General features: G+C 69.6%; 55 protein-coding genes and 2 riboswitches (1 of these 57 only partly in view). Of the genes, 29 read left to right on the top strand and 26 right to left on the bottom strand.

The features are described from left to right. On the top strand, positions 1-2,670 hold the 3' portion of the coding sequence (locus ABZV40_RS00275) for an SNF2-related protein (RefSeq protein ID WP_355433623.1). 552 nt of this gene lie to the left of the window's left edge; only the last 2,670 of its 3,222 coding nucleotides appear in the window; its start codon lies beyond the left edge, outside the window; the stop codon is at positions 2,668-2,670. A gap of 9 nt (positions 2,671-2,679) precedes the next feature. On the opposite strand, the gene ABZV40_RS00270 is transcribed toward ABZV40_RS00275, so the two are convergent. From ABZV40_RS00270 to ABZV40_RS00260, 3 genes are read right to left on the bottom strand one after another with little or no spacing between them, the layout of a single operon-like run. Continuing rightward, complete coding sequence (locus ABZV40_RS00270) at positions 2,680-4,029, bottom strand: class I adenylate-forming enzyme family protein (protein WP_355433621.1); 1,350 nt, start codon at positions 4,027-4,029, stop codon at positions 2,680-2,682. Continuing rightward, a complete protein-coding gene (locus tag ABZV40_RS00265; protein WP_355433619.1) occupies positions 4,026-5,093 on the bottom strand; it encodes a 3-dehydroquinate synthase II in 1,068 nt (355 codons plus the stop codon). Before ABZV40_RS00265 ends, ABZV40_RS00270 begins: the two co-directional genes overlap by 4 nt. Beyond that, positions 5,090-5,884: a 2-amino-3,7-dideoxy-D-threo-hept-6-ulosonate synthase gene (locus ABZV40_RS00260; protein ID WP_355433617.1), complete on the bottom strand. Its 795-nt coding sequence runs from the start codon at positions 5,882-5,884 to the stop codon at positions 5,090-5,092. The genes ABZV40_RS00265 and ABZV40_RS00260 overlap by 4 nt, the downstream gene beginning before the upstream one ends. Before the next feature lie 205 nt (positions 5,885-6,089). Between ABZV40_RS00260 and ABZV40_RS00255 the strand changes: the two genes are divergently transcribed. Beyond that, positions 6,090-6,998, top strand: a complete 909-nt coding sequence (locus tag ABZV40_RS00255; RefSeq protein ID WP_355434088.1) for a LysR family transcriptional regulator — start codon at positions 6,090-6,092, stop codon at positions 6,996-6,998. On the opposite strand, the gene ABZV40_RS00250 is transcribed toward ABZV40_RS00255, so the two are convergent. Together ABZV40_RS00250 and ABZV40_RS00245 are read right to left on the bottom strand one after the other, a co-directional pair. Further along, positions 6,993-7,916 carry a BadF/BadG/BcrA/BcrD ATPase family protein gene (locus ABZV40_RS00250; RefSeq protein WP_355433615.1) on the bottom strand — a complete coding sequence of 308 codons (924 nt, stop codon included), beginning with the start codon at positions 7,914-7,916 and terminating at the stop codon, positions 6,993-6,995. The genes ABZV40_RS00255 and ABZV40_RS00250 overlap by 6 nt on opposite strands. Before the next feature lie 51 nt (positions 7,917-7,967). Beyond that, the gene (locus ABZV40_RS00245; RefSeq protein WP_355433614.1) at positions 7,968-10,775 is read right to left on the bottom strand and encodes a S8 family serine peptidase; all 2,808 of its coding nucleotides are present in this window, start codon (positions 10,773-10,775) and stop codon (positions 7,968-7,970) included. A gap of 122 nt (positions 10,776-10,897) precedes the next feature. Here ABZV40_RS00245 and ABZV40_RS00240 point away from each other — a divergent pair, with 122 nt between their 5' ends. From ABZV40_RS00240 to ABZV40_RS00205, 8 genes are read left to right on the top strand one after another with little or no spacing between them, the layout of a single operon-like run. After that, positions 10,898-11,752 (top strand): fumarylacetoacetate hydrolase family protein, encoded by an 855-nt coding sequence (locus ABZV40_RS00240; protein ID WP_355433612.1) that lies wholly within the window; start codon positions 10,898-10,900, stop codon positions 11,750-11,752. Then, on the top strand, positions 11,752-13,059 hold the full coding sequence (locus ABZV40_RS00235; protein ID WP_355433610.1) for an enolase C-terminal domain-like protein: 1,308 nt from the start codon (positions 11,752-11,754) through the stop codon (positions 13,057-13,059). Before ABZV40_RS00240 ends, ABZV40_RS00235 begins: the two co-directional genes overlap by 1 nt. After that, a complete protein-coding gene (locus ABZV40_RS00230) occupies positions 13,056-13,805 on the top strand; it encodes an SDR family oxidoreductase (protein WP_355433608.1) in 750 nt (249 codons plus the stop codon). Before ABZV40_RS00235 ends, ABZV40_RS00230 begins: the two co-directional genes overlap by 4 nt. An 18-nt stretch (positions 13,806-13,823) precedes the next feature. Continuing rightward, positions 13,824-14,864, top strand: coding sequence for a sugar ABC transporter substrate-binding protein (locus tag ABZV40_RS00225; protein ID WP_355433606.1), 1,041 nt, complete (start codon positions 13,824-13,826; stop codon positions 14,862-14,864). After that, positions 14,861-16,363: a sugar ABC transporter ATP-binding protein gene (locus ABZV40_RS00220; RefSeq protein WP_355433604.1), complete on the top strand. Its 1,503-nt coding sequence runs from the start codon at positions 14,861-14,863 to the stop codon at positions 16,361-16,363. The genes ABZV40_RS00225 and ABZV40_RS00220 overlap by 4 nt, the downstream gene beginning before the upstream one ends. Next, complete coding sequence (locus tag ABZV40_RS00215; RefSeq protein ID WP_355433602.1) at positions 16,360-17,382, top strand: ABC transporter permease; 1,023 nt, start codon at positions 16,360-16,362, stop codon at positions 17,380-17,382. The genes ABZV40_RS00220 and ABZV40_RS00215 overlap by 4 nt, the downstream gene beginning before the upstream one ends. A 60-nt stretch (positions 17,383-17,442) precedes the next feature. Further along, the gene (locus ABZV40_RS00210; protein ID WP_355433601.1) at positions 17,443-18,399 is read left to right on the top strand and encodes an aldo/keto reductase; all 957 of its coding nucleotides are present in this window, start codon (positions 17,443-17,445) and stop codon (positions 18,397-18,399) included. Further along, positions 18,396-19,280 carry an amidohydrolase family protein gene (locus ABZV40_RS00205; protein WP_355433599.1) on the top strand — a complete coding sequence of 295 codons (885 nt, stop codon included), beginning with the start codon at positions 18,396-18,398 and terminating at the stop codon, positions 19,278-19,280. The genes ABZV40_RS00210 and ABZV40_RS00205 overlap by 4 nt, the downstream gene beginning before the upstream one ends. Positions 19,281-19,341: 61 nt before the next feature. On the opposite strand, the gene dapA is transcribed toward ABZV40_RS00205, so the two are convergent. Next, on the bottom strand, positions 19,342-20,202 hold the full coding sequence (dapA, locus tag ABZV40_RS00200) for a 4-hydroxy-tetrahydrodipicolinate synthase (protein WP_355433597.1): 861 nt from the start codon (positions 20,200-20,202) through the stop codon (positions 19,342-19,344). Between the two features lie 71 nt (positions 20,203-20,273). Between dapA and ABZV40_RS00195 the strand changes: the two genes are divergently transcribed. The 3 genes from ABZV40_RS00195 to ABZV40_RS00185 are packed head-to-tail and all read left to right on the top strand — an operon-like array spanning position 20,274 to position 22,208. After that, positions 20,274-21,152: a LysR family transcriptional regulator gene (locus tag ABZV40_RS00195; RefSeq protein ID WP_355433595.1), complete on the top strand. Its 879-nt coding sequence runs from the start codon at positions 20,274-20,276 to the stop codon at positions 21,150-21,152. 48 nt (positions 21,153-21,200) lie between these two features. Then, entirely contained in the window at positions 21,201-22,013 is an 813-nt protein-coding gene (locus ABZV40_RS00190; protein ID WP_355433593.1) for a helix-turn-helix transcriptional regulator, read from the top strand. A 9-nt stretch (positions 22,014-22,022) separates the two neighbouring features. Continuing rightward, on the top strand, positions 22,023-22,208 hold the full coding sequence (locus ABZV40_RS00185) for a DUF397 domain-containing protein (protein WP_355433591.1): 186 nt from the start codon (positions 22,023-22,025) through the stop codon (positions 22,206-22,208). Here ABZV40_RS00185 and ABZV40_RS00180 read toward each other — a convergent pair. After that, the gene (locus ABZV40_RS00180) at positions 22,194-22,868 is read right to left on the bottom strand and encodes a FadR/GntR family transcriptional regulator (RefSeq protein ID WP_355433589.1); all 675 of its coding nucleotides are present in this window, start codon (positions 22,866-22,868) and stop codon (positions 22,194-22,196) included. The two genes, ABZV40_RS00185 and ABZV40_RS00180, sit on opposite strands and share 15 nt — an antisense overlap. A 189-nt stretch (positions 22,869-23,057) precedes the next feature. Here ABZV40_RS00180 and nagA point away from each other — a divergent pair, with 189 nt between their 5' ends. Further along, positions 23,058-24,257 carry an N-acetylglucosamine-6-phosphate deacetylase gene (gene nagA, locus ABZV40_RS00175; RefSeq protein WP_355433587.1) on the top strand — a complete coding sequence of 400 codons (1,200 nt, stop codon included), beginning with the start codon at positions 23,058-23,060 and terminating at the stop codon, positions 24,255-24,257. Positions 24,258-24,317: 60 nt separating this feature from the next. Here nagA and ABZV40_RS00170 read toward each other — a convergent pair whose 3' ends face one another. Genes ABZV40_RS00170 through ABZV40_RS00150 form a run of 5 tightly spaced genes read right to left on the bottom strand, consistent with a single transcriptional unit; the run spans position 24,318 to position 29,884 of the window. Continuing rightward, entirely contained in the window at positions 24,318-25,361 is a 1,044-nt protein-coding gene (locus ABZV40_RS00170) for an SIS domain-containing protein (protein WP_355433585.1), read from the bottom strand. Beyond that, positions 25,358-26,776, bottom strand: coding sequence for a glycoside hydrolase family 3 N-terminal domain-containing protein (locus tag ABZV40_RS00165; RefSeq protein WP_355433583.1), 1,419 nt, complete (start codon positions 26,774-26,776; stop codon positions 25,358-25,360). The genes ABZV40_RS00170 and ABZV40_RS00165 overlap by 4 nt, the downstream gene beginning before the upstream one ends. 3 nt (positions 26,777-26,779) lie before the next feature. Beyond that, the gene (locus tag ABZV40_RS00160; RefSeq protein ID WP_355433581.1) at positions 26,780-27,598 is read right to left on the bottom strand and encodes a carbohydrate ABC transporter permease; all 819 of its coding nucleotides are present in this window, start codon (positions 27,596-27,598) and stop codon (positions 26,780-26,782) included. Further along, a complete protein-coding gene (locus ABZV40_RS00155; RefSeq protein WP_355433579.1) occupies positions 27,598-28,599 on the bottom strand; it encodes a sugar ABC transporter permease in 1,002 nt (333 codons plus the stop codon). The genes ABZV40_RS00160 and ABZV40_RS00155 overlap by 1 nt, the downstream gene beginning before the upstream one ends. Positions 28,600-28,609: 10 nt before the next feature. After that, entirely contained in the window at positions 28,610-29,884 is a 1,275-nt protein-coding gene (locus ABZV40_RS00150) for a sugar ABC transporter substrate-binding protein (RefSeq protein WP_355433577.1), read from the bottom strand. Between the two features lie 223 nt (positions 29,885-30,107). Here ABZV40_RS00150 and ABZV40_RS00145 point away from each other — a divergent pair, with 223 nt between their 5' ends. From ABZV40_RS00145 to ABZV40_RS00135, 3 genes are read left to right on the top strand one after another with little or no spacing between them, the layout of a single operon-like run. Continuing rightward, positions 30,108-30,863: a GntR family transcriptional regulator gene (locus ABZV40_RS00145; RefSeq protein WP_030470948.1), complete on the top strand. Its 756-nt coding sequence runs from the start codon at positions 30,108-30,110 to the stop codon at positions 30,861-30,863. Further along, a complete protein-coding gene (locus ABZV40_RS00140) occupies positions 30,860-32,317 on the top strand; it encodes an MFS transporter (protein ID WP_355433575.1) in 1,458 nt (485 codons plus the stop codon). Before ABZV40_RS00145 ends, ABZV40_RS00140 begins: the two co-directional genes overlap by 4 nt. Beyond that, a complete protein-coding gene (locus ABZV40_RS00135) occupies positions 32,314-33,084 on the top strand; it encodes a methyltransferase domain-containing protein (RefSeq protein ID WP_355433573.1) in 771 nt (256 codons plus the stop codon). Before ABZV40_RS00140 ends, ABZV40_RS00135 begins: the two co-directional genes overlap by 4 nt. Here ABZV40_RS00135 and ABZV40_RS00130 read toward each other — a convergent pair. Continuing rightward, entirely contained in the window at positions 33,068-33,982 is a 915-nt protein-coding gene (locus tag ABZV40_RS00130) for a threonine/serine dehydratase (protein ID WP_355433571.1), read from the bottom strand. The genes ABZV40_RS00135 and ABZV40_RS00130 overlap by 17 nt on opposite strands. Continuing rightward, positions 33,979-34,911, bottom strand: a complete 933-nt coding sequence (locus ABZV40_RS00125; RefSeq protein ID WP_355433569.1) for a threonine/serine dehydratase — start codon at positions 34,909-34,911, stop codon at positions 33,979-33,981. The genes ABZV40_RS00130 and ABZV40_RS00125 overlap by 4 nt, the downstream gene beginning before the upstream one ends. A gap of 64 nt (positions 34,912-34,975) precedes the next feature. Here ABZV40_RS00125 and ABZV40_RS00120 point away from each other — a divergent pair, with 64 nt between their 5' ends. Continuing rightward, on the top strand, positions 34,976-35,482 hold the full coding sequence (locus tag ABZV40_RS00120) for a hypothetical protein (RefSeq protein WP_355433568.1): 507 nt from the start codon (positions 34,976-34,978) through the stop codon (positions 35,480-35,482). A gap of 561 nt (positions 35,483-36,043) precedes the next feature. After that, positions 36,044-36,994 carry a S1 family peptidase gene (locus ABZV40_RS00115; RefSeq protein WP_355433566.1) on the top strand — a complete coding sequence of 317 codons (951 nt, stop codon included), beginning with the start codon at positions 36,044-36,046 and terminating at the stop codon, positions 36,992-36,994. A 1-nt stretch (position 36,995) separates the two neighbouring features. Here the strand turns inward: ABZV40_RS00115 and ABZV40_RS00110 are convergent, their stop codons facing one another. Both ABZV40_RS00110 and thiE read right to left on the bottom strand, forming a co-directional pair. Then, positions 36,996-37,757 carry a class III extradiol ring-cleavage dioxygenase gene (locus ABZV40_RS00110; protein ID WP_355433565.1) on the bottom strand — a complete coding sequence of 254 codons (762 nt, stop codon included), beginning with the start codon at positions 37,755-37,757 and terminating at the stop codon, positions 36,996-36,998. Positions 37,758-37,788: 31 nt separating this feature from the next. Continuing rightward, positions 37,789-38,430, bottom strand: a complete 642-nt coding sequence (thiE, locus tag ABZV40_RS00105; RefSeq protein ID WP_355433563.1) for a thiamine phosphate synthase — start codon at positions 38,428-38,430, stop codon at positions 37,789-37,791. A 26-nt stretch (positions 38,431-38,456) separates the two neighbouring features. Next, positions 38,457-38,568, top strand: a riboswitch (TPP riboswitch). A 3-nt stretch (positions 38,569-38,571) separates the two neighbouring features. Between thiE and ABZV40_RS00100 the strand changes: the two genes are divergently transcribed. The 4 genes from ABZV40_RS00100 to ABZV40_RS00085 all read left to right on the top strand — a co-directional run bounded on the left by ABZV40_RS00100 (position 38,572) and on the right by ABZV40_RS00085 (position 40,992). Beyond that, a complete protein-coding gene (locus tag ABZV40_RS00100; RefSeq protein ID WP_355434085.1) occupies positions 38,572-39,519 on the top strand; it encodes an FAD-dependent oxidoreductase in 948 nt (315 codons plus the stop codon). Continuing rightward, positions 39,516-39,716, top strand: a complete 201-nt coding sequence (gene thiS, locus ABZV40_RS00095) for a sulfur carrier protein ThiS (protein ID WP_355433562.1) — start codon at positions 39,516-39,518, stop codon at positions 39,714-39,716. The genes ABZV40_RS00100 and thiS overlap by 4 nt, the downstream gene beginning before the upstream one ends. A 1-nt stretch (position 39,717) precedes the next feature. Then, positions 39,718-40,473, top strand: coding sequence for a thiazole synthase (locus ABZV40_RS00090; RefSeq protein ID WP_355433560.1), 756 nt, complete (start codon positions 39,718-39,720; stop codon positions 40,471-40,473). A 75-nt stretch (positions 40,474-40,548) separates the two neighbouring features. Continuing rightward, positions 40,549-40,992 (top strand): MarR family transcriptional regulator, encoded by a 444-nt coding sequence (locus ABZV40_RS00085; protein WP_355433558.1) that lies wholly within the window; start codon positions 40,549-40,551, stop codon positions 40,990-40,992. A 22-nt stretch (positions 40,993-41,014) separates the two neighbouring features. On the opposite strand, the gene thiD is transcribed toward ABZV40_RS00085, so the two are convergent. From thiD to ABZV40_RS00065, 4 genes are all read right to left on the bottom strand, one after another. Continuing rightward, positions 41,015-41,833: a bifunctional hydroxymethylpyrimidine kinase/phosphomethylpyrimidine kinase gene (gene thiD / locus ABZV40_RS00080; protein WP_355433556.1), complete on the bottom strand. Its 819-nt coding sequence runs from the start codon at positions 41,831-41,833 to the stop codon at positions 41,015-41,017. Next, positions 41,830-43,497, bottom strand: coding sequence for a phosphomethylpyrimidine synthase ThiC (gene thiC, locus ABZV40_RS00075; RefSeq protein WP_355433555.1), 1,668 nt, complete (start codon positions 43,495-43,497; stop codon positions 41,830-41,832). The genes thiD and thiC overlap by 4 nt, the downstream gene beginning before the upstream one ends. Continuing rightward, a riboswitch (TPP riboswitch) is annotated at positions 43,487-43,611 on the bottom strand. Its footprint overlaps the gene before it by 11 nt. A 171-nt stretch (positions 43,612-43,782) precedes the next feature. Continuing rightward, positions 43,783-44,175, bottom strand: coding sequence for a hypothetical protein (locus ABZV40_RS00070; RefSeq protein WP_355433553.1), 393 nt, complete (start codon positions 44,173-44,175; stop codon positions 43,783-43,785). A gap of 145 nt (positions 44,176-44,320) precedes the next feature. Further along, on the bottom strand, positions 44,321-44,923 hold the full coding sequence (locus ABZV40_RS00065) for a LysE family translocator (protein WP_355433551.1): 603 nt from the start codon (positions 44,921-44,923) through the stop codon (positions 44,321-44,323). An 88-nt stretch (positions 44,924-45,011) separates the two neighbouring features. On the opposite strand from ABZV40_RS00065, the gene ABZV40_RS00060 reads away from it, so the two are divergent. Next, entirely contained in the window at positions 45,012-45,947 is a 936-nt protein-coding gene (locus ABZV40_RS00060) for an aldo/keto reductase (RefSeq protein WP_355433549.1), read from the top strand. Positions 45,948-46,021: 74 nt separating this feature from the next. Here ABZV40_RS00060 and ABZV40_RS00055 read toward each other — a convergent pair whose 3' ends face one another. After that, positions 46,022-46,597, bottom strand: a complete 576-nt coding sequence (locus ABZV40_RS00055; RefSeq protein ID WP_355433547.1) for a peptide deformylase — start codon at positions 46,595-46,597, stop codon at positions 46,022-46,024. 108 nt (positions 46,598-46,705) lie between these two features. Between ABZV40_RS00055 and ABZV40_RS00050 the strand changes: the two genes are divergently transcribed. After that, entirely contained in the window at positions 46,706-46,984 is a 279-nt protein-coding gene (locus ABZV40_RS00050) for a DUF3263 domain-containing protein (protein ID WP_355433545.1), read from the top strand. Between the two features lie 305 nt (positions 46,985-47,289). Next, complete coding sequence (locus tag ABZV40_RS00045) at positions 47,290-47,583, top strand: LytR C-terminal domain-containing protein (RefSeq protein ID WP_355433544.1); 294 nt, start codon at positions 47,290-47,292, stop codon at positions 47,581-47,583. 2 nt (positions 47,584-47,585) lie between these two features. Here the strand turns inward: ABZV40_RS00045 and ABZV40_RS00040 are convergent, their stop codons facing one another. From ABZV40_RS00040 to glp, 5 genes are all read right to left on the bottom strand, one after another. Beyond that, positions 47,586-49,742: an AAA family ATPase gene (locus ABZV40_RS00040; protein ID WP_355433542.1), complete on the bottom strand. Its 2,157-nt coding sequence runs from the start codon at positions 49,740-49,742 to the stop codon at positions 47,586-47,588. Positions 49,743-49,858: 116 nt separating this feature from the next. Further along, on the bottom strand, positions 49,859-50,824 hold the full coding sequence (gene pssA / locus ABZV40_RS00035; RefSeq protein WP_355433540.1) for a CDP-diacylglycerol--serine O-phosphatidyltransferase: 966 nt from the start codon (positions 50,822-50,824) through the stop codon (positions 49,859-49,861). Next, positions 50,824-51,519, bottom strand: a complete 696-nt coding sequence (locus tag ABZV40_RS00030; RefSeq protein WP_355433539.1) for a phosphatidylserine decarboxylase — start codon at positions 51,517-51,519, stop codon at positions 50,824-50,826. Before ABZV40_RS00030 ends, pssA begins: the two co-directional genes overlap by 1 nt. A 204-nt stretch (positions 51,520-51,723) precedes the next feature. After that, on the bottom strand, positions 51,724-53,133 hold the full coding sequence (locus ABZV40_RS00025; protein WP_355433537.1) for a M48 family metallopeptidase: 1,410 nt from the start codon (positions 53,131-53,133) through the stop codon (positions 51,724-51,726). Positions 53,134-53,149: 16 nt separating this feature from the next. Beyond that, the gene (gene glp / locus ABZV40_RS00020) at positions 53,150-54,343 is read right to left on the bottom strand and encodes a gephyrin-like molybdotransferase Glp (RefSeq protein WP_355433535.1); all 1,194 of its coding nucleotides are present in this window, start codon (positions 54,341-54,343) and stop codon (positions 53,150-53,152) included. An 82-nt stretch (positions 54,344-54,425) separates the two neighbouring features. Between glp and ABZV40_RS00015 the strand changes: the two genes are divergently transcribed. From ABZV40_RS00015 to ABZV40_RS00005, 3 genes are all read left to right on the top strand, one after another. Further along, positions 54,426-55,067 carry an AIM24 family protein gene (locus ABZV40_RS00015; RefSeq protein ID WP_355433533.1) on the top strand — a complete coding sequence of 214 codons (642 nt, stop codon included), beginning with the start codon at positions 54,426-54,428 and terminating at the stop codon, positions 55,065-55,067. A gap of 76 nt (positions 55,068-55,143) precedes the next feature. Continuing rightward, positions 55,144-55,347, top strand: coding sequence for a cold-shock protein (locus ABZV40_RS00010; RefSeq protein ID WP_065915056.1), 204 nt, complete (start codon positions 55,144-55,146; stop codon positions 55,345-55,347). Between the two features lie 57 nt (positions 55,348-55,404). Then, positions 55,405-56,628, top strand: coding sequence for a protein kinase (locus ABZV40_RS00005; RefSeq protein WP_355433531.1), 1,224 nt, complete (start codon positions 55,405-55,407; stop codon positions 56,626-56,628). Positions 56,629-56,979: the final 351 nt, after the last annotated feature.

Below are 56,979 nucleotides of genomic sequence, written 5' to 3'. Positions count from 1 at the left end.
CTGAGGTTGCTTCGCGAGTTGTACGCGCTGTACCAGGCGAGCAGCACGGGCTACGGCTACTACGCCGAGAAGACGATCAACCTGCAATCGTTCGAGTCGGAGAAGCTGTGGCCGTTGCTCGACGAGGCACGGGAGATCGGCATCGGCCTGGTACACGCCCGCAAGGGGCTGGGTGACGTGGCACGGCCAGGTGTCGCACGGGTTTCTCTCGACATCACCGGCGCCGGAACGAAGCAGCTCGTCGACCCGGTGGTCACCGTGGACGGTGTCGAGGAGGAGATCGAGCCGCTCTGTTTCGTCGGCTCTCAAGGGCACGGGCTGGCCTACGTCGATCGGGCTCAGGTGCAGGCGGACGCCGACTGCCGCCTCTGGCAGTTCCGCCTCGCGAGGTTCACCAAGCCGGTGCCGTCCCAGCTGCAACGCCTGGTGCTGGAGAAGAAGCGGCTAGAGATTCCCAAAGCCGGGCGGTCCAGGTTCCGGGACGAGTTCTATCCGCGGCTGCGCCACCTCGCGCCGGTGACCTCGTCTGACGGCACCTTCACGCCGCCGGAGATCTCGGGTCCCACGCTGGTGCTGCGTACGACGCAGGGCGCCGGGCACACCCTGGACGTCGACTGGGAATGGATCTACCAGGTCGGGGGCTCGCCGTTGCGCGTGCCGCTGGAGGCATCCGGCGAGCACGACGGTTATCGCGACCCCGAGGCCGAACGCGCCGTGCTGGCGTCGATCGAGCAGTACGTGCCGCAACCTCGGCACACCCGGCTCGCGGGTACCGGCACGATGCGGTTCGTCACCGAGGTGCTGCCGTTGCTGGCGGATCTTCCGCACGTGGAGGTCGAGAACAGCGGCGAGCAGGTCGACTACCGCGAGGTGAGCGACACCCTGTCCATCGGGGTGTCCACCGGCGAGGTGCCGGGGCAGACCGACTGGTTCGATCTCGGCATCACCATCGGCGTGGACGGCAGAACCGTTCCGTTCCTCGACGTCTTCCTCGCGCTGAGCCGGGGCGAGGAGCACATGCTGCTCGCCGACGGCGCGTACTTCTCCCTGGAGAAGCCGGAACTGCGATCACTGGCCGCGCTCATCGAGGAAGCACGGGCGCTGCAGGAAACGCCCTCGGGCGACTCGCTGCGGATCAGCCGCTTCCAGGCGGGTCTGTGGGAAGAGCTGGCCGAGCTGGGAGTGGTGCAGAGCCAGGCGGACGCGTGGCAGAAGCAGGTGAAGGGGCTTCTGTCGGCGGACGCCCTGCGCGACGTTCAGGTGCCCGCGACACTCGACGCCCGGCTGCGTCCCTACCAGCTGGACGGGTTCAGCTGGCTGGCGTTCCTCTGGGAGGCCCAGCTCGGTGGCATCCTCGCCGACGACATGGGGCTCGGCAAGACCGTGCAGTCGCTGGCGTTGATCTGTCACGCCAGGCAAACCGCTCCCGGCGGTGCGCCGTTCCTGATCGTCGCGCCGACGAGCGTTGTGTCGAACTGGGCAGCCGAGTCCGCGCGTTTCGCACCCGGACTGCGCGTGGTGGCGTTCTCGGAGACGGCGAGAAAACTCGGCGTTCCGCTGGACGAGGTGGCCGATGGTGCTGACGTCGTCGTCACCTCGTACGCGTTGTTCCGGCTCGACTTCGACGCCTACTCGGCGATGCCCTGGTCCGGTCTGGTGCTGGACGAGGCCCAGTTCGCCAAGAACCACCAGTCGAAGGTCCACCAGTGCGCGCGCCTGCTGCCGGCTCCGTTCAAGCTGGCGATCACCGGCACCCCCATGGAGAACAACCTCATGGAGCTGTGGTCGCTGCTGTCGATCACCGCGCCGGGGTTGTTCCCCAGCCCGACGAGGTTCCGGGAGTTCTACGCGTTGCCGATCGAGAAGCACGGGAACACCGAGCGGCTCACGGCGCTACGGCGGCGGATCAAGCCGCTGGTCAAGCGGCGCACCAAGGAACAGGTCGTCGCGGACTTGCCCGCGAAGCAGGAGCAGGTGCTGGAGGTGGAGCTGCACCCGAAGCACCGCAAGCTCTACCAGACCCAGCTCCAGCGGGAACGGCAGAAGGTGCTCGGGCTGGTCGACGACCTGAACAAGAACCGGTTCACGATCCTGCGTTCGCTGACGCTGCTGCGGCAGCTGAGCCTGCACGCCGGACTGGTCGACGACAAGCACGACGGCCTGCCGTGCAGCAAGATCGACGCGTTGACCGAGCAGCTCCAGGACGTGATCGACGGCGGGCATCGAGCGCTGGTCTTCAGCCAGTTCACCGGCTTCCTGGACAAGGTCCGCGCCAGTCTCGACGCGGCCGGAGTCGAGTACTGCTACCTCGACGGCAGCACGCGCGGCCGGGCCGCGGTGCTCAAGCGGTTCAAGGAGGGCACGGCACCGGTCTTCCTCATCAGCCTCAAGGCAGGTGGCTTCGGGCTCAACCTCACCGAGGCCGACTACTGCTTCCTGCTCGACCCGTGGTGGAACCCGGCGACCGAGGCGCAGGCCGTCGACCGGACACATCGCATCGGGCAGACCCGCAACGTCATGGTGTACCGGCTCGTCGCCAAGGACACCATCGAGGAGAAGGTGATGGCGCTCAAGGCCCGGAAGGCCGAGCTGTTCGCGAATGTCGTCGACGAGGGCAACGTGTTCGGCGCCAGCCTGGACGCCGACGACATTCGCGGGCTGTTCGCCTGATCGCGTCGGTCATCCACCACCCGGACCGGCCAGCACGTCCGGGTTGCGGATGATCTTGCCGCTGGACGTTCTGGGCAGCGCGCCGAGGACGTGGATGTGCGCCGGGAGCTTGAACTCCGCGAGGCGTTCCGCGCACCACCGCGCCAGCTCCTGGGCGCTCAACCCGGAGCTCGAAGTGCCCACGTACGCCTGGATTTCCGCCGGCCCCACCGCGACGGCCTCGGTCACCAGCGGGTGTCCTCTGAGGACGTTCTCGACCTCGGTCAGGTCGACCTTGTTGCCGCGCACCACGACGAGCGAGTCCGCGCGGCCCAGCAGGCGCAGTTCGCCGTCGGCGGTGAACTCGCCGCGGTCGCCGGTGCGGAACCAGCCGCCGGAGAAGCGCGTCGGGTCGTCCTCGTACAGGTAGGGCGATTCCTCCTGCACGACCTCGACGAGTCCGTCGCGCACGCGCGCCAGGACGCCCGGCATCGGCGGGCCCACCGACGGGCGGAGCGTGCCACCCACGGCCATGGTGAGCGCGCCGGTTTCGGTGGTGCCGAAGCATTCGCCGACCGGGAAGCCGTAGGCGGCGGCGAACCGGTCGGCCACCTCCTGCGGCATCAGCTCGCCGCCGGCGAACGCGCCGCGGACCGTGCGCAGCGCCTCTCGGTCGGGCGAGGAGGCCAGCAGGTCGAAGTGGAACGGCAGGCCGGTGACGAAGTCGACCTTGTGGGTGCGTGCCCGCCGCAGAACGTCCGAGGCACTTGCCGCGAACACGAGCTGTACACCCGCCGCGAGAGAGTGCAGCAGGCCACCGATCAAGCCGAAGCTGTGCGCGGGGGAGTTGAGCAGCAGCAAGCGCTCGCCGCCTCGCACCATGCCTTCCGACGCTTCGAACCGCGCCACCTCGTCGATGAGGGACCGGGTGCTGCGCCCGATCACCTTCGGCCGTCCGGTCGAGCCGGAGCTGAACTGGACGAGCCGGTGCGGGGTCGGCGCCGGGACGCCGCCCGCGGGCTCGATCGTCAGTTCGTAGCGCTCCTGGAAGCCGTCAGCGGGATCTCCCTTCTGGCGCACGAAGAACTCGGGGCGGGTCAACGAACGCAGGACGTCGACCTCGGCCGGCCGCAACCGGTGGTCGATCGAGATCACCTGGGCGCCGCTGCTCCACAGCGCCAGCGCAGCCTCGAAGTGGCTGAAGCTCGGCGGTACCTGGACCGCGACCGTGCTGCCGTCGCGCACGTCGCTGAACTGTGCGGCCAGAGCGGAGACGTTGGCGCGCAGATCGCCGTGGGTCACCGTGTTCTCGTGCGTGAAGATCGGCACATCGTCGCCGTGCCGGTGCATCAGGTCGTTGACGAACTCGCGCATCTTCATGACTCCTTGCAGAACTCGCCGATCGGGAGACCCACGTGCCGTTGCTCCGGGGCGAGGTAACCGAGCAGTTCGTCGCCGCGCTGGAGCTCGGTCACGTTGAGGACCTTGCCGCCGGGGCCGAGCACGCGGACGTGCCAGTCGTCCTGGACCATCAGGTTGACCTCGACGTTCTCCGGCGATCGTGCGGTGATCGTGAGCATCGGGCGGGATTCGAGCTTGGCCCTGCCGACGGTGACCTCACGGGTGCGGCCGTCGGCGTCGACGGCGAGGACCTTGCTGCCGGACCGCAGTTCGGACAGGTAGTTCGTGCGGTTCGCCGGGCCGAGCACGTAGGAGTGCAGCGCGCCCGCGTTGACCCGGAACGGCCTGGTCGGCATGTACGGCAACGGATGCGTCTCGCTGCAGCACAGGACGAAGCCCGACGAGAACGACCCGACGAGGATGCCCTCGTCCTCCCGGAAGTGCGACGCGGTGTCGACGCAGACCCGGTCGCCGAGGCCGTTGTGCGTCAGAGCTTCAACCGTGAGGGTGGTCAGGGTCAGCGGCGGGGACGTGGTTTCCAGCATCCGGGCCAGTTTGAAGACGTCGGACGCGTCGCGCGGGGCCATCAGCACGCCGTCCGAGCCGTGTTCGAGGACCTCCAGGACGATCGCGGCTTCGACGAGGTCGGCCACGACGGTCACGAGCTTGCCGGGTGCGCCGTCGGCGGCGGCGATCACGATCTCCAGCGGGATCTTCGTCGGGTCGGTGAACGCGACCACGGTGTGGTCGAGCCGTTCCGCCGCGGCGCAGGCGAGCTTGAGCGTGCGGTCGTCGCTCACCTGGACGAAGGCGGCGGACAGGCCGTCGAGCTGGTCCTGGTCGTGCACCGCCACGGCGACCAGGTGCGGGCTGTCGACCCGGTCGGACGTGAGCAGCACGCGGGTGATCGTCGGCGGGAGGTCGTCCAGCAACGCGGGGTCGTCCGCCACGACTCCGGCGATCCGGCTGTGCACCGCCGCGTCGACCACGGCGGTCCGGTGCGCTTCCGGGACGGTTCTGAGGTCGATCCAGGCGAACTTCACCGGTTCTCCAAGCAGGTCAGTGCGCGGATGAGGCTTTCGTCGGAGGGTGCGTGCACGATCGAGGTCAGTTCTGCGACCAGTTGCATCGGTGTCGGTGAGGTGAAGACCCGTCGTCCCACGGCGAGACCGGCGCAGCCCGCGGCCATCGCCACACGAGCCTGGCCGGGAAGGCTGTTCGCGGAGGCTGGACCGCCGGCGACGACCACGGGAATCGGGCAGCTGCCGACCACCTCGGCCATCGCCTCGGCCGGGTGGGTCAGGTTCGTCTTGACGATGTCCGCGCCGAGATCCGCCGCGATGTTGACGACGTGCGCGACCAGAGCGGGATCTTTCGGGTCGCTGACGCGGGGTCCGCGGGCGTAGACCATCGCGACCAGCGGGACGTTCCACGCGTCGCACGCGGCCGCGACGGTGCCGAGGTCGGACAGCTGGCGCGACTCCGTGTCGGAACCGATGTTGACGTGCACGCTCACCGCGTCGGCGCCGAGCCGCAGCGCCTCGTCGACCTCGCCGACGAGCACCTTGGCGTTGCTGTCGGCCATGTGCGCGGTGCCGGCGCTCAGGTGGACGATCAGCGCGCAACCGCCGAGCACAGCGGGGTCCAGCGTCCGCACGCGTCCTTTGTGGACGATGATGGCGTCCGCGCCGCCCAGCACGACGGCGCGGATCAGCTCCTGCCACCGGTCCTGCGGCACCACCGGACCGTCCGACACGCTGTGGTCCAACGGCACGAAGAGGTACCTCTCGTCGTGCGGACGGGAAAGCCGTCGCAGCCGCAACGCTTTCCTCATGGCGTTCACACCTCCTGGGTCATTTGACGTCAACCAGAAGCGTGGTGCAGACCACTCTCGTGGCGGCAGGTGTGAGGTGCCGATAATTCCCGGGTTATCGGCCTGACAGAGCAATCCCGCTTACAACCGCCACGGAGCGTCACCTGGTGACACCCGCGTGGCCGTATTTGTCGCTCATTCACTGCCCTAGGCTTCCTCGGTGCGAATGGAGCTGAGACATCTGCACGTGGTGCTGGCGGTGGCGCAAGCAGGCAGCATCAGCCGGGCCGCCTCCCGGATGAAGATCGCCCAAGCCGGGCTGACCGCTCAGGTGCGCAGGATCGAGGCGAGTCTCGGCGGGCCGTTGTTCCTGCGCCGCAACGACGGTGTCGAGCTGACCGAACTGGGCCGGCACGTCGTGCTGAGAGCCCAGGACCTCCTCGAACGGTTCGACGACCTGCTGGCGACCTCGCACAAGCTGGTCGAACGCGGTGACTCGGGGATCAGGCTCGGTGGGGTGGCCGGCTCACCCACCGCGCTGCTCGTCGCGGTGGTGCGGGAGATGTTGCCCGGCCTGCCGCAGACCACGCACGTCGAACGTGGCGGCGACGCGGTGCTGGAGCTGGTCAGCACCGGTGAGCTCGACCTGGCCCTGGTGGTGGAGTTCCCGCGCAGCCCGTTGCGGTTCCCGGCGGCGGTGGGCGTGCGCGGGGTGGCGACGGAACGCATGCTGGTCGGCGTGCCGGTGGGGCACCGGCTGTCCTGCCGCAGCGAGGTGCTGCTGTCCGAGCTCGCCGGCGAGGAGTGGGTGGTGCCGGACGAGAACCACGGCGGGCGGCTGAACCTGGAGCTGGCCTGCGAGGCCGTCGGGTTCACCCCGCGGTGCGCGCACTTCGGCGTCGACCCGGCGGCCGCGGCCGAGCTGGTGCGGTCCACCGGTGCCGTGGCCGGGTTCTTCTCCGGTCACGACCTGCCGGGGGTGCTGCTCAAACCGATCATCGGCAATCCCGTGCACCGCCGCATCACGCTGGTGTGGAACAACAGCGTCGCCGAGCACGTGGACGGGGTGCACGCGGGACTGCTGCGCGCCTACCACCAGCGGATCCGGCACGCTGACCGCCTGCTGGCGTCATGACCTGCTGGGCCTCGGTGCCGTGGGGCCCAGCACGTCGACGGCCGCCAGCCAGGCCGCGCCCGCCGCGCCTTCCGTCGCCATGATCACCTCGGCGTTGCAGCGCGTCAGCAGCTCCTGCTTCAGGTGGGTGCCGACCGGGGTCTTGATCAGGCTGCCGACCAGCACGATCGGTGAGGTGTCGGACGGCTCGCGCACGGCCGACGCGGTGTTGGCGAGCAGGCGGGCCGCGGACGCCACGATCGTCAGGGCCTCCGGGTCGCCGTGGTGGTAGGCCGAGCTGACCAGCGGGGCGAACTGGGCGAGCTTGATCGGCGGCTGGGCGTTGACGGCGTTGATCAGCTGGCCGCGTGACCGCGCGCCCGCGGCCGTCAGCACGGCGGTGGCCAGGCCTTCCAGCGGCGCGTCCAGATCCAGCAGCCGCAACGTGGCCCGCACGGCCTCACGGCCCAGCCAGAACGCCGAGCCGTCGTCGCCGATCAGCCAGCCGTAGCCGCCGGACCGGCCGACCATGCGGTGGTCGACGATCCGGCCCGCGATGGACCCGGTGCCCGCCACCAGGACCGTGCCGTCGGGGGAGGAGGTGCCGGTGGCGAAGGCGGCCTCGCAGTCGGTGATCACCCGCATCGGGCAGTGCAGGCCCGCGTTCTCCCACGCCTGCTGGAAGAGCTCCAGCACGGCGGGATCGGCCATCTTCGACGCGCCCGCCATGCCCAGGACGCCGGAGCGGACCTTGCGCGAGTCCAGGCCGTCCAGCGCTTCCGCCAGCGCCTCGCCGATGTGGGCGGCGGCGACCGACGGCGGGTGGGAGTTCGGGTTCGCGCCGCCCGCCACGCCCTGTCCCAGGCGGGCGCCGTCGAGGTCGAGCACCAGTGCCCTGGTTGAGGTGCCGCCAGCGTCGAGTCCCACGACCAGATCCATACCGACCGAGTATGCCGAGAGACGCTCAGCTCTGGCACGGCCAACCGGGTGTCACCTGGTCAGCGCCCGGTTACCGCTTGCGTTGTGGTGGAAGAACACCAGCGACCCGGCCGGAACTCGATCACCCGGATGGACCACAGTGGACAGTGACGGAACGGTCACCTCGTAGTCGAAGACGGCAGAAGGAGCAACGTCGACCAGTTCGTCGGAGTCCGCGGGAGCGGTGTAGCGGCCGTCGACGCCGACGGTGTAGTTCACCGGGCCGGTGGGCAGCACCGCCCGCGACACCGGCAGCACCACGACGTCGCTGTCGAACACGTTGGTGTCGACGGAACCGTCGTAGCCGTTCAACGGCTGCTCGTCCACGACGTCCTCCGTGCCGGCGACGACCGTGCGGGCCAGCCAGATGTCCGCGGTCACGTCGCCGTCGGCGTTGGTCGGCTTCACGGCCGTCGTCACGAAGTTCTTTCCGCCCACCGAGAACCGCACCTCGGGCTTGGTGTTGCTGCCGAGGTTGGCCCAGGTGTCCCAGGTCGCGACACCGAACGCGAGCAGGTCCGGGGTCGCCGTCGCGCCCACGTACCTCAGGTCGCCGCCGCGGGCCGTGCGGTTGACGGCGCAGTTGTCCTGCAGGTCGGGGCCGCAGTCGGGCAGGCGGTCCGAGCGGGCGCCGAGCTGCAGCACGGTCATCCGCGCCTGGTAGTCCGGCTGGTCGAGGCCCTGGCCCGCGATCCGGCCGGCCACCACCGTGAGCCGCGACACCGGCTTCGGGGCCGCGTAGACCGGCACCCGCAGCGAGCGGTCGCCCGAGAACGTCAGCAGGCCGGACGCCTCCGCCAGGAACTGCCGTCCGTCGGCGAGCGAGACCGCGGGGTCGGGGGTCTTGCGCAGCGCCGCCGGGTTCGGGATCCGCAGCTGCACGGTCACCGACGCCGACCCGTTGGGCGGCACGACCACGTACGGCGCGGCGACCTGGAACGACACCCCTGGCACCGAGGTGATCGGCTCGTAGCGCGCCTTCAGCTGCACCAGGGCGTTCCCCTTGTTCACCAACCGGATCGTCCGCCCGGTCAGCACCGGCCCGCCGACCTCGACCGCGCCGAACGACGCGTCACCCAGTGCCAGCACGTCCGCCGAGAGGGCCGCGAGCCCGTCCACCCGGCCCGCGCCGACCCGCATCGGCGCCTCGCGCACACCGTCCGCGTTGTGCACCACACCGGAAGCCGTGTTCATCAGTGCGGCCTTGATCTCCGCGACCGTCCACTGTGGATGAGCTTCGCGCAGCAGCGCCGCGATCCCGGCGACGTGCGGTGAGGCCATCGACGTGCCGCCCATCGACACGCCACCCGAGCCGGTGCCGGCCGCGGCGGAGAAGATCGTGTCGCCCGGCGCGGCCACCGAGATCGACGAACGGGACCGCGAGGACGAGGGGGTGATCGTGTCCTCGATCGAGGGCTCGATCGACGGCACCGCCTGCTTCAACGCCGACGTCAGGTGGGCCGTGAGCGTCCCGGCCTCCAGTGCGGGACGCAGGGCGGTGACGGCGGCCGCGGTCAGCTGGAACGCCGGGATGTGCGCGTTGCCGGCGATCCCGGCCGCGAACACCGGCAGAGAGGTGGGCAGCAGCACTCCGGCCGCGCCTGCCTTCCAGGCGTTGTCCGTGCGCACCGCGGAACCGCAGGCGCGGGTGGCGTCGTTGTCGTCCCACTCCAGCCAGACGATCTTCCCGGTCAACGCCTCCGGGATCGGCCGACAACCATCCACATCGGACTTCAGTCGCACCACGGGCAGCGTGAGGTCGAAGGAGTCCTTGAAGTTCTGGCTGTACTGCCCGGGCCACCGCTTGCCGAGCGCCTCCAGTCCGTCCAGCTGCGAGAACGAGTCCCGGCTGTTCGCCACCGAGATGGCCTCGGCCGAGTTGCCGGGCGATCCGGCCACGTCGTAGAAGTCGCCGCCGTTCCCGGCGGCCGCGACGACGACCACGCCGTGCTGCGCCAGCTTGCGCACGAACAGCGCGTCCGGGTCGTCCGGGGCACCGAAGTCGCTGCCCAGTGACAGGTTCACCACGTCGAGCCGGTCGGAGAAGTCCCCGTCGCCGTTGGGGTCGAGCGCCCAGTCCAGTGCCTGCGCGGTCAGGTTCGTGCTGCCCTTGCAGCCGAAGATCTTCAACGCGTAGAGCAACGCCTTCGGTGCGGTGCCGGGTCCGATCTTGAGCGAGTCGAGGTCGACGGAGGTGTAGGAGCCGCGATAGGTCGTGCCGTCGGCGTTCACCCCGAACCCGGCCGCGGTCCCGGCCACGTGCGTGCCGTGGCCTTCGCAGTCCATCGGGTCGCCGTCCGGCTCCGGCACCGAGCCCGCCGAGCCGGTGTAGGCGTCGCCCGCGAAGTCGTGGCCGCCGACCACCTTGGCGTTCGGGAACGTGCCGCCGCCGAAGTCCGCGTGCCGGTAGTCGATGCCGGTGTCGATCACGCCGATCCGCACGCCGTCGCCGAAGCGGCCGAACGACTTCCAGGCCTCCGACGTCCTGGTGAGACGGACGGCGTGTGCGTTGGCGAGCTTCTTGGGCACCATCCGGTGGACCGCGCGGACCTCGGGCATGCGTGCCAAAGCCGACAGGCGCGACTTCTCCGTCGACAGCACGACGCCCGGCACGGCGTTGGACGTTCGGGCAACTTCCCGGCCTCCTGACCGGGAGACGACCCGAGAAGCCTGCGCGGACGTGCTGTCGCGGGCTGAACGGGCCTGCGAAACGGACGCCGTGTCGACCGCTGCGGTCGAGGTCAGCTCCACGAAAACGGTTACGGGTTCGGCTGGGCCGGACGGCGTGAGCAGTGCGCCCACCAGGAGTGATGCGGCCACCAATTTCATGATCAACCTCTCCTAGTCATCGGACGATTTCACGCTGGGACCTAGACGGACGGGGTCTCTCGGGGCTATACATCCGATGTATTTCGTGCGGTGTGACCAGAGGAGGAGCGGCCGTGCAGTTTTTGCGCCTGGGGCCGGTCGGTGACGAACGTCCTGCGGTGAGGACCGACGACGGGACGACATACGACCTCCTACCGATCACTCCGGACATCGACGGGGCGTTCCTCGCGAACGACGGGGTGGCGCGCGTCCGTGCCGCCCTCGAAGCCGGTGAGCTGACCGTGATCGACACCGAGGGGGTGCGGGTCGGACCGCCGCTCGCGCGTCCCGGCAAGATCATCTGCATCGGCCTCAACTACCGCGACCACGCGGAGGAGACCGGTGCGGACATCCCGGCCGAGCCGGTCATGTTCCTCAAGACGCCCGACACCGTCGTGGGCCCGTACGACGAGGTGCTCGTGCCGCGCCGGTCCGTGAAGACCGACTGGGAGGTCGAGCTCGGCGTCGTCATCGGGCGCACCGCTCGCTACCTGGAGTCCGAAGAGGACGCTCTGGCGTGCGTCGGCGCGTACGTGCTCTCACACGACGTCTCCGAGCGGGAGTTCCAGATCGAGCGCGGCGGGACGTGGGACAAGGGCAAGAACTGCGAGACGTTCAACCCTCTCGGCCCCTTCCTCGTGCCCGCCGGCGAGATCGCCGACCCGCAGAGCCTGGAAATGCGGCTCTGGGTGAACGGCGAGCTCAAGCAGAACTCGTCCACCAAGAACATGATCTTCCCGGTGGCGGAGATCGTGCGCTACCTCAGCCAGTTCCTCGTCCTTCGTCCGGGTGACGTCATCAACACAGGTACACCCGCTGGGGTGGCGCTCGGCCAGCCCGAGCCCAAGCCGTTCCTGCGGGCCGGCGACGTCGTCGAGCTGGAGATCGAAGGCCTCGGCAAGCAGCGACAGACCCTCGGGCAGGCGTGATGCCGAAGATCACCGAACTGGACGTCCTGGACATCAGGTTCCCCACCTCGCGCGAGCTCGACGGCTCCGACGCGATGAACCCTGACCCGGACTACAGCGCCGCGTACGTGGTGCTGCGGACCGACGACGGACCGGAGGGCCACGGGCTCGCGTTCACCATCGGCCGCGGCAACGACGTGCAGGCCGCCGCGATCAAGGCGCTGGCGCCGCACGTGGTCGGCAAGGACGTGCCGGAGACCGCGAAGGCGCTGGCGGAGCTGTACTTCGAGCTGATCGGCGACTCGCAGCTGCGCTGGCTCGGCCCCGAGAAGGGGGTCGCGCACATGGCGATCGGCGCGGTCGTCAACGCCGCCTGGGACCTCGCCGCGCGCCGCGCCGGACTGCCGGTCTGGCGGTTCCTCGCCCAGATGACGCCCGAGGAGATCGTCAGCCTCGTCGACTTCCGGTACCTGAGCGACGCCCTGACGCCCGATGACGCGTTGCAGATCCTGCGCAAGGTCGAGCACGGCAAGGCCGAGCGCGCGGAAACCATTGCCCGCGACGGATATCCGGCCTACACCACGTCACCCGGCTGGCTCGGCTACTCCGACGAGAAGCTCGCGGGCCTCGCCCGCCAGGCCCTCGCCGACGGCTTCGACATGATCAAGCTGAAGGTCGGGGGCGGCCTCGACGACGACGTGCGCAGGATGAAGCTCGCCCGCGAGGTCGTAGGCGACGAGGTGCGCGTGGCGGTGGACGCGAACCAGCGCTGGGACGTCGACACGGCGGTCCGCTGGATGCGCGAACTGGCGCCGTACCACCCGTACTGGATCGAGGAGCCCACCTCGCCGGACGACGTGCTGGCCCACCGGGCGATCGCCGACGCGCTGGCCCCGATCCGGGTCGCCACCGGCGAGCACGTGCAGAACCGGGTGGTGTTCAAGCAGCTGCTGCAGGCCGGTGCGATCGACGTGCTGCAGCTCGACGCGTGCCGGGTCGCCGGTGTGAACGAGAACATCGCGATCCTGTTGCTGGCCAAGAAGTTCGAGGTCCCGGTGTGCCCGCACGCCGGTGGCGTCGGCCTGTGCGAACTGGTCAGGCACCTGTCGTTCTTCGACTACGTCGCGGTGTCCGGTGAGATCGGCGACCGCGTGATCGAGTGGGTCGACCACCTGCACGAGCACTTCCTGGACCCGGCCGTCGTGCGCGACGGCCGGTACCTGGCACCGGCTCAGCCGGGGTTCTCGGCTCAGCTCAAGGACGAGACGCTGGCCGACTACCGGTACCCGGGAGGTCCCGTGTGGACGGAACTGGAGGGCGAGAAGTGACCGACTTCGAAGGACTCGTCGCCGTCGTCACGGGCGGTGCCTCCGGCATCGGCCTCGCCACGGCGAACCTGCTGTCGTCGCGCGGCGCCGCGGTGGCGGCGCTCGACCTCAACCCGGACGTCAAGGACCCGCTGGTCGGGATCCGCGCGGACGTGTCCGACGACGAGAGCGTCAAGGCCGCGATCGACGAGGTCGTGCAACGGTTCGGCCGCCTCGACGTCGTCGTGAACAACGCGGGCATCGGCGCCCAGGGCGACGTCACGGTCAACACCGACGACGAGTGGTCGAAGGTGCTGGACGTCAACGTGCTCGGCATGGTGCGCGTGTCGCGGGCCGCGTTGCCGCACCTGCGGAAGTCGCCGTCGCCGGCGATCGTCAACACCTGTTCCATCGCTGCCTGGGCCGGGCTCCCGCAGCGCGCTCTCTACTCGGCCAGCAAGGGCGCGGTGTACTCGCTGACGCTCGCGATGGCCGCCGACCACGTGCGCGAAGGCATTCGCGTCAACGCGGTCGCTCCCGGCACGGCGGACACCCCGTGGGTGGGCCGCCTGCTCGACTCGGCGCCGGACCCGGCCGCCGAACGGGCCGCGTTGGAGGCACGCCAGCCCCACGGCCGCCTGGTCTCCGCCGATGAGGTCGCGGGTGCGATCGCCTACCTGGCGAGCCCGCTTTCCGGTTCCACCGCAGGCACGATCCTCGCTGTCGACGGTGGCATGTATGGCCTGCGCTTGCGCCCCAAGCAGTGATGAAAGGCAAATGACACGATGAAGCGTCGCAACCTCACCGTCGCGGTGTGCCTCGCGCTCGCCGGTGCACTCACACTGACCGCCTGCGGCGGCGGTGCCAGCGGCACCGGGGCCGGCGGGGTCGGCCCGATCGGTGCCGACCACCCGCGGGCCGACTCCGACTTCTGGAACTCCTACATCAAGTACTTCCCGGACAAGGCCAAGGAGCTCGGCGTCAACCTGCTGAACCCCACCAACTCGCAGAACAAGGTGGAGAACCTGGTCGCCAACGCGCAGTCGCTGCAGTCGCAGGGCGCCAAGGCGATCATCATGGCCCCGCAGGACACCGGCGCGATCGCGTCCACTTTGGACCGGCTCGACAAGGCGAAGATCCCCGTCGTCACCGTCGACACCCGTCCGGACAAGGGCAAGACGTACATGGTCGTGCGCGCGGACAACAAGGCGTACGGCGAGAAGGCCTGCAAGTTCCTCGGTGACAAGCTCGGCGGCAAGGGCAAGGTCGTCGAGTTCCAGGGCGCGCTGTCGTCGGTCAACGGCCGCGACCGCTCCGAGGCGTTCGCCGCCTGCATGAAGCAGAACTACCCCGGCATCACGGTGTTCGAGGAGCCGACCGACTGGGAGGGTCCGAAGGCGTCGGCGGCCCTGCAGACCAGGCTCAACCAGCACCCGGACATCAACGGCATCTACATGCAGGCCGGTGGCGTGTTCCTCGCGCCGACGCTGCAGATCCTCAAGCAGAAGAACCTGCTGGTGCCGCCGACCGACCCCAAGCACATCTTCATCGTCTCCAACGACGGCATCCCGTCGGAGCTGGAGTCGATCCGCAAGGGCGAGATCGACGCGACCGTGTCGCAGCCGGCCGACCTCTACGCGCAGTGGGCGCTCTTCTACGCCAAGGCCGCGGTCGAGGGCAAGACGTTCCAGCCCGGTAAGACCGACCACGACTCCACCATCGTCGACGTCGGCGGCGGCCGCCTGGAGGACCAGCTCCCGGCACCGCTGATCACCAAGGAGAACGTCGACGACAAGGCCTTCTGGGGCAACCAGATCGCCAAATGAGTGGCTTCGCAGCGGTCGCGCGTGGTGTGACGAAGCGGTTCGGGCGCACGCTCGCGTTGGACGACGTGGGCATCGAGATCCGGGCCGGTGAGTCGCACGCGCTCGTCGGTCGCAACGGCGCGGGCAAGTCGACGTTGGTCTCGATCCTCACCGGCATGCAGGTGCCGGACGCGGGCGAGGTCAGCTTCTTCGGCGAGCCCGCGCCGCCCGTCGCCGACCGCGCGGCGTGGCGGCGTCACGTCGCGTGCGTGTACCAGAAGTCGACGGTCGTGCCGGAGTTGTCGGTCGCCGAGAACCTGTTCATCAACCGGCAGGACCTCGGCGGTGGCACTTTCGGGGGGCTGATCAGCTGGAAGAAGCTCCGCGCGGAGGCTTCCGCGTTGCTGGAGACCTACGACGTCGCGGTTCGGCCGGACGAGCTGGTGTCCGCGCTGACCGTCGAGCAGCGGCAGCTGGTCGAGATCGCGCGAGCGCTGTCGATCGGGTCGCGGTTCGTGATCCTCGACGAGCCGACCGCGCAGCTCGACGGCCCGGCGATCGAGCGGCTGTTCGACCGGATGAGGTCGTTGCAGGACAGGGGAGTGACGTTCCTGTTCATCTCCCACCACCTGCAGGAGGTCTACGAGGTCTGCCAGACGGTGACGGTCTACCGCGACGCGCGGCACATCGTCACCGCGCCGGTCGCCGAGATGTCCAAACCGGACCTGATCGAGGCGATGACCGGTGAGGCGGGCGGGCTGAACGTGCCCAGCGGTGCGGACCGGCCGTCTTCGACCGAAGAGGTCCTGAAGGTGACGTCGTTGAGCGGGGAGTCCTTTTCGGACATCTCGTTGTCGGCGACGCGCGGTGAGGTCATCGGGCTCGCGGGCAGCGCGTCGTCGGGCAAGCACGAGTTCGCCGAGACCGTCTACGGGCTGCGCAAGCCGTCCGTCGGCACGATCTCGGTGAACGGTTCCGTCGTGCGCGGCGGTGACGTTCCGGCTGCCTTGAAGGCCGGAATCGGCTGCGTGCCGAGGGATCGGCACCACCAGGGGCTCGTGCTCGACCTGTCGATCGCGGAGAACGCGACGATGAGCACCGCGGGTTCGTTCGTGTGGCCGTCGGCGCAACGGTCGGCGGGGTCCACCGCGATCGCCTCCTACGACGTGAAGGCCGCCGGGCCGGACCAGCCGGTGTCCGACCTGTCCGGCGGCAACCAGCAGAAGGTCGTGATGGCGCGGGCACTCGCCAACGACCCGTCGGTGCTGGTGCTGATCAACCCGACCGCGGGCGTCGACGTGAAGTCCAAGGAGTCGCTGCTCGGGGTCGTCGACGCGCAGGCGCGCCGGGGCAGGGCGGCGATCGTCGTGTCGGACGAGCTGGACGACCTGCGGGTCTGCGACCGCGTTCTGGTGATGTTCCACGGCTCTGTCGTGCGCGAGTTTTCTCGTGGCTGGCGCGACCAGGAACTCATCGCGGCCATTGAAGGAATTGCCGAAGAAATGGATACAGTCGAATGACGAAGGCCATGACTCCGCCCCCTTCTGTCTCGGCTCCGACACCGCCTGGGAAGCAGAAGTTCCAGTTCGCGCGGTACCAGGACCTCGCGCTGGTCCCGGTGATCATCATCCTGCTGGTCATCGGGGCGGTCCTGTCACCGATCTTCCTCACCCCCGGCAACCTGATCGCGGTGCTGACCCAGCAGAGCGAGCTGTCGTTGCTGGTGCTGGGGCAGGCGATGATCCTGATCGTCGGCAAGATGGACCTGTCGCTGGAGTCGACGGTCGGTCTCGCGCCCGCGCTGGCCGTCGCGTTGATCATCCCGGCGGCGTCCGGCGGGCTGGACGTCGGGCTTCCCGCCTGGATGGCGTTGCCGTTGTGCCTGCTCATCGGCGTGCTGATCGGCGGGCTGAACGGGTTCCTGATCCTCAAGGTCGGGCTGTCCGGGTTCATGGTGACCCTGGGCATGCTGACCATGCTGCGCGGCCTGCAGCTCGCGATCACCGAGGGCAAGTCGCTGATCGACGTGCCGGAGTCGTTCCTGTACCTGGGATCGACGACGTGGCTCGGGCTGCCGGCGGCGGTGTGGATCTGCATCGTCTGCTACGCGGCCGGCATCTTCGTGCTCAAGTACCTGCGTGCCGGGCGCTCGCTCTACGCGATCGGCGGCAACTCCGAGGCCGCGCGGGCCGCGGGCATCCGGGTGGACCGCGTGGTGTGGATCGTGCTGGTCATCGGCAGTGTGCTGGCCGTGGTCGCGGGCGTCCTGATGACCGGCCGGCTGGGCTCGGTCGCCGCGACGCAGGGCGAGGGCATGATCTTCCAGGTCTTCGCGGCCGCGGTGATCGGCGGCATCTCGTTGCAGGGCGGCAAGGGCACGCTGTTCGGTGCGCTGTCCGGCGTGCTGATGCTCGGCCTGGTCGAGCAGATCCTGCGCCTGCAGGGCGTCTCCGGCTTCTACATCAAGGCCTCGTACGGCGCGGTGATCATCCTCGCGCTGATCGTGACCCGGTTCGCGACCGGCCAGAAGCAGGAGTGAGCCCGCGGGCGTTCCGTGGCAGGCTCGGGTGAACCTGATGTGCGACTTGTGGGAGCTGCCGTGAAGGTTGCTGTTTCTCGTCTGGGCTTCGGTGCCGCGCCGATCGGCAACCTGTACCGGGAGGTCTCCGACGAAGAGGCGTTCGGTGCGGTCGAGGCGGCGTGGCAGACCGGCGTCCGGTACTTCGACACCGCGCCGCACTACGGGCTCGGGCTGTCGGAGCGGCGGCTGGGCGTCGCTCTGGCAGGCCGTCCGCGCGACGAGTACGTGATCTCCACCAAGGTCGGGCGGTTGCTGGAACCGTTCGACGGTTCTGGGCTCGACGACGAGGGTTTCGCGGTGCCACGGCACTTCCGCCGGGTGCGTGACTACTCGGCGGACGGGGTCAAGCGGTCTCTTGAGTCCTCTTTGGAGCGTCTGGACACGGACCGGGTGGAGATCGTCTACATCCACGACCCCGACGAATACTGGGACGTGGCGTTCTCCGAGGCCTATCCGGCGCTGGAAGAGCTGCGGTCGCAAGGTGTCGTCGGTGCCATCGGCGTCGGCATGAACCAGTGGGAGATGCCGGAGCGGTTCGTCCGCGAGACCGACATCGACGTGGTGATGCTGGCCGGGCGGTACACGTTGCTGGAGCAGCCCTCGCTGGCCTCGTTCCTGCCCGCCTGCGTCGAGCGCGGTGTCTCGGTGGTCGCGTGCGGGGTGTTCAACTCCGGCCTGCTGTCGAAGCCCGTCGTGGCGGCCGATGCGAAGTACAACTACGAGGACGCGCCGTCTGAGCTGGTGGAGCGCGCTCGGGCGATCGCGTCGGTGTGCGAGCGGCACGGGGTGACGTTGCCGGAGGTGGCGATCCAGTTCGCGCTCGGGCATCCCGCCGTCGTGTCGGTGGTGGTCGGGTCCCGCACGGCCGAGCAGATGAACGCCAACGCCGCCTACTTCTCGACTCCGATCCCCGCGGAGCTGTGGGCTGAGCTGAAGTCGTCGGGCTTGCTGGGTGCGGAGGTGCCGACGCCGTGATCGTCGACGCCCACCACCACCTGTGGGACCTGTCGGTGCGCGACCAGGACTGGATCACCGATCCGCCGATGGGCGCGATCCGGCGTTCCTTCCTGGAACCGGACTTCGTGCTCGCGGCACCTGAAGTGTCTGCTTCCGTGCTGGTGCAGACGGTGTGCGTGCCGGAGGAGACGCCGGAGTTCCTCGCGATCGCGGCTTCTTCGTCCGTGGTGTCGGCGGTGGTGGGCTGGACTGATCTGACCTCGCCCGCGGTGGACGATGCGCTGTCGTCGTTGACCGACAGCCCTGACGGCTCGTGGTTGCGCGGGATCCGGCACCAGGTGCAGGGCGAGCCGGACCCGGAGTGGTTGTGCCGCAAGGACGTCTGGCGCGGGCTCGCGGCGGTGGGGGCACACGGCCTGGTCTACGAGCTGCTGACGTTGCCGCACCAGCTGCCGGCCGCGCGCCGGACCGTGGCGGCGTTGGGGAACGTGCAGTTCGTGCTGGACCACTGCTCGAAGCCCGCGATCGGGTCCGGCGCGGGTGACTGGGCCGAGCTGATCCGGTCGCTGGCGGCGCACGAGAACGTGACGTGCAAGCTGTCCGGCCTGGTCACCGAGGCCGACTGGAAGTCGTGGACCGTTGCTGATCTGCGGCCGTACTTCGAGGTCGTGCTGGACGCGTTCGGGCCGGACCGGCTGATGTTCGGCTCGGACTGGCCCGTCTGCCTGCTGGCGGCCTCTTATGGCGAGTGGCTCGATGCCGCTCGGGAACTGGTGTCGGAGCTGTCACCCGACGAGCAGGTCGCGATCTTCTCGGGCACCGCTCGCCGGGTGTACGCGCTCCAGGGTCCGGCGTTCGACGTCGATGAAGGGCGCCTTCCTCCACCTGAGGTGCAGTAAGGCGCCCTTCATCGAGCACCCGGCGCGACGCGTTCGGGCACCGCTCGCCGGGTGTAGCGCTTCAGGCGAAGAGGGCCTGCAGTTCGCCGATGAGGGTGGGCGTGGCCTCGGCGAGCGGCTCGCGCACGGGTCCCGCCGGGAGCCCGAGCAGGTTGAGCGCGGCCTTGACCGCGACGGCACCGGGCTCGCGGGTCATGATCGCGGTGATCACCGGCAGCATGGCCTGGTGACGGCGCAGAGCCTCCTTGTTGTCGCCCTCGTCGTAGGCGTCGAGCATCGCCTTGATCTCGCTGCCGACGACGTGGCCGACCGTGGAGACCGTGCCGACGCCACCGATCGAGTACAGCGGCAGGATCAGCTCGTCGTTGCCGGAGTAGAAGTCCAGCCCGGTCTCGGCGATGACCTTCGCCGTCGCGAGCAGGTCGACCTTGCAGTCCTTCACGCCGACGATCCGCGGGTGCTCGGAGAGCCTCATCAACGTCTCGGTGGCGATCGCCGTGGCCGTGCGGCCGGGGATGTCGTAGAGCAGCGCGGGCAGTCCGGACGCGTTCGCCACCTGCCGGAAGTGGTTCTCGACGCCCTCCTGCGTGGGCTTGCTGTAGTACGGCGTGACGACGAGCAGCCCGTCCGCGCCGTTCTCCTCGGCTTGCTTTGAGAGCTCGATGGTGTGGCGGGTGGAGTTGGTGCCGACGCCCGCGAGGACCTGGGTGCTCTGGCCGACCGCTTCCTTCACGGCCTTGATGACCAGCGCCTTCTCGGCGTCGGTCGTGGTCGGCGCCTCGCCGGTCGTGCCGTTGACGACCAGCCCGTCCACGCGTTGCTTCTCGACGAGGTGCGCTGCCAGCTCCTGCGCACCCTTGAGGTCCAGGTCACCGTCGGGGGTGAACGGGGTGACCATCGCTACCAGCACTCGTCCGAACATGACTCCAGGGTGGCTCGAGTGTTCTGAAAGTTCCAGTTAGAAGTTCTGCCCGGAACGTTAAGCTGAGCTTTGTGTTGGACGTGCGACGGTTGCGTTTGCTCCATGCCCTCTCGGTCCACGGCACGGTCACGGCGGCTGCCGAGGCCCTGCACGTGACCTCACCTGCGGTCTCTCAGCAGCTCGCGGCGCTGGAGCGAGAGGCCGGAGTGGCCCTGGTGGAACGGGACGGGCGTCGGTTGGCGCTGACCCGCGCCGGGCACGTGCTGGCCGCCCACACGCAGCTGGTTCTGGACCAGCTGGCGGCCGCCGAGGCGGACTTGGCGTCTTTGCGGACTTCGGTGTCGGGTGTGGTGCGCATCGGGGCGTTCGTGTCCGTCGCCGCGTTGCTGCCGCGCGTGATTCAGGTGCTGCGGTCGGCGCACGGGTCCGATGTGGACCTGTTCGTGCACGAGATGGAACCGGAGGCGTCGCTGCCCGCGTTGCGGCGAGGCGACATCGACATCGCGGTGATCCACTCGTACAACATCATGCCGCGCTCGCTGCCCGAGTCCTGTGAGTCGTTCGAGCTCTTCGTGGAGCCGGTGAACGTGGCATTGCCTTTGTCGGATCCGTTGGTGCAGCAGGACTCCGTGGACCTGTCGGTGCTGGCGGACCGGCCGTGGATCATGCCGCGCACCGATGCTTCGTGCCACGAGCTGACGCAACGGGCGTGTGGTGCCGCCGGGTTCGTGCCTCGCGCACAGGCCTATTGCGACGATTTCGGTGTCATGTGCGGGCTGGTCGAGGCCGGGCTCGGGGTGGCGCTGGTGCCTTCCGTGGCGCGACGGCCCGGGGTGGCGTTGCGGCCGTTGAAGCAGCAGGTTTTCCGGACTGTGTCAGCGGTTGTGCGGAAACGGGCGGACGGGCAGCCAGCCGTTCGGGTGGTCTTGGAACAGCTGCGGCAGATCTAGGCGCAGTGAGAATCTCAGATTCCAGATCACGCCGATAACGTCTCATTCGTGTCCGAACCCACGTTCCGGCAGCGGCGTCTTGGCAGAGTGCTTCAGGAGCTGCGGGAGAAAGCTGGCCTCAACCAGAAGGACATCGCCGACCGCCTGCACTACAACATCGCGAAGGTCAGCCGGATAGAGAACGGCCAGGTACCCGACTTCAGCGCGTTCGAGACGATGCTCGACGTCTACGGCGTGATCGCCGCCGACGTCGAGCCGTACATCGAGATGTGGAAGCTCGCGGTGGAGAAGGCCTGGTGGCACCAGTACCGGAAGGACGGTCAGGGCTACCTCAGCCTTGAACAGGACGCGACCAGGGTCAGAACGTTCCAGCCCAACTACATCCCAGGCATGGTCCAAACCAAGAAATACATGCGTGCGGTGTTCGCAGGTTCACGAACACCGCGGTCGAAGAAATGGGTCGAAGACCAGATCACTGTTCGGGTGCGCCGCCAGAAGCGCCTACGAGGCGAGAACCCGGTCCAGTTTCACGCTGTCATCGGAGAGGCCTCGCTACGCCATGCGGATCGCGAGCAGCTCTTGCACCTCAACAAGATGGAGGAGCTGCCCAACGTCACCATCCAGGTGCTTCTCGACTCGGTCGGCCTCCACGACGGGCACAACGGCTCGTTCAGCCTGCTGGACTTCCCCTACCCCGGCGACCCTCAGGTGCTGTACATCGAACACCCTGGTGGATCGGTCCACATCGAGGATCCTGCTCGGGTGAGGGTTGCTACGCTCAACTTCGAGCACCTCTCGAAACTGGCATTGAGCCCAGAGCAGTCCGCAGCGTGGATCGAGAGGTTGGCTGCCGAGAGGTAGGGATCGAAAGTGTCCGCTGTGTGGCGCAAGAGCAGTTACAGCGACAACGGCGGAGATGCCGACTGTGTCGAGGTTGCGCTGACCAGCTCCACAGCGTTTGTGCGTGACTCCAAGAACAAGGCGGCGACCATCGGCGTGCCTGGGTGGCACGCCTTCATCGGCGCGGTCAAGCGTGGGAATCTACGCCAAGTCTGACAGCCACTGCTCGACGCCGGCCACGTGCACGGTCGACCAGCTCCGGGCGAGCTCGGGCTGGTGCGCGGCCAGGGCGTCCACGATCGCCCGGTGCTCCGCCACCGTCCGGTCCACCGCGTTGGACTGCGTGATGCCACGCCAGATCCGCACCCGCACGGTGGGCCCGGCCAGCGTGTCCAGCAGCTGCGCCAGGTAGGCGTTGCCGGAGCACGTGGCGATGGCGCGGTGGAAGTCCAGGTCGTGCTCGACCAGTTCCTCGACGGACTTCGCGGACTCGGCGGCGTCGCACAGCGCCCGCAGCTTGATGACCTCGTCCGGCTCGATGCGCTGGGCGGCCATGGCGGCGGCGGCCGGTTCGAGGATGCGGCGGACCTGGAGGACTTCGAGGACCGAGTCCTCGCCGCGGTGCAGGTCGAGGACGAACGAGAGGGCGCCCAGCAGGTCGTCGGCGCGCAGGGACGAGACGTAGGTGCCGTCGCCCTGGCGGACGTCGAGGACGCGCACGAGTGACAGCGCCTTGACGGCCTCGCGCAGGGAGTTGCGCGACAGGCCGAGGCGTTCGGCCAGGTCAGCCTCACGCGGGAGGCGGTCGCCGGGCTTCAGCTCGCCCGAAACGATCATCTCCTTGACGCGCAGGATCGCATCGTCAGTGACTGCCACGGCACCCTCAACTCGTCGTAGACCTCGGATGTCTGAGGACCAGTATGCGCCACGGTTGGTCATCTTCGGCGCATCCCGGTACGAACGGCCGTGATTCACGGATTGGGATGTGAGATGGTTATCTACTAACGATACGTGACGCGAACCCCTGTTGTCGCCATAATGGTCTGGACCATTCAAGGAGGGATCTTGGACGCCGTTGTCGCAGCACCGCGCGCTTTGCTCGGTCGCACGATCGTCGGTCCTGCCTCGGTGCGGATCAGGGACGGCCGCATCGTCGAGGTGACCACCGGTGAAGCACCACCCGGCGCGGAGGTCCTCTCCGATGGACTGCTCACACCCGGCCTGGTCGACGTGCAGGTGAACGGCGCCGTCGGCGTCGACTTCGCCGAGGTGGACGCCGACGGGATGCGTTCCGTCGCCGAAGCCCTGCCGTCCACCGGGGTGACGCGGTTCCTGCCCACGTTGATCACCGCGCCGGTGGACGTGGTGCTGAGGCAGGCCAGGGCGGTGCTGGCGGCCTCGGCGGCCCTGCCGGACGGGGTGGGAGCGCGGCCGCTCGGCGTGCACCTCGAAGGCCCCTTCCTGTCGCCCAAACGGGCAGGTGTGCACGACCCGTCGTTCATGGTCGAGCCGGGGCCTGACGAGATTTCGGCGCTGCTGGAGGACGACACGCTCCGGCGCGCGCTCCGGATGGTGACGCTGGCGCCCGAGCAGCCCGGTGGGCTGGAGGCGGTGCGGCGGCTGGTCGAGGCCGGGGTGCTCGTCGCCGTCGGGCACTCCGACGCCACCGGCGAGCAGACGCGGGCCGCCGCCGACGCGGGTGCGCGCATGGTCACGCACCTGTTCAACGCCCAGCGGCCGTTGGGGCACCGCGAACCGGGCGTGCCGGGTGTGGCCCTTGTGGACGAACGCTTCACCCTCGGTCTGATCGCGGACCTCGCGCACGTGGGTCCGGACGTGTGCCGTCTGGTGTTCAACGCCGCCGGTTCACGGGTCGCGCTGGTCACCGATGCCGTCGCGGCGGCCGGGATGCCGCCCGGCCGCTACCAGCTCGGAGGGGCCGACGTGCTGCTCACCGAGGACGGCGTGCCCCGCTCGCCCGAGGGCACGATCGCCGGGTCCGCGCTGACGCTCGACCGCGCGGTGCGCAACATCGTGTCCGTCGGCGTGCCGATGGCCGACGCCCTCGCCTCCGCCACGATCGTTCCCGCCGAGGCGATCGGCGAGTCCGGCCTTGGCCGTCTCGCGCCGGGTGCCGTAGCGGACCTCGTGTGGTGGGACGACGACCTGCGCCCGAAGAAGGTCTGGGTCGACGGCCGAGTCGTGTTCGACGCCGAGCAGCCGTCACAGCCGATCACAGCGAGTTACGCCACCGCCGGCCACTGATGCACGCGGGGACCTTTCGTTCGCTCCTGCCGAACGAAAGGTCCCCGCGTGGCTTAAAAGTTAGAGCGTTCGGGTGACCTTGTTGAGGCCGCGCGGGCTGTCCGGGTCGCCGCCGCGGGCGAGCGCCAGGCCGTAGGCGAGCCGTTGCACCGGGAGGATCTCCAGGACGGGGGCCACCTCCTCGGCCGTCTCCGGGATCGGGATCGACAGGGTCGCCCCTACCTTCCCCGACGCCGAACCGATCGCGACGACGTCCGCGCCGCGCTGGTGCACGACGTCGAGGGCGTCGCGCAGCGAGTCGCCGCCCTTGCCCAGCGACGTGATCGCCAGCACAGCGGTCTCCCCGTCCACGGCCGCGACCGGGCCGTGCAGCAGGTCCGCGCCGCTGTACGCCCGTGCCGCCAGGTAGGACGTCTCCGCGAGCTTCAGCGACGCTTCCAGTGCGGTGGCGTAGGAGTAGCCGCGGCCCGTGGTGAGAACGCGGTCCACGAACCGATAGCGGCGCACGGCTTCCTCGACCGTCGGCGCGCTGGCGTCCAGCGTCACCTGGGCCAGTTCGCCCAGAGACGCCGCCGCCTCACCGTTGCCACCGCGCACGGCGTCGATCAGCAGGTACAACGCCAGCAGTGTCGCCGAGTAGGTCTTGGTGGCCGCGACCGCGTGCTCCACGCCCGCGCCGACGTCCACCGAGAGCTCGGCGGCCGCGTTCAGAGGGGAGGAGGCGGTGTTGGTGACGGCCACGGTCAGCGCGCCGCGCCGGCGGTAGGAGGCGGTGACCTCCAGCAGGTCGGGGGAGCCGCCCGACTGGGAGACCGTGATCAGCAGGACGTCGCGCAGGTCGGGCTCGGCGCCGTACAACGTCGTGGTCGAGGCGGAGACCAGGCCGGCCGGGAGCTGGAGCAGGATCTCGGTCAGGTACTTCGCGTAGATCGCGGCGTGGTCGCTGGAGCCGCGGGCGGCGAAGAGCACGAAGCGCGGCGCCCGCTCGCGGATCACGGCCGCCACCTCGGCGATCGTGCCACGTGAGGCGTGCAGCGAGGAGAAGATCGACGGCTGCGCGGCGATCTCCGCGGCCATGTGCCGGCCCGGCTGGGGCGTGGTCATGTGGTGCCTTTCAGAATCAGCTCGGCCGCGGCCCGGAGGCTCACCCGAGAACCGCCGTGGGTGTCGATGCGGGCGACGCTGCCCAGGTCCGGACCCGGCACGCCGGTTTCCACGTGCACCACGTCCAGGCCCAGATTAGTTAAGTTTGTTACCAGTTGTCGAGCGCCGGTGTGGCGGTGGGCGTCTCGGGTCACGACCACAATCGTCCGGTCACCTGCGGCTTTCGCAACTTCGTCCGCGGCGATGTCGCGGGCCGCGATCACCTCGGTGCCGGGCAGCACCTCGCGCAGGTACGGGCCGAGGCCCCACGGAACGTCGCCGACCGCGATCGACGGGTCCACGACCAGATCGACGACGACCGGGTCGGTACCGACGTCAACCCTGCCACGCACCTCGACCGCGCGTCGAGCGGCCGTGAGGCCGATCTCAGCGTCGTGGGCGTCCACTGTGGACGGCGGAAGGCCGAGGGCCAGCGAGCGGGCCGCGGCCTGGGTGAGGCGTTCCTCGGAGAGCTCGCCGGACTTCACGGCGGCGACGATCGAGTCGATCAGCCACTGCAGGTCGTTGTCGTCCAGTGCGATGCCACCGAGGCACAGCGAGTCGACACCGGCGGCCAGCGCGCGGACCGCGCCGTGCGCCAGGTCGCCGCCCACGGCCTTCATGTCCAGGCCGTCCGTGATCACCGCGCCGGTGAAGCCGAGTTCGGTGCGCAGCAGGTCGATCGCGTGCTTGTTCAACGTGACCGGCGCGCTGCCCCACTCGGGCACGACGAGGTGGCCGGTCATGACCGAGCGGACGCCCGCGTTGACGGCCGCCTGGAACGGCACGAGCTCGACCGCGCGGAGCTGTTCCTCGGTGCGCGGCAGCACCGGCAGTTGCTCGTGTGAGTCCTCTGTGGACGCTCCGTGGCCGGGGAAGTGCTTGGCGCAGGCGGCAACGCCCACGGCCTGCAGACCCTCGACCCACGCGGCGACGTGCCGGGCGGCCGGCACCGGGTCCGAGCCGAACGCGCGGACGCCGATGATCGGGTCGTCCAGGGTCAGCACGAGGTCGGCGGACGGCGCGAGGTTCAACGAGATGCCGCACTTGGCCAGCCGTGCGCCGATCGACGCGGCGACGGACCTGGTGAGGTCGAGGTCGTCCGCCGCGCCCAGGGCGTGGTTGCCCGGCACCTCGGAACCGCGGCCCGCGTCGAGACGCGTGACGTCGCCGCCCTCCTCGTCGATGCCGATCACCACGTCCGGGCGCACCGAACGCAGTTCACCGCACAGCGCGGTCACCTGCTCGTCGGAGACGACGTTGCGCCCGAAGAGCACCACCCCGCCCAGACCGTCGGCAACCCGCCGCAGCAACCAGTCGGGGGCGGTCGTTCCGTGAAATCCGGGCAGCAGAACGGCAGCGGCCAACTGATCCACGTGTCATCCCTTCACGGCACCGGCGGTGACACCGGCGACCATCTTGCGCTGCACGATCAGGAAGAAGACCAGGGCCGGCACGGTGAAGAGCACCGAGGCGGCCATCGCGCCGCCCCAGTCGGTGCCGAACGCGGTCTGGAAGCCGGACAGCCACACCGGGAGGGTTTCGCGGTCCTGGCTGCGGATCAGCACCTTGGCGAACAGGAACTCGTTCCACGCCGTGATGAACGCGAACACCGAGGTGGCCACGAGACCCGGCCCGAGCAACGGCAGCGTCACCTTCTGGAACGCGCCCCAGCGGCCGCACCCGTCGACCATCGCGGCTTCTTCGAGCTCGATCGGGATGCCGTTCACGAAGCCGCGCAACGTCCACGCGCAGAACGGCAGCGTCACGGCGAAGTACACGAGCACGAGCGACGTCAGGTGTTCGTAGAGCTGAAGATCCCGCATCATCAGGAACATCGGGATCAGCAACGCCTCGAACGGCGCCATCTGCGCGACGAGCATCAGCAGCACGAAGCCCTTGCGGCCGCGGAAGCGGAAACGCGACATGGCCACGGCCGCGGTGATGCCGACGATGATCGCGGCGAGCACCGCGGACAGCGTCACCATGAGGCTGTTGCCCAGCGCGGACAGGAAACCCGGCTTCGTCCACGCGGTGACGAAGTTCGAGAACGTCACGGACAGCGGCACGAGGTCGTAGTCCGACGTGATCGTCGAACCCTTGGGCTTCAAGGCGGACGTGATCATCCAGTACGTCGGGAAGAGGAAGAACAACGCGAGCGCGACACCCGCGAGGTTCGCCGCGGACTTCTTGAGCATCAGATCTTCCCCTCCTCGGTCTGCAGCAACCGGCGCAGGTACTGGAACGTGATCAGGCCGAGGATGATCATCATCAGCACGCTGATCGCGGCCGCGACACCGAAGTGGCTCTTCGCGATGCCCTCCAGGTACTGCAGCACGGCGAGCGTCGTGCTCTCCCCGCTCGGGCCGCCCTCCTTGAACACCCAGATCTGGGCGAAGACCTTGAAGTCCCACAGCGTCGACAGGAACGTCACCATCATCAGCAGCGACTTGATCTCCGGCCAGGTGACCGCGCGGAACGTCTGCAGACCCGACGCGCCGTCGATGCCCGCCGCCTCGTAGAGGTCGCGCGGGATGCCGACGAGCCCGGCGTAGAGGGAGAACGCGAGGAACGGGATCGCCTGCCAGACGATGAGCAGGCCGACGACCGACAGCGTCGAGGCGCCGGAACCGAACCACGAGTGGCCGCTGAACTGCGTGAAACCGAGCTGCACCAGCGTTTTGTTCAGAATTCCGTAGTTCTGGTCGAACATCCAGATGTAGACGGTGGCGGACGCGAGGATCGGCATCGCCCACGCGCACAACATCGTGACCTGGAGCAGGATCCGCACCCACGGCGTGAGCGTCCGCATCAGCAACGCGATCAGCAGACCCGCGCCCACCGAGACACCGACGACGGCGACGGTGAACACGACCGTGCGCAGCGTGACGGTCCAGAACCGCTCGTCCTGCAGCACCGCCACGTAGTTGTCGATGCCGGTCCACACGATCTCACCGCGGACCAGCTCACCGAGGTTGAGCTGACGGAAGCTCGTCACGAAGACCGAGACGACCGGGAACCCGATCAGCCAGAGGATCGCGATGAGCGCCGGAGCCAGCAGCAGGTAGGGCAGCGCCCGGTCGAAGGCGCCGCCCCGGCGGCGGCGCTTGCGCGCGCCACCCGTCACGGCAGGCGGCAGCGCCGGCGGGGTGGTGCCCCCGGCCGGCGCTGCCGTTTCGGTCGTCTTGACGGCCGTCATCTCGGCTGGGCTAACCCATGGCCTTGGTGACGGCGTCGCTCGCGTCCTTCGTCGCCTGGTCCAGCGACTTGGCGCCGGAGAGGTACGCGGTCAGCGCGTCCTTCAGCGGGTTCTGGCCCGCCTCGACGGCCGCCCACTTCGGCGTGGTCGGGGTGACCTTGCCGTTGGGGGCGGAGGCGGCGAGCGCCTTGCCGACGGCGTTGGACTCGAGCTTCGAGGTGTCCTTCGAGGTGCCGGGAACCGCGCCGCCCTCGGCGAGCATGTCCTGGTACTTCTTGGACGACAGCAGCGCCAGGTACTTCTTGGCGGCGTCCGCGTTCTTGCTGGCGGCCGGGATCGCGAGGTTCGAGCCACCGAGGAACACCGGCGCGGTCGAGCCGGCCTTCTTCGACGGGATCGGGAACGCGCTGGTCTTGTCCTTCAGCTCCGGCTTGGCCTTGACCGCACCGGCGAGCTCCCACGGCAGACCGATCATCATGCCGACGTTGCCCGTGCCGAAGACCTCCATCTGCTGGGGCTTCGCCTCGTCGATGTCAGCGGGGGCCTTCTTGACGGCCGACGCGTCGTAGAGCGTCTTGTAGGCCTCGAAGCCCGCCTTGGACTGCGGGGTGTCGAGCGTGCCGGTCCACTTGCCGCCGTCCTGCTTGGCGACGTCGCCGCCCTCGTCCCACAGCAGCGAGAGCAGGAAGTACCAGGACTGACCCGGCAGGTACAGGGCCTGGAAGTCCGGGTTGGACGCGTTCGCGGTCTTGAGCTTGTTGATCGCGTCGATCCACTCGGCACGCGAGGTCGGCGGCTTCGCGATGCCGGCCGCCTGGAACAGGTCGGTGCGGTAGATCACGGTGCGGTTCGCCGCGTAGAACGGCACGCCGTACTGCTTGCCGTTCAGCGTCAGCGAGTCCTTCAGACCGCCCAGCCACTCGCCGCCGTTGAACTTGCTCGCGTCCGCGGTGAGGTCCATCAGCGTGCCCTGGTCGGCGAAGCTCGCCGTCTGGGTGTTGCCGAGCTCGATGACGTCGGGCGGGGTGCTGCTGGCCAGCGCGGTGGTCAGCTTCTCCTGGATGCCGGTCCACTTCTGGACCTCGTACTTGACCTTGATGCCGTTCGCGCTCTCGAACTCCTTGTTCAGAGCGTCGGTCAGGGTCGTCGGCGCGGAGCCGTCCATGAGCCACACGGTGATCTCTTTGGTCTCCGTGCCGCTACCGCTGTTCGTGCTCGTGCCACATCCCGACACGGCCACTGCCAGTGCGGCGGCACCGGCAGCGAGTCCTCTCCAGCCCTTCACAGTCGCGCCCTTTCAGCAAGCCCGGCCCCACGGCCGGAACGCCCAAGTGGTGTAGACCAATGCGGAACAGCGTGTGCCGCGTCACTGCTCCTGTCAAGCACGTTGCCAAAGCGTTGCGGAGTCGTCGGATCAATTTCGTGTCGATTGGCGGGGGTTCGAACGCACGAAACGACACGGACAAGGCATCCTTGTGGTGCGTGACATGGAGTGCGAGGAGGAGGCCATGCTGGAGACGACGCCTGCATCAGGCGTGGACGCCAGGACGCGTGCGCAGCGCGAGCCGAAGTACTGGGGTCTCAAGCGGCACCTGCTCGACCTGTTGAGGGCACTGCCGCCCGGTTCGCCGATCCCCACGGAGCGGTCGCTGGCGGCGGAGTTCGACGTCTCCAGGACCACGGTCCGGCAAGCGCTTGCCGAGCTGACGGTGGAAGGCCGGCTGCTCCGGGTGCAGGGCAAAGGCACCTTCGCGGCCGAGCCCAAGGTCGCCCAGAGGTTGCAGCTGTCTTCGTACACAGAGGACATGCGCGCCCAGGGCCGCGTGCCGTCGTCCAAGCTGATCGAGGCCTCCGAGATGCCCGCGGAGGCGGAGCTCGCCCGGCTGCTCGGCGTGCGCCCCGGCGCCAAGGTGCTGCGCCTGCACCGCCTGCGCCTCGCCGACAACGAGCCGATGGCGATCGAGACGACCCACCTCGCGCTGGGCCGGTTCCGCGGACTCAGGCGCTACCTGGCGCCCGGTGCCTCGCTCTACCAGGTGCTGTCCGAGCGCTTCGGCGTCGAGATGGGACACGCCGAGGAGACGATCGAGACCGCGCTGGCCTCGCCCGAGGAGGCCGAGCTGCTCGGCGCCGACATCGGCCTGCCGATGCTGCTGCTGTCCCGGCACTCGTTCGACACCGAGGGCAACCCGATCGAATGGGTGCGCTCGGTGTACCGCGGTGACCGGTACAAGTTCGTCGCCACGCTGAACCGGCCGTCTTGATCGCGTGGGGCACGCCGCGCGCCCGCGCGGTGCTGGCCACGACGATCCTCGGTTCGGGCATGGCGATGCTCGACGGGACGATCGTCAACGTGGCGCTGCCCCGGATCGGCGCGGAGTTCGCCGCGTCGGTCACCGATCTGCAGTGGATCCTGAACGGCTACCTGCTCGCCCTCGCCTCGCTCATCCTGATCGCCGGGTCGCTGGGGGACCGGTTCGGCCGGCGCAAGGTCTACGTGATCGGCGTCGTGTGGTTCGGCGTGACCTCGCTGCTGTGCGGTGCCGCGTGGTCGGTGCCCGTGCTCGTGGTCGCGCGCGTGCTGCAGGGCGTGGGTGCGGCGCTGCTGACACCCGGTGCGCTGGCGATCCTGCAGTCGTCGTTCAACCGGGAGGACCGGTCGCGGGCGATCGGCGCGTGGTCCGGGCTGTCCGGTGTGGCCACCGCCATCGGGCCGCTGGTCGGCGGGCTGCTGGTGCAGGCGTGGTCGTGGCGGCTCGCGTTCCTGGTGAACCTGCCGGTCGCGGCCGTGTGCGTGTGGCTGGCGCTGCGTTCGGTGCCGGAGTCCCGTGACGAGTCCGCCGGGCACCCCAACTACCTGTCGGCGCTGGTGGGAGCGGCGGGCCTCGCCTTGTTGACCGGTGGGATTGTTGAACAATCCTACATTGCGACAATCCTCGGATTGGTCGCCATGGCGGCGTTCGGGGTGCTGCAGAAGCGGTCCGCGGACCCGCTCGTCCCCGTAGAATTGTTCAACAATCGAACGTTCCTGCTTTCCAACGTTCTGACGTTCCTCGTCTACGCGGCACTCGGTGGCGTGATGGTGCTGCTGGTCCTGCAGCTGCAGATCTCACTCGGCTACTCGCCCACGGCGTCCGGCCTGGCCAGCGTGCCGATCACGATCATCATGCTGCTGGCGTCGTCGACCTCCGGCAAGATCGCGCAGCGCAACGGCCCGCGCCGGCAGCTCGTGTTCGGCCCGATCGTGATCGGCCTGGGCATGCTGCTGCTGCGCAACGCCGCCCCCGGCTCCACCTACCTGACCGGCGTCCTGCCCGGCGTGCTCGTGTTCGGCCTGGGCCTGGCCGCCGTGGTCGCCCCGGTGACCGCGACCGTGCTCGCCTCCGCACCCGACCACCACGCGGGCGTCGCATCGGGCGTCAACAACGCCGTGGCCCGCACCGGCAGCCTGCTGGCCATGGCCGTGCTGCCCGCCGCCGTCGGCCTGACGGGCGAGGACTACCGCAACCCGGCGGTCATGACGTCCGGCTGGCAGCTGGCGCTCGTGCTGTGCGCGGTGGCGGCGATCGCCGGCGGTCTGCTCGCGCTGGGCGTCGACAACCGGGTGCTGGCCACGGAACACGAACAGCCGGACAACCCGCACCCCGGCGACTGCCTGCACTGCGGCGTGGAGGGACCGCCCACGCACGTCCGCTCGGTCGGACAACCAGCGCGGTGACCGGTTTCGCCGCGGGCGAGGAGCGGTGGCGCGCCCGGCTGGGCACGCTGCGGCAGGTCGTCCGCCAGGAACTGGTGTCCCGGCAGCTGACCGCTCACCTGCCGCAGGCTCCGTCGCGCGTTCTGGACGCCGGGTGCGGTCAGGGCACGCAGTTGCTCCGGCTCGCCCGCGCCGGGCACCACGTGACGGGTGTGGACTCCTCGTCGACTCTGCTGGACGAGCTCCGGCACGCCCTGGGCGGTGAACCGGACGACGTGCGGGCACGGGTGCGGACGGTCGAGGACGACATCGCGAACCTCGCCTCGTGGTTCGACGCCGGGAGCTTCGACGTGGTGCTGTGCCACGGCGTGCTGATGTACTTCGCCGACCCCGAGCCGTTGCTGGACGACCTGGTGAGACTGGTCGCACCGGGCGGCGTGCTGTCGTTGCTGGTCCGCAACGGCGACGCACTCGCGATGCGGCCGGGTCTGCTCGGCGACTGGGACACGGCCCTCAAAGCCTTCGAAAACTCGTCCTACGACAACCGAATCGGCGTGACGGCCCGCGCCGACCGCCTCGGCGACCTGACCGCTTCGCTGGCCGACCGGCAGTTGGCGGTGCGCGCCTGGTACGGCGTGCGGGTGTTCACCGACACCGCGGCGAACGATGCCGCGGTGCCCGGCGAACCCGAGCTGATGGCGTTGCTGGCCTGCGAGGAACGCGCCGGCGCCACCGATCCGTACCGCGGAGTCGCGGCGCTGACGCACGTGATCAGCCAGAGGCCGTGAGGGCCCCGGCGAGCAGCTGGGGGTCGATGTTGCCGCCGGACACGACGGCGACCCCGTGCCCGAGCTTGGCCTGGGCCGCCACGGCCACGGCCCCGCTGGGCTCGGCGACCAGCCGTGCCCCGCGGACCAGATCGGCCACCGCGGCCAGGATCTCGTCCTCCGACACCGTGATCACGTCGTCCACCAGCTCGCTGATGTGCTCCCAGGTCAGCTCCGACGGCTCGTCCCTCAACGCGTCAGCGGCCGTCCGAGCGCGGGCCACGGGGTCCCAGCGGACCAGCTCGCCCGCGTGCAGCGAATCCGCGATGTCGGCGGCCAGCGCGGGTTCGGCGCCGATCACGCGGACGTCCGGCCGCAGCGCCTTGACCGCCGTGGCCACGCCGGAGATCAGTCCACCGCCGGACATCGGCACCACGACGGCGTCCAGGGAGGGCAGGTCGGCGCAGATCTCCAGGCCGATCGTGCCCTGCCCGGCGATCACGTCCGGGTGGTCGAACGGCGGGATGAGCGCCGCACCGCGCTCGGCGACCAACGCCTCGGCCCGTTCGACGCGTTCGGTGATGCCGACGACGAAGACCTCGGCGCCGAGTGCGCGAGTGGCCGCGATCTTCACCTCCGGGGTGTTGGACGGCATCACGATCGCCGCCGGAACACCGTGCAGGCGGGCCGCGAACGCGACGGCCTGGGCGTGGTTGCCGCTGGAGTAGGCGACCACGCCGTTCGAGCGGTTCTCCAGGCGTGCCAACGCGTTCAGCGCGCCGCGGAGCTTGAAGGCGCCGATCGGCTGCAGCGACTCCGGCTTGAGCCAGCGGGACGGGCCGAACGGCAGCAGCGGTGTGCGCACCACGTGTGGCGCGATCACCGTTGCCGCGGCGCGGATGTCGTCGAGCGAGATCATCCGGCGACCAGGGAGGCGAACAGCGCGGGCTCGATGTTGCCGCCCGACACCACGGCGACGGCCGGACCGGCGGGCAGCGACCGGTTCAGGTACGCCGCAACTCCAACCGCGCCGCTCGGTTCGGACACGACCCGCGTCCGGCGGGCGATTTCCCCCACGGCGGAACGGATTTCGTCCTCGGTCACGGTGATGATGTCGTCGACGTGCTCGCGGATGTGCGCGAACGTCAGCTCGGACGGTTCGGCGCGCAGGCCGTCGGCGATGGTGCGGGCGCGGTCGTGCGCGTCCCAGTGGACCTGGGAGCCCGCCGCGAACGAGGCGGCGGCGTCGCCGGCCAGCTCCGGTTCGACGCCGATCACGCGGACGTCGGGGCGCAAGGACTTCACGGCCACCGCGACACCGGAGATGAGGCCGCCGCCGCTCACCGGGACCAGGACCGTGGCCACGTCGGGCAGGTCGGCGCAGATCTCCAGGCCGATCGTGCCCTGGCCGGCGATCACGTCCGGGTGGTCGAACGGCGGGATCAGCGTGGCGCCGCGTTCCTCGACCAGCTCGTAGGCGCGCGACTCGCGTTCGGTGATGCCGACGACGAACACCTCGGCGCCGTGCGCGCGTGTCGCGTCGATCTTCAGCTGCGGCGTGTTCGACGGCACGACGATCGCCGCCGGCATGCCCAGAAGCTTGGCCGCGTAGGCAACTGCTTGCGCGTGGTTACCGCTCGAGTACGCCACGACACCGCGGCTGCGCGCCTCGGAAGGTATGCGGGACAAGGCGTTCACCGCGCCGCGTTGCTTGAAGGCGCCGATGGGCTGCAGGCACTCCGGCTTGATCCACAGTGCGGAGTCGAACGGCAGCAACGGTGTGCGGACGACATGCGGTGCGATTGCGGCAGCCGCCGCGTGGACGTCTTCGAGAGTCACCAGGCGCATGTGTTGATGATGCACGTCACCGGCGCACAACCGGTGAACTGTGCCCGACGTCCCACGAGATGTCATGGCTGAGAAGGAGAAGATCACCCCCGTCAAGCTCGTCGCGAGTGTGCTCGCCGCCGTCACCGCGGCCGTGCTGAGCCTTCGCCTCAACGTCGTCGGCACCATCATCGGCGCGGTTCTCGCGAGTGTGGTGACCACGGTGGGCGCCGTGCTCTACCAACGGTCGATGGAACGCGAAAAGCGTTGGCAGGTCATCGCGGTCGGCGGACTGCTCGCCTTCGTGGTGACCGTCCTCGCCGTCACGAGCGTTCAGCTCGTCACCGGCAAACCGACCTCCGCGGACACCGGGCCGACGACAACCACCCCCACTGTCCACACCGGGACTCACCCTGGTACCCGCACCGAGACCACCAGGACCGAAACGATCACCGTGACGGCCCCTCCGAGCACGTCCGGTCAGTCGCCCGCCGAAAGCACCACGACGACCGGACCGACCACCACGTCGACAGGATCCCGACAGCCGACCGACAGCTCGGCGCCGCCGTCAACTGTCGACCCCATTCGGTGATCAGGTCACTACGTTGAGCGATAGTTAACTGTCAATTGCTACGCACCGCAGTTGATCTGTCGTGAGCTGTGACACACTTCGTCCACGGTCGAGATTGGGCGTAATAGATAACAGGCCCATAACGTCACTCGAACGGGCGAAGGAATCGGTCCGAAAGAGACCGAGAGGAGGGCGCGATGAGGCTCGTGGCGAGACCACTTGAGCGCGGCGCCCTCGCACAGAACGAGAGAACTGGGGATTGGAGAGGGGTGGGGCGACCCCTGCCGCCGCCCCACCACCCGTCCCCCTAGAGCCCCCGAGAGAGGTCCCTGCAACCGATCTCTCGGGTTCCCCTGCACCCGAAAGTGAGGGAGACGTCTGATGAACCGCACGAGTGCGGCCCGTGCAACCGGTGCCGTTCTGCTCGCCACCGGAGTCGTGACTGCTCTCAGCGTACCGGCGTTTGGCGCCCCTGCCGCACCAGTCGCCCCAACCGGTTCCGACACGGAGAGCTACCCGGCCGAATTGCTCCAAGCGGTCCAGCGTGATTTGGGCCTGAACGCTGACCAGGCACGCGTCCGGTTGGCTTCCGACCAGACCTCGAGCGAACTCGCCGAACACGCGAAGGCCTCTCTGGGCGACGCCTTCGGCGGAGCGTGGATCGACCAGGCGAGCGGCAAGCTGACCGTCGCGGTGACCAAGTCGGGACTCTCCGTGAGCGGCGCCGACGTCCAGGTCGTCAAGAACTCGCTCACCCAGCTCAACGGCACCAAGTCGGTGCTCGACCTCATGAGCGCTCCCCAGTCCATCACCAGCTGGCGCGTCGACGAGAAGTCCAACAGCGTCGTGGTCGAGGTCAACAAGAACACCCGTGACGCGGCGACGGACCAGTGGCTCGCCACCGCGAAGTCCATCAGCGGCGCCGTCCAGGTCGCCGAGGTGACCGAGAGCCCGACGCCGCTGTACGACCTGCGCGGCGGTGACGCGATCTACATGGGCGGCGGGCGCTGCTCGCTCGGCTTCTCCGTCCAGGGCGGTTTCGTGACGGCCGGCCACTGCGGCACGGCGGGCACGGCGGTCTCCGGCTACAACCGCGTCGCGGCCGGCACGTTCGCCGCTTCGGTGTTCCCGGGCAACGACTACTCCTGGGTCCGCACCAACTCGAACTGGACGCCGCGGCCGTGGGTCAACCGCTACAACGGCTCCAACGTGACCATCAAGGGCTCCTCCGAGGCGGCTGTGGGCGCGCAGATCTGCCGTTCCGGCTCGACCACCGGCTGGCACTGCGGCACCGTCCAGGCCAAGAACCAGACCGTGAACTACGCCCAGGGCTCGGTGCGCGGCCTCACCCGCACCAACGTCTGCGCGGAGCCCGGTGACTCCGGCGGTTCGTGGGTGGCGGGCTCCGGCTTCGGCCAGGCCCAGGGCGTCACGTCCGGCGGTTCGGGCAACTGCACCTCCGGCGGCACCACGTTCTTCCAGCCGGTCAACCCGATCCTCTCGCGCTACGGCCTGAGCCTCGTGACCGGCTGACCTAGCTGAACTGCACGGATCGTTTCGAGAGCCCGTACCAGAAGCCTTCAACGCTGGTGCGGGCTTTCTCGTCGCTCGCCGCGCCGAGTGCCACGAACAGCGGTGCGAAGTGCTCGGTCCGCGGGTGCGCGATGCCCGCCGCGGGTGCCTTCTGCTCGAAATCGAGCAACGCGTCCACGTCACCGGCCGCGAGCTGCTGGTGCGCCCAGTCGTCGAACTCCTTCGACCACGACGGCGGCTCGTAGTCCGTGCCCTGGTCGAAGCGCACGCAGCTCAGGTTGTGCGTCATGAACCCGCTGCCGACGATCAGGACGTTCTTGTCCCGCAACGGTGCCAGCTTCCGCCCGATCGCGTGCAGCTGCCGCGGGTCGAGCGTGGGCAGCGACATCTGCAGCACCGGGACGTCGGCCTCGGGGAACATCTCCTTCAACGGCACGTAGGCGCCGTGGTCGAGTCCGCGCTCGGGGTCCTGCTGGACGTGCCCGCCGAGGAGTTTGCGCACGTCGTCGGCCAGCTCAGGCGCTCCGGGCGCGGTGTAGGTCACCTCGTAGTACCGCTGGGGGAAGCCCCAGAAGTCGTAGACCAGCGGCACGGTGGTGGTCGCGCCGATGGTCGTCGGCGCCTCCTCCCAGTGTGCGGAGACCATGAGCACGGCCTCCGGGCGCGGGAGGGTGGCGGACCAGTCCTTGAGCTCTCTGGTCCACGTCTCGTCGTCAGCCAGCGGGGGTGCCCCGTGGCTCAGGTACAGAACGGGTGCGCTCACGTCGTCGAGCGTACGCCAGTTTGTTCAAATTTCAACGACTAAGTTCAGTTTTGAACAACTCGGCGGCCTTGCGGGGGTCCTCGGCCTCGGTGATGGCCCGCACGACGACCACGCGGGTGGCTCCGGCTTCCCGGACCTCGTGCAGGTTCTGCAGGTCGATGCCGCCGATCGCGAACCACGGCCGCCGCACGCCCTTCGTGGCGCGCACGAGGTCGAGGCCCGGCGCCGGGCGCCCAGGCTTGGTCGGCGTGGGCCAGCACGGACCGGTGCAGAAGTAGTCCACGCCGTGCTGGGTCGCCGCGGCCCGCATCTGGTCGACGTCGTGCGTGGAGCGGCCGATCACCGGGTGCTCGCCGATGATGTGGCGCGCGCACGAGACGGGCAGGTCGTCCTGGCCCAGGTGCAGCACGTCCGCCTTGACCGCGTACGCGATGTCCGCGCGGTCGTTGACGGCGAGGAGCTTGCCGTGGGTGTCGCAGGCCTCGGCGAGGATCTCCAGCGCCGCGATCTCCTGCTTCGCCTCCAGTGACTTGTCCCGCAGCTGGATGATGTCGACGCCGCCCGCGAGGGCCGCGTCCGCGAACTCGGCCAGATCGGGCCGGTTCGGCGTGCAGAGGTAGAGCGTCGCGTCGGCGAGTCGTTGCCTGATCAGGTTTCCGTCGAGTCCTGGCACGCTCGCACGGTAACCGTTATGTTGGTGTCGGTCCGCACGGGAGCCTGGAGAACACCGGGCTGAGAGGGAGCGTGGTTCGCTCCGACCGTCGAACCTGATCCGGGTCATGCCGGCGCAGGGAGCGTGAATGCCTTGAGCAGTGTGCAAGTGGCCGTCCGGGGTGGCGGCGTCATCGGCCTGTCCGTCGCACTGGCGTGCGCACGCGCCGGGTACTCGGTTTCCGTCTCCGACCGCGGTTCGCCACACGCGGGCTCGCGGGTCGCGGGCGGCATGCTCGCGCCGTTGACGGAGGCTTGGCCCGGTGAGGAAGCCGTGGTGGCGCAGGGAGTCGAGGCCCTCGCCATGTGGCCGTCGTTCGCCGAGTCGATCGGTGTCCCGCTGTTCACCGCGGGGACGCTGGCGGTCGGCACCCAGCCCGGTGATCTCGCCGACCTGCGGCACGCGGGGGAGTTGCTGACCTCACGGGAGATCCGCGCTCTCGAACCGTCGCTGGGGCCCGCGGTGCGCGGCGGTGTCTTCGCCGCGGGTGACCTCGCCGTCGACAACCGCGAGCTGCTCTCCGCGCTGTGGAAGGCGTGCGTGGAAGCCGGGGTGCGGTCCGATGTGGACGGCCGGGTCGAGGTGATCGCGGCCGGGGCGTGGAGCGGCCTGCTGCACCCGGCGCTGAAGGACGTGATCCGCCCGGTCAAGGGCGAGATCCTGCGGCTCACCCACCGGCCTGGCGCGTTGCCGCCGCCTCGGCACACCATCCGCGCCCTCGTGTCGGGACGCCCGGTGTACCTGGTGCCGCGTACCGACGGCCTGGTCGTCGGCGCGACGCAGTACGAGGCCGGGTTCGACACCGACGTGTCGGTCGCCGGCGTGCGGGACCTGTTGCGGGATGCGGAAACCGTGCTGCCGGGCATCGCCGAGTACGCCCTGACCGAGGCCGCCGTCGGGTTCCGCGCGGGCAGCCCGGACAACGTCCCCGTCGTGCGCTGGCTGGAGCCCGGTGTCATCGCCGCGACCGGCCACCACCGCAACGGTCTGCTGCTGGCCCCGCACACCGCGCGTCTCGTGGTGGCGCTGCTTGAGGGAGGAAGTTCGTGAAAGCACAGGTCAACGGCACTTCTCGGGACCTGGTCGACGGCACGTCCGTCGCCGCGGTGGTGTCGCTGGTGGGGGCGCCCGAGAAGGGGGTGGCCGTGGCCCTGGACGGTGCCGTGGTGCCCAGGGCGTTGTGGGACTCCACGATCGTGCCGGACGGCGGCGTGGTCGAGGTGCTGACCGCGGTCCAGGGAGGCTGACGTGGACGATCCGCTGATCATCGCGGGCCGGGAGTTCCGGTCCAGGCTCATCACCGGCACCGGCGGTGCCGCGAACCTCTCCGTGCTGGAGCGGGCACTGGTGGCTTCCGGCACCGAGCTGACCACCGTGGCCATGCGCCGGGTCGACGCAGCCGGCCAGACCGGCGTGCTGGAGTTGTTGCGGCGCCTGGGAATCGAGGTCCTGCCGAACACCGCGGGCTGCCGCACGTCCGCCGAGGCCGTGCTCACCGCGCAGCTCGCCCGCGAGGCGTTGGAAACCAACTGGGTGAAGCTCGAAGTGGTTTACGACGAGCAGACCCTGCTGCCCGACCCGGTCGAGCTGCTGGACGCGGCCGAGCGGTTGGTGCGGGACGGCTTCGTGGTCCTGCCCTACACCAACGACGATCCGGTGCTGGCGTTGAAGCTGCAGGACATCGGCTGCGCGACGGTGATGCCGCTCGGCTCGCCCATCGGCACGGGTCTGGGCATCCGCAACCCGCACAACATCGAGCTGATCACCTCGCGCGCCGGCGTCCCTGTCGTGCTCGACGCGGGCATCGGCACCGCGTCCGACGCCGCGCTGGCGATGGAACTCGGCTGCTCAGCGGTGCTTCTGGCGACGGCCGTCACGCGCGCCCAGGACCCGGAACGCATGGCCGCCGCCATGCGTTGTGCGGTCGAGGGCGGACGTCTTGCGCGAATCGCGGGGCGAATTCCGCAGCGCTTTTGGGCCCAAGCGTCTTCGCCGGGTCTCTGAGTCGCTACCTTGGGTACTCACGTGTTGGGGGATGATTGACCATTACCTGATTTCCGCCGAGGAGGACGACAAGCCGTGACGGCCCCCATTGACGCCGAGGTCGAGGACGCGACCGCGCGCCTGTACCTGGCGATCGGCCGACTGGCCCGGTTGCTGCGACGCACCGGTTCCCCCGGACTCGGCCCCGGCGCGGTCTCCGCGCTCGCCACGCTGGCCAGGTGCGGCCCCATGCGCCTGGGCGACCTGGCGACCAAGGAGGGCGTGGCGCCGCCGACGTTGTCCCGCATCGTCGCCGCGCTGGTCGAGGCCGGGTACGTGAAGCGAGAGCCCGACCCGCAGGACGGCCGCGCCTGGCTCGCCACCCCCACACCCGAGGGCGAGACGATGGTGTCCGGCGTGCGGTCCGCGCGGGTGCGCGAGCTGCAGCGCCGGATCGAACACCTGACCCCCGAACACGTGTCGGCTCTGGTCAACGCGCTGGACGCGCTGGAGACGCTCGTCGGCGAGGATTCGAAGTAACGCCTGGTCGAAAGACCGCCCGTTACCTGTCGAGCCTCCACAGCGGCGACACCGGGCCGACACCGGCACCCAGCGGATAGGCGGCGGCAACGGACTTCACGATGAAGTCCTTGCCGAACCGCACCGCTTCCGGCACGGTCGCGCCCTTGGCCAGCGCGGAGCTGATCGAGGACGCGAGCGTGTCACCGCTGCCGTGCGTGTGCTTGACGTCGTAACGCGGTCCGGGCAGCTCGATGAACTCGCGGCCGTCGTAGAGCAGGTCGAGGCACTCCGGGTCGTCCCACATGTGGCCGCCCTTCACCAGCACCCACTGCGGTCCCATGGCGTGCAACGCTTCCGCCGCCACGCGCTGGTCCGCGCGGTCCTTCACCTCGATGCCGGTGATGAGCCGCACCTCGTCGAGGTTCGGCGTCACCAGCGTGGCGCGCGGGAAGAGCAAGCCCCGCAAGCCCTCCAGCGCCGAGTCGGCCAGCAGCTGGTCGCCGTGCATCGACGCCGACACGGGGTCGACGACGAACGGGGTCCTGCCGGAGCGGCCGATGCCGACGCGGTCCAGTGCCGGGGTGATGGCCTCGATGATCCGCGCCGACGCCAGCATGCCGGTCTTGGCGGCCTGCAGCCCGATGTCCTCGGCCACCGAGATGATCTGCGCCGCAACGGTTTCCGCGGGGATCTCGGCGACGCCGGTGACGCCCAGCGAGTTCTGCACCGTCACGGCGGTCAGCGCGACGCAGCCGTGCACCCCGCACGCGAAGAGCGTGCGGAGGTCGGCCTGGATGCCCGCACCACCGCCGGAATCGCTTCCGGCGATGGTGAGCACCCTGGGTGGGGTCGTGGTCACGAAGTCTCCACGACCGGCAGGTAGACCTTGTTGCCCGTGCCGGCGAACTCGTCGGACTTCTCCGCCATGCCCGCCTCAATGGCCTCCACTGTGGACAGTCCGCGTTCCTCGGCGTAGCGCCGCACGTCCTGCGTGATCTTCATGGAGCAGAACTTCGGCCCGCACATCGAGCAGAAGTGCGCCGTCTTCGCCGGTTCCGCGGGGAGCGTCTCGTCGTGGAACGACCGCGCGGTGTCCGGGTCGAGCGACAGGTTGAACTGGTCCTCCCAGCGGAACTCGAACCGCGCCTTGGAGAGCGCGTCGTCCCAGTCCTGGGCGCCGGGGTGGCCCTTGGCGAGGTCGGCCGAGTGCGCCGCGATCTTGTACGTGATCACGCCGGTCTTCACGTCGTCCCGGTTCGGCAGGCCGAGGTGCTCCTTCGGCGTGACGTAGCAGAGCATCGCGGTGCCGAGCCAGCCGATCTGCGCCGCGCCGATCGCGGACGTGATGTGGTCGTAGGCGGGCGCGATGTCCGTGGCCAGCGGCCCGAGCGTGTAGAACGGCGCCTCGCCGCACCACTCCTCTTCCAGCCGGACGTTCTCGGCGATCTTGTGCATCGGCACGTGGCCGGGGCCCTCGATCATGACCTGGACGTCCTTGGCCCGTGCGACGTGCGTGAGCTCGCCCAGCGTCCTGAGCTCCGCGAACTGCGCCTCGTCGTTGGCGTCCGCGATGGAACCCGGCCGCAGCCCGTCACCCAGCGAGAACGTCACGTCGTAGGTGCGCAGGATGTCGCAGAGCTCCTCGAAGTGGGTGTAGAGGAAGCTCTCCTTGTGGTGCGCGAGGCACCACGCGGCCATGATCGACCCGCCGCGCGAGACGATGCCGGTGACGCGCTTGGCCGTCAGCGGCACGTACCGCAGCAGCACGCCCGCGTGCACGGTCATGTAGTCGACGCCCTGCTCGCACTGCTCGATCACGGTGTCGCGGTAGACCTCCCACGACAGCTTCGCCGGGTCGCCGTTGACCTTCTCCAGCGCCTGGTAGATCGGCACGGTGCCGACGGGCACCGGCGAGTTGCGCAGGATCCACTCGCGCGTCTCGTGAATCCGCTTGCCGGTGGACAGGTCCATGATCGTGTCGGCACCCCAGCGGGTCGCCCACACCATCTTCTCGACCTCGTCCTCGATCGACGACGACACGGCGGAGTTGCCGATGTTGGCGTTGATCTTCACGAGGAACTTCTTGCCGATGATCATCGGCTCGGCCTCGGGGTGCTTGCGGTTCAACGGAATCACCGCACGCCCGATGGCCACCTCCTCGCGCACGAGCTCCGCGTCGAGGTTCTCCCGCGCCGCGATGAAGCGCATCTCCGGGGTGGTGATCCCGGCCTTCGCGTACGCGAGCTGGCTGACAGCTCCGTTGATCGGTTCCCGTGCGGCGAGCCACCCCGACCTGAGGTCAGGAAGTCCACTGTGGACGTCGATGGTCGCGTTGTCGTCGGTATACGGACCGGAAGTGTCGTAGAGATCGACATGCTCGCCGTTGGTCAGCTCCACCCTGCGGCAGGGCACGCGGATGTCCTGGGACACCTCGCGGTACACCTTGCGGTACACCTTGCGCGAGCCCGAGATCGGGCCGGTGGTCACACTGGGCTTCACCGAACGGTCGTCAAGTGCCGTCACGACATTCCTCCCTACGCCGGCATTACCCGGTCAGGTTCAGGCGGTCGGTGACACCGGCACCACGGCCAGTCACCCTCTCAGCCCGCTCAGGCGCGAGCTCCCGCGTTGTGTTGAGTTGTCGAGACCCGACCATAGTCAGCGCGCGCCACAGCTGCCAAGGCCGCCCTTTACCCCTAATCTCTTCCCCGTGGCTGATCACCAGCCGTTCCCGCCCGGCGCGCGTCGCGGTCAGCGTCCCGCCGTGGTCTCGGCATGCCCTTCCTGCGGAGAACTCGCAGGTCGCGGCTACCCCGACTGCGGCTTCTGCGCCGAGTTGCTCGACCAGTTCTGGCTCGCGGACTGGGAGGCCCTGCGGACGTCGTCGCAGCTCGCCGACCGGGAACTGGCCGAGCTGGTGGTCTCCTCCGACGTCGGCGAGTACCCGTGGACGTGCGTGGACTGGGCGATGACGTTGCTGGCGTGCTCCCGCTGCGGCGCCGAGCTGGGCACCGGCCCGGTCGAGTGCGTGCGGTGCGCCGTCACGGAGGAGCGCCGGTGGAACTGGGACCACTCGGCGCACCCGTACACGATGAGCGCGAACGAGCACCTTTTACGAGTCGCCCGCGCGGCCCTGCGCGCACCCCACCGGCGCCGGCCCGCGGTGGTGCAGGCCTGGCAGCTGGTGCTGCCGTTCCTCATCGCCGGTGAGGTGATCGAGTTCGGCCGTCTCGACCGGATCCGCGCGCACGTGCTGGCCGGTGGCTACGCGTCCATGGCCGCCTGCCACACCCTCGGTGAGCTGGCCGGACTGCCCGAGCTGTTCTGGCGCCGGGGCAACCCGATCTCAACGCGGGTCGAGTACCAGCCGGACTCCGAGCGCCAGCAGCACGCCGCCCGACAGCTTCTCGAGCGCCGGGCGCACCCGCGGGCGGCTCAGCCAGCCGCGGATGGTGTGCAGGATCGACACGATGATCAGGTACCAGACGGTGTCGATCAGGACCCACCCGACGGCGAGGAAGAGCAGAACCCCCTGGCCGGCCTCCCCGGCAGGCACGAACTGCGGTAGGAACGAGATCGCGAACACGCCGAGCTTCGGGTTGGCCAGGTTCACGACCAGCCCGCTGCGGAACGCGTGGCTCGCGGGCGGCGGTGCCTTCTCCGCCTTGGTCTTGCTGATCAGCGCCTTCACGCCCAGGTAGATCAGGAACACCGCGCCGGCGATCCGCAGTCCGTGGTAGGCGATCTCGGACGCCGTGAGCAGCACGCTCAGGCCCAGCGCGGCCGCGACGGCCCAGCACGCGACGCCGACCTCCATGCCGAACACCGTGGCCAGCGCGGCTTTTCGCCCGTGCACCGACTGTCGCAGGACCATGGCCGTGCCGGGTCCTGGCGACAGCGCGATGAGGAACGAGGCCGCGACGAAGGCGACGATGTTTTCGAGTGGCATGCCCTGATGGTCGCCGACGCGAGCAATTTCTTTTTCCTGGAAGCGGCTGGTTGACCTGGAGTGCGCTCCAGGTTGTTGGCTGGTGCCCATGACGGATCTGGGGAAGATGGGTTTCGGCACGTGGGCCATGGGCGGCCCGTTCTCCGACCCGGACGGCGCGCCCGTCGGGTGGGGTCCGGCGGACGACGGCCAGTCGGTGAAGGCGCTGCAGCGGGCGTTCGAGCTGGGCGTGACGCTGTTCGACACCGCTGACGTCTACGGCTGCGGGCACGCGGAGACACTGGTCGGGCAAGCGTTTGCGTCCGTGCGTGACGAGGTGGTCGTCGCGACCAAGTGGGGCTGCGGGTTCGACCCGGTCACCCGCCGGATGACCGGGAACGAGGGATCGGTCGAGTACCTGCGCCGCGCCGTCGAGGGGTCGTTGCGGCGACTGGGCACCGACCGGATCGACCTGTACCAGCTGCACATCGGCGACCTCGGGTTCGAGGAAGCGGCGTTGCTGCGCGACGAGTGCGAGGCGCTGGTCGCGGCCGGGAAGATCCGCTCGTACGGCTGGAGCACGGACGACGTCGAGCGGGCCCGGTTCTTCTGCGAGGGCGAGCACGGGATCGCGGCGCAGGCCGACATCAACCTGCTGTTCGACCACCCCGAGATGTACGCGGGGGACTACGCGGTGCTGTGTCGTCGCCCGCTCGCGATGGGGTTGCTGGCGAGGGAGACGTTCTCCGCGCTGCCCGCGGACGACGTGCGCGTCACGAACCCGTCCTGGCTGCGGTTCTTCGTCGACGGGAAGCCGTCGCCGGAGTACTTCCGGGCGCGGGAGGCCGTGCGCGACGTGCTGACCTCAGGCGGCCGGACGCTCGTGCAGGGCGCGCTGGCGTGGTTCTGGGCGCGCTCTCCCCGGCTGATCCCGATTCCGGGCGTCCGGACCGTGGAGCAGGTCGAGGAGAACGCGGGCGCGCTGGCGTTCGGGCCGCTTTCGGCCGACGAGCTGGCGCAGGTCGAGTCGGTGCTGCGCGGCTAGTCGCGCCCGGTGCTCGATGAAGGGCTCCTTCCTCCACCTCAGGTGGAGGAAGGAGCCCTTCATCGACGGCGGCCTCAGCCCTCGTCGTCGAAGTTCGCGGGGTCGGCCGGGTCCCACGAGAGGTCCGGCACACCCCACTCGTTGTCGCGGAGCATCCGCTTCGACTCCTTCTTGTACCGGCCGACGAGGCGGTCCAGGTAGAGGTACCCGTTCAGGTGATCTGTCTCGTGCTGGAGACACCGGGCGAAGAAGCCCGTGCCCTCGACCTCGACGGGCTGCCCGTCGGCGTCCACCCCGGTCACCTTCGCCCAACGGGCGCGTCCGGTCGGGTACGCCTCACCGGGCACGCTCAGGCAGCCCTCGAAGTCGTCGTCCGGATCCGGCATGGTCTCCGGGATCTCGGACGTCTCCAGCACGGGGTTGCAGATCACGCCGCGGTGCTGCACGCCGTCGTCGTCCGGGCAGTCGTACACGAAAAGCCGCAGGTCGACACCGATCTGGTTGGCCGCGAGCCCAACTCCGCGCGCCGCTGCCATCGTCTCGAACATGTCGTCGACGAGCGTCTTCAGCTCGGTGTCGAACTCGGTGACCTCGCGCGTCGGGTGGTGGAGCACGGGGTCGCCAACGATGCAGATGCGGTGCACGGCCATGGTCAGACCTTAAGCCGTCCAAAACTGTCGGTGTCGCGCGGTAGGTTGGAACGATCACGTGATTGAATTGCCCGCACCTGAGATGGTGTGGCGACCGTGGGGAGCCAGATGGATCACGCCGAGGCGCTGACTACCGCTGAAGAGCTGACCAGCCGCGAACGCACGATGCTCGCGTTCGAGAAGCAGTGGTGGAAGTACTCGGGGTCCAAGGAACAGGCCATCAGGGAACTGTTCGACATGTCGGCGACTCGTTACTACCAGCTGCTCAACGCTTTGGTTGAGAAGGAAGCCGCGTTCGCGGCCGAACCGATGCTGGTCAAGCGGTTGCGGGGCGTGCGGACAGGCCGTCAGAGGGTTCGCGCACGCGCCAGGAGCACCGAGGACTGATGACCTCCCCCGAGTCCGCTAGTCCGTCCCGTCCGGCCAAGGCTGCCGGCTTCGCCCTGTTGGGTGTGGCTGCTGTGGCGTTGGTGATCGGTGTTGTGAGTCTGTTCGGCGGAGGGTCCGACTCGCCGCCGTCCGCTCAGGGGAGTTCCACGGCGCCTCCGGTGCAGACTCCTTCTTCGGAGCCTTCTTCCGCTGCCGCGCCCACATCGGCTTCGTCGGCACCGGCCGCGACCACCACGACTCCGCCCGCGGCGACCACCACTCCGGTTCCGCCACCTCCCGTTGGGCAGGCCGGAGTCGCGAAGGTGCCGGTGCGCGTCTACAACAACTCCACCATCACGGGGTTGGCCGGCAAGGCTTCAGACGAAGTTCGCGCCAACGGGTGGACGGTCGCCGAGACCGGGAACTACTCGCAGGGGACGATTCCCACCACGACCGTGTACTTCCGGCCCGGGACCGATGAAGAGGCCTCGGCCAAGGAGCTGGGTGCGGTGCTGCGGGCTCGGGTGGAGCCCCGGTTCGACGGCATACAGCACGCCGCGCCGGGGATCATTCTGATCGTCACCAACGACTACCAGGGTGTTTCCAAGAACAAGTGAGCTCATCGGCGTGACGACGCGTACGCCGCCAGCGATGCCAGTTGCGCCGGGTCCAAGGACGGCCGTACCACCGCGCGGGCCTTTGCCAGGTGGGCCTGCGTGACTTCCGCTGCCTCCAACGACTCCCGCATCGCCGTGAGGGCCGCTTCGCGCACCAGGGCGGCGCAGTCCGCTGCCGAGTAACCGTCCAGTTCGGACGCCAGCGCGGACAGTTCGACGTCGCCGGCCAGGGGCGTGTTGCGCGACGCGGCCTTCAGGATCTCCGTGCGGGCGTCGGCGTCCGGTGGTGGCACGTAGACGAGGCGCTCCAGGCGTCCCGGCCGCAGCAGGGCCGGGTCGAGGAGTTCGGGGCGGTTCGTCGCGCCGATGACCACGACGTCGCGGAGGGGTTCGACGCCGTCCAGTTCGGTCAGGAGGGCGGCTACCACGCGGTCGGCCACACCGGCGTCGGAGGACTGGCCTCGGCGCGGAGCCAGGGCGTCGACCTCGTCGAGGAAGATCAGGGCGGGGGCGGCGTCCGCGGCGCGGCGGAAGAGTTCTCGGACTGCTCGTTCGGACTCGCCCACGAACTTGTCCATCAGTTCCGCGCCCTTGACCGTGAGGACGTTGAGCTGGCCGGAACCCGCCAGAGCGCGCACCAGGAACGTCTTGCCGCATCCCGGTGGGCCGTAGAGCAGGACGCCGCGCGGGGGGTCCACGCCCAGGCGGGCGAAGGAGTCCGGGTAGCGCAGTGGCCACAGGGCCGCTTCGGTGAGGGCCTGTTTGACCTCGGTCATGTCGCCGACGTCGGCGAGGGTCAGGCCTGAGGTTTGGATGGTGTCGGAGGCCGACATCGAGATCGGGCGGACGGTACCCAGGGCGGCCAGCAGGTCTTCTTGTCCCACACGGGGTTCTGCTACGTCGCGTTGGCGGAGGGCGGCGCGCACGGCTGCCTCGCGGCGCAGTGCGCAGAGGTCGGCCGCGACGAAGCCCGGGGTGCGGTCGGCCACGGCTCCCAAGTCCACATCGGACTCCAGCGGGACGTCGCGCAGCAGGACGCGCAGCAGTTCGGTGCGGGTGGCGCCGTCGGGAAGCGGGAGGGTCAGTTCACGGTCGACCAGGTCCGGCGTGCGCAGGCGCGGGTCGATCGACTCGGCGCGGGCCGAGGTGACCACCAGGGCCAGGTTGGGGCGGGACACGGCGGTGCGCAGGATGTCCAGGACGACGGTGGCCACCGGGGGCGGCGAGCTCGGCAGCAGGGCGTCGACGTCGGTGATCAGCAGGACGGTCGGCTGCTCGGGGACACCCGCGATCGCGTCGCCCAGCTGTTTGGCCATGGCGCCCGGTTCGAGCACCGAGATGCTCGGCGCGGCCAGCTCGACGACCGCGGCGTCGACGGAACGGGCCACGGCACGCACCAGGGTGGCCTTGCCGACGCCTTCCGGGCCGCTCACCAGGGCCGCCAGGCGGGCGGACGCGCCCAGGCGGGTGAGGAGCTCCGGTTGGCGGAACATGAGTTCCAGCCACTCGGTGAGGCGGCGGGCCTGGTCCTTCTGGCCCACGAGATCGGTGACCGGCAGGGCCTCGTGCTTCTCCTGCACCACGACCGGCGTGACCTCGGCGGCCGGGGCCGAGGCCGAGCGCCAGCCGACGACGCTGGACGGCTGCACGGCCACCGGGCCCGCCGGGTCGGTCGACGTGATGGTGATCAGCTCGTTGGTCCACGTCATGCCGATGGCGTTGGAGAGCTTGCGGCGCGTCTCGGAGACGTCGGCGCCGGGCGGTGGTGCGAGGTCCTGGGGAAGCAACGAGACGTTGTCGCCCACGGTCAACACCTTGCCGGTCAACGCCATCCGGACGTGATCAGGCGTCAGGGCCGTGCTGGCCAGACGCGAACCCGCCACGGTGATCGAGCGGGCACCCGCCACCTGGACCGGGGCCACGACGATCTCGGCTCCCTCGACCACGCCGAGGTTCGTCAGCGTCACGTCGTCGACCAGGACGACACCCGGCGGCTGCTCTCCGGCCGCGGCCAGGGCGGCGCTCACGCGGGCGCCGGTCAGCTTCACGGCGTCCCAGGCGCGCAGTCCCAAGGCGTCGAGCACCTCCGGGTGGAGGCGGACAACGCCGCGCCGGGTGTCCAGTGCGGACGGGGACAGGCGAGCCGTCAGCGTGATCACCCCGACGACTCTAGCCCGGCGTGCCGCGCACCGGGCCGGAGCTGGGATGAAGGGCTCCTTCATCCACGTCAGGTGGAGGAAGGAGCCCTTCATCCCAGCTCCCGGCAAGATCGCGGTTACGGCTTGTGGTGGCGGCGAAGCCCGATCTGGCGCCACGAGCGGCGGCGTCCGGCTGCGGGCATCGCGTTTTCCGCGGCGGCTGCTGCGGCGGCGTCACGGCGTGGGCGGCGCACGGCGCGCATGGCTGCACCGGCGACGCGGCCGTGCAGTGGCTGGCGCAGGCCGAGGCGGCGGGCGGCCACGCCGTGCGCGCGCTTGATCGCGCGGCGTTCGACGCCGGTCACCGTCCACGCCTCGGGGTGCTTGGACAGCCACATGTACCGCCGCACCGAGTAGGGCAGGTGCGCCAGGTACACGACCATCGCGATGATCAGCGCCACCAGCGGGAACGTGATGATCGCGGCGGCCAGCAGGCCGATCAGGACGAGCAGGGGGGCCACCGCGCGCGGTGGCACCTTCACGGTCTTCACGGACAGCGTAGGGATGCGCGACACCAGCAGCATCGCGACCACGACCGTCCAGATGCCCACGACGATCGGGTTGTTCCACCAGCCGTCGGTGCGCACCTGCTCCTCGATGATCAGCGGGAGCAGCAGCAGAAGACCGCCTGCCGGAGCCGGGACGCCGACGAAGAACTCCTTCGCGAACGGCGGCTGTTCCTTCTCCAGCAACGTGTTGAAGCGGGCCAGGCGGACCACCATGCAGACGGCGAAGATCAGCGCGATGACCCAGCCCGCGCGGCTGCCCTCGAACTTCCAGAGGTAGATCGCGAGGGCGGGGGCCACGCCGAACGAGATGGCGTCGGCCAGGGAGTCGAGCTCCGCGCCCATCTTCGACGTCGCGTCCAGCAGGCGCGCGATGCGGCCGTCCAGGCCGTCGAGGACGGCGGCGGCGGCGATCGAGGCGATCGCCGCGCCCCACATCCCGGTGTTCGCGAAGTGCACGGCGGACAGGCCCGCGGACATCGCGAGGACCGTGATGGCGTTCGGCAGGAGGCGAACGCCGGGCCCGCTGGGAGCCATCAGGCCTCCGGAAGCTCAGCGAGGACGGTCTCCCCGCCGATGGTGCGCTGGCCGGCCTCGACCAGGACGCGGCTGCCGCGCGGCACGTAGAGGTCCACGCGCGAGCCGAAGCGGATCAGGCCGTAGGTCTGGCCGGCGGCCACCTTCTCGCCCTCGGCGACCTCGCACACGATGCGGCGCGCGACCAGGCCGGCGATCTGCACCACGACGAGGTCGTGGCCGTTCACCGTGCGCAGCCACACGGTGTTGCGCTCGTTCTCCTCGGAGGCCTTGTCGAGGTCGGCCGAGAGGAACTTGCCGGGGTGGTACGAGACCTGGACGACCTCGCCGTCCGCGGGCACGCGCTGCACGTGCACGTCGAAGACCGAGAGGAACACGCTGACGCGCGTCATCGGCTGGGAGCCGAGGCCGAGCTCGGCGGGCGGGACGGCGTCGACCACGTGCGAGACGGTGCCGTCGGCCGGGGCGACCGCGATGTTCGGACGGGTCGGCGTCACGCGCTTCGGCTCGCGGAAGAACCACGCCACCCACGCCGTGACCAGGCCGAGGACGACGCCCAGCCGCTTGAAGCGCAGCCGGACGAGGAGGGTCGCGATCGCCGCGCCGGCGACGAACGGGCGTCCGGCCGGGTGCATCGGCGGCACCATGCCGCGCGCGAGTTCGAGGAAGTGGGAGACGGGCTTCTCGCTGCTCATCGTGTCTGGGGGTTCCGTAGCTTCCGTGAGTTGTCGGGCGGCATCACGCTACGCCAACACACCAAACCGCCCGGCGGGACTGCCGCGAACGCAAGTGGCCGGCCGGTTCGTGCATCCCCCGACGAATGCACGCGCCGACCGGCACCTGCATTCAGTGTAATCCCCGTCACAGGGCGTCAACAACGCCGGTCGGTGAGCGTTCCGTCACAGTCCGTCGACGCCGACCGCCTGCAGACGAAGCCGCACTTCAGGGACGCGATTAGCGTCACGGACGGCGGGCGCGACGAGATCATCGGGGTAGAGCGCAGCTCCGTCGGGCAGTCGCAGCACGAACAGTCCGCCCCAGTTGATTTCCAGCGTCGCGCGGTTAGCGGTGACGAGGTGGTCGGCCACCGCGCACGCCAGCAGTTCCGTCACGGTCTCGACCGCCGCCTCGTGGACCTGCTGCGGGGTCAGCGACGCGTCCACCGGCGCCCCGGTCAGCTGGTGCAGCTGACCGCGTTCCAACGCCGCCAGCACGTCCGGCAGCCGCTCGCCGATCTTGCTCACCCGGCCCGCGTGCCGCAGCGCGTCGGCGTAGCGCCGCACCTGGGCCGGGCCGCTCAACGAAACCAGCTCCTCCCACGTCGCGAACGGTCCCTTCACGCCGAGCAGCACCGACGCCGCCTCGGGGGAGACACCGGAGAGCAACGTCCAGCCCGGCCGCTCGTCGATCGGGACGTCACCGCTGCTCAGCGAGGCCATCGCGGCCACCCGCTCGCGGATCGGCGGATGGCTGTCGAACACCGACGTCGGCTCCCGCTCGGCCATCTCGCGCTCCAGGTCGCGCAGCTCGTGCACGCGTCGCGGATGGGAGAGGTAGGAGCGGAAGCCTTCGAGCAACGGCGGCGTGCGCCCGGCCGCGACCGCCAGCGACACGTAGGACGTGACGTAGTCGTGCCACGCCTCGCCCACCGGTCCGCTGCGCAGCAACGCCCTGCGCGCCGCGTCCCGCCCGGCCGCGGCCACCGCCACCTCGTCGGCGAACCGCTCGTGGTCACGGCTTTCGGACGCGGCGACCAACGCGTAGAGCGCGGCCCACGCGCTGAGCATCCCGAACGCGCGATCTGTCCGGATGGCCAGTTCGAGCGCCAGCTTCGCCCGGTAGGTCACCGCCGCGAGCTGGGTGTGGCCGCCGCCGTAGTGGCCGAGCTCGTGCGCCAGCACCGACCTCAGCTCACCGACGCTCAGCCCGGCCACGAGCGGCAGCCCGAGTTCGAGGTACCGCACGCCGCGGCGTTCCCACACGCTCGCGTTCGCGCCGTCGACGAGCCGGATGTCGTCCGGCCCGCGCGTGCCCGCCACCCGCGCCAGCTCGTCGACGTGCCGCCACAGCTCGGGATGCGCGTCGCGGGTCATCCGGACCCCGCCGGGCTCCGGCCGCGCGAAGACCGCGCGCAGCGTCGCCCACAGCGCCGGTCCGCCGAACACCACCGCGAGGACGAGCATCCAGGTGCCGCCCTCGACGTCGCCGATCGAGAACCGCCAGACCGCGATCGCCGTCAGGCCGCCCGCCAGCGCCACCGCGAGCACGAAGAAGCCCGCGAGCATCACCAGCGCGAGTACCGCCCTCATCCCCCCAGCCGCCCTTCTACTGCAGGTATCTGACCGTGACCTCGGCCCCTGCCGCCAGCTCCGTCACCTCGGCCGGCACCTCGATCAGGCAGTTCGACAGCGCCAGCGCCGACAGCAGGTGCGACCCCGGGCCCCCGACCGGCGTCACGACCTGGCCGGACGACGGGTCGTACAGGCCGCGCCGGAACTGCGTCTTACCCGCAGGAGACGACAACGCGCTCGACACGGTTGCCCGCGCGGTGGGGCGTTCGACGTCCGGGTGGCCCATCGACGCCAGCAGCGCGGGCCGGACGAAGACCTCGAACGACACCTGCGCGCTCACCGGGTTGCCCGGCAGCGTCAGCACCGGCAGACCCTCGTAGACACCGGCGCCCTGCGGTCCTCCAGGCTGCATCGCGACCTTGGTGAACCGCACGTCGTGGCTCGCCAGGGCGTCCTTGACCACCTCGTACGCACCCGCGCTGACCCCGCCGGACGTCACGATCACGTCCACCGAGCCCAGGTACGGCGCCAGCGCGCGGTGGAAGGCCTCCACGTCGTCCGGCACGAACCGCAGTTGCACGGCGACGCCGCCCGCGTCCCGCACGGAGGCCGCGAGCATCATGCCGTTCGACTCGTAGATCTGGCCCTGCCGCAGCGGCTTGCCCGGTTCGACCAGCTCGGAACCCGTGGAGAGGATCAGCACCCGCGGCCGCCTGCGCACCGGCAGCTCCGGCAGGCCGAGCGCGGACGCCAGGCCGAGCTGGGCCGGGCGCAGCACGGTGCCCGCGAGCAGCACGGGGTCGCCCTTCCGCACGTCGTCGCCCGCGACGCGGATGTTCGTGCCCGCCTCGACGGACGCGTTGATGGTCACGGTCTCGGTGCCGGCGTCGGTCAGCTCGACCTGGATCACCGCGTCGGCACCCGGCGGGACCGGGGCGCCGGTCATGATCCGCTGCACCGTGCCCGGTGCCAGCGGTGAAAGTTCGGTGCGGCCCGCCGGGATGTCGTCGGCCACGGGAAGGCTGACGGGAGTGCTCGCGAGGTCCGCGGCACGCACGGCGTACCCGTCCATCGCGGAGTTGTCGAACGGCGGCAGGGAAACGGGAGCGATGACGTCGGCGGCGAGCACGAGCCCGAGGCACTCGTCGAGGGGGAGCTGCACGACGGGCATCAACCCGACGAGCTCCGCGACGCGCTGGCGGTGTTCGGCGACTGTGGTGGGGGACACGACTGCATACTGCCAAGAGGCGGTGCCAAGAAGTGCGATCGTGACGACCGCTTGGGCCCGTTCATCTTCGGAGGTGTTGTTCGTGCAGGTCAGGACCCGGCACACACCGGCGTTCGGCGTGGCGAGGCTCGTGCTCGCGCCGGGCGAGATGGTGCTGGTCGATCCGCTGACCCTGGTGGCCACGAGCTTCGGCCTCTCGGTGGAGGTCAAGGGCTCCGGCGCCAAGGCCGTCGCGCTGTGCACGGCGGGCGCCGAGGGCGGCTGGGTCGACGCGGCCCCCGTGCTGCCCGGCGACCTGCACCTCGTCGAGCTCGACGAGGTGCACGGCTGGTGCTTCACGCGGCTCGGCTGGATCGCGTCGAGCAGCACCGTGGCGATGAACCCCGAGGCGCCGGTGCTGAAAGCGCTCTTCGGCGGCCTCGAAGGCTTCCTGAACTACGCGCACGGCCGGGGCAGCGTCGTGCTCGCCTGCTTCGGCGCGCTCGACCTCGTGACGCTGGAGGCGGGCGAGGCCGTGACCATCGCCAGCGACCACGTGATCGCGTTTGCGGACACCGTGCAATGCCGTCTCCGGCCGTCCGTGCCCGATGCCGTGCAATCCATTCAGAGCGGCGAGGGCCTGGTGTTCGACTTCGCCGGCCCCGGTGCCGTGCTGACCCAGACGCGCGGACCCCGGCGACTCACCACCTGGTTGCGCGCCAACGGAGTCAGCTGGAGTTCATGACTCCGTAAGGAGGTATCCGAGTGACTTTTCTTCTTTTAGCGTTGCGTTCTGCTTGCGTGATCTGAAGGAGGACGCCTTGGCTCTCGGTACCGTCAAGTGGTTCAACTCCGAAAAGGGATACGGCTTCATCGCAACCGACGGCGGGCCCGACGTGTTCGTGCACTACTCGGCGATCCAGATGGAAGGCTTCCGGACCCTCTCCGAGGGTGACCGGGTGGAGTTCGAGGTGCAGGCCGGACGGGACGGACGGAGCCAGGCGTCGGATGTGAGGAAGGCTTAGTCACAGCTTTGACCAACCCCCGGCACGCTGATCTGGCCGGACGTTAGGCTGCCTCGCGTGTCTGAGGACCTGAGCGGACGGCGGATCGCGCACTACCGGATCGACGGTGTGCTCGGCCGCGGCGGCATGAGCGTGACCTACAAGGCCACCGACGTGAGACTCGGCCGGAAAGTCGCGCTCAAGGTCATCGGCGAGCACCTGGCGCCCGATGCCGAGTTCCGCGAGCGGTTCGTCGACGAGGCGCGCAACACCTCCGCCATCGACCACGCGAACATCGTGCCGCTGTACGACTTCGACGAGGTCGACGGCCTGCTCTACATCGCGATGCGGCTGGTCGACGGCCAGGACCTCGCCGGGCACATCAAGGAGGGCCCGCTCACCCCGGCGCGCACGCTGACGCTGCTCGCCCAGGTCGCCGAAGCGCTCGACATGCTGCACGGCAAGGGCCTCGTGCACCTCGACGTGAAGCCGGCCAACGTCCTCGTGACCACCAAGGAAGGCGTGCGCGAGCACGTCTACGTCGCCGACTTCGGCCTCACCCGGCGCGGCGCCACCGGTCACCGCACCCGAACGGGTGATTTCCTCGGCTCGCCGACCTACGCGGCGCCCGAGCACCTGCGCGGCGAGCCCGTCGACGGCCGCACCGACCAGTACGCGCTGGCCTGCATGCTCTTCGCGTGCCTCTCCGGCCGCCCGCCGTTCCAGGGCGGCGTGCAGGAGGTCATCGCCGGTCACCTCGGCCAGCCCGTGCCCTCGCTGTCGCAGCTCGTCGGCCTGCCGCCGGCGATCGACGAGGTCATCCGCAAGGGCACCTCGAAGGACCCGTCGCAGCGGTTCGCGAGCTGCGCCGACCTGATCGCCGCCGCGCGCGTCGCTCTCGCCGGGGTCGCGCAGGGCTCGGCTCCCGCTCACGTCGGACCTGCCTCCGGCTCGATCCCGGTGCAGTCGCCGGTGTCCGGACCGATGCCCGTGCAGCAGGGGCCGTACCAGGGCGGCTACCAGCAGCAGCCGCTGTCCGACCCGGTCCGGCTGCGTCCGCCGAACCAGGTGGGCGTGAGCGCGTTCACGTCGTCGAAGAAGGAACGCCCGGCCTGGTTCGCGCCGGTCATCGCGGCCGCGGTCGCGATCGTGGTGATCGTCATCGTGGTCATCATCCTGTCGCCGCGCGACGAACCCGCGCGTCAGCCCAAGACGAACTCCTCGCCGACGCTGCAGCTCGACGACCAGTCGACCTCGAAGAAGCCGCTGCCCACCTCTGTGCCGGTGCGCACCTCGCGCTGACACTCGCTTGCACTCGACGTGCCCGAGTGCTAAACACGACTTAGCACTCGGCTCACCTGAGTGCCAAAGCAGTGAGGCTGGGAAGGTGAGGCACCCCGTCGATCGACGGGGAGTCGTCCGTCGCGGGCACCGAACCTGGCCACTGCACCGTGTTCCGCTGTGGGCTTTGCCGGCCCGCAGTGGCCCAGAATCCACAAAGGCGGAGGAACACACCGCAATGGCCAAGATGATTGCGTTCGACGAGGACGCCCGCCGCGGTCTCGAGCGGGGTATGAACACCCTCGCTGACGCCGTCAAGGTGACGCTCGGCCCGAAGGGCCGCAACGTCGTGCTGGAGAAGAAGTGGGGTGC

This window comes from Lentzea sp. NPDC004782 (assembly GCF_040609115.1).
Lineage (GTDB): Bacteria > Actinomycetota > Actinomycetes > Mycobacteriales > Pseudonocardiaceae > Lentzea.
The sequence above is the reverse complement of the archived record's forward strand: the minus strand, read 5'-3'. Positions and strand labels throughout refer to the sequence as shown.

Coding starts and splice junctions, on each gene's coding strand:
- ABZV40_RS00255 (WP_355434088.1), top strand. CDS start 6,090: ATGGAGCTGAGACATCTGCACGTGGTGCTGGCGGTGGCGCAAGCAGGC.
- ABZV40_RS00215 (WP_355433602.1), top strand. CDS start 16,360: ATGACGAAGGCCATGACTCCGCCCCCTTCTGTCTCGGCTCCGACACCG.
- ABZV40_RS00050 (WP_355433545.1), top strand. CDS start 46,706: ATGGATCACGCCGAGGCGCTGACTACCGCTGAAGAGCTGACCAGCCGC.
- ABZV40_RS00055 (WP_355433547.1), bottom strand. CDS start 46,597: ATGGCCGTGCACCGCATCTGCATCGTTGGCGACCCCGTGCTCCACCAC.
- ABZV40_RS00235 (WP_355433610.1), top strand. CDS start 11,752: ATGCCGAAGATCACCGAACTGGACGTCCTGGACATCAGGTTCCCCACC.
- ABZV40_RS00060 (WP_355433549.1), top strand. CDS start 45,012: ATGACGGATCTGGGGAAGATGGGTTTCGGCACGTGGGCCATGGGCGGC.
- pssA (WP_355433540.1), bottom strand. CDS start 50,824: ATGGCTCCCAGCGGGCCCGGCGTTCGCCTCCTGCCGAACGCCATCACG.
- ABZV40_RS00220 (WP_355433604.1), top strand. CDS start 14,861: ATGAGTGGCTTCGCAGCGGTCGCGCGTGGTGTGACGAAGCGGTTCGGG.
- ABZV40_RS00160 (WP_355433581.1), bottom strand. CDS start 27,598: ATGCTCAAGAAGTCCGCGGCGAACCTCGCGGGTGTCGCGCTCGCGTTG.
- ABZV40_RS00025 (WP_355433537.1), bottom strand. CDS start 53,133: ATGAGGGCGGTACTCGCGCTGGTGATGCTCGCGGGCTTCTTCGTGCTC.
- ABZV40_RS00270 (WP_355433621.1), bottom strand. CDS start 4,029: ATGAAGATGCGCGAGTTCGTCAACGACCTGATGCACCGGCACGGCGAC.
- dapA (WP_355433597.1), bottom strand. CDS start 20,202: ATGTTCGGACGAGTGCTGGTAGCGATGGTCACCCCGTTCACCCCCGAC.
- ABZV40_RS00260 (WP_355433617.1), bottom strand. CDS start 5,884: ATGAGGAAAGCGTTGCGGCTGCGACGGCTTTCCCGTCCGCACGACGAG.
- ABZV40_RS00120 (WP_355433568.1), top strand. CDS start 34,976: ATGGCTGAGAAGGAGAAGATCACCCCCGTCAAGCTCGTCGCGAGTGTG.
- ABZV40_RS00155 (WP_355433579.1), bottom strand. CDS start 28,599: ATGACGGCCGTCAAGACGACCGAAACGGCAGCGCCGGCCGGGGGCACC.
- ABZV40_RS00170 (WP_355433585.1), bottom strand. CDS start 25,361: ATGACCACGCCCCAGCCGGGCCGGCACATGGCCGCGGAGATCGCCGCG.
- ABZV40_RS00030 (WP_355433539.1), bottom strand. CDS start 51,519: ATGAGCAGCGAGAAGCCCGTCTCCCACTTCCTCGAACTCGCGCGCGGC.
- ABZV40_RS00145 (WP_030470948.1), top strand. CDS start 30,108: ATGCTGGAGACGACGCCTGCATCAGGCGTGGACGCCAGGACGCGTGCG.
- ABZV40_RS00225 (WP_355433606.1), top strand. CDS start 13,824: ATGAAGCGTCGCAACCTCACCGTCGCGGTGTGCCTCGCGCTCGCCGGT.
- ABZV40_RS00065 (WP_355433551.1), bottom strand. CDS start 44,923: ATGCCACTCGAAAACATCGTCGCCTTCGTCGCGGCCTCGTTCCTCATC.
- ABZV40_RS00070 (WP_355433553.1), bottom strand. CDS start 44,175: ATGAGGAACGGCAGCACCAGCTGCCAGGCCTGCACCACCGCGGGCCGG.
- ABZV40_RS00125 (WP_355433569.1), bottom strand. CDS start 34,911: ATGCGCCTGGTGACTCTCGAAGACGTCCACGCGGCGGCTGCCGCAATC.
- ABZV40_RS00250 (WP_355433615.1), bottom strand. CDS start 7,916: ATGGATCTGGTCGTGGGACTCGACGCTGGCGGCACCTCAACCAGGGCA.
- ABZV40_RS00130 (WP_355433571.1), bottom strand. CDS start 33,982: ATGATCTCGCTCGACGACATCCGCGCCGCGGCAACGGTGATCGCGCCA.